Genomic DNA, 54063 nt, shown 5'->3' with positions numbered 1-54063 from the left:
CTTTACGTGGGCAAGGCGAAGAATCTGAAGAAGCGGGTGGCGAGTTATTTCCGCAGCAACCTTCCCAGCCCGCGCATCGCGCACATGGTCAGCCAGATCGCCCATATCGAGACGACGGCGACGCGTACCGAGGCGGAAGCCCTGCTGCTGGAAAACAATCTGATCAAGTCGCTGGCGCCGCGCTACAACATCCTGTTTCGCGACGACAAGTCCTATCCCTACATCGTGCTGACGCGCGACAAATTTCCCCGGCTCGCTTTCTTTCGCGGCAATCCGGATCGCAAGGCCGATTATTACGGCCCCTTTCCTTCCGCCTGGGCCGTGCGCGACAGCATTCAACTGCTGCAGAAGATGTTTCGCCTGCGCACTTGTGAAGACACAGTGTTCGCCAACCGTTCCCGGCCGTGTCTCCTGTACCAGATCAAGCGTTGCAGCGGTCCTTGTGTCGATCTGGTGAGCGCCGAAAGCTATGCGGCCGATCTCCAGCTGGCGGCGATGTTCCTGTCCGGCAAGCAGCAGGAAGTGATCAAGCGGCTGACGCAGGCGATGGAAAGTGCGTCGGCGCAGCTGGCTTTCGAGCAGGCTGCGCAGTATCGCGATCAGATCCAGTCCTTGCATCAGGTGCAGGAAAAGCAGTTCGTTGCCAGCAACAAGGGGGAGGATGCGGATGTGGTGGTGGCGGTGCGCAGCGCCGGCCAGCTCTGCGTTAATTTGGCCATGGTGCGCGGTGGTCGGCATCTGGGCGACCGGCCTCTGTTTCCGAGCAATGCCGGCGATTCCACGGCGGCCGATGCGCTGCTCGCTTTCCTGCGCCAGCACTATGCCGTGCACCCTGCCCCGGCGCGGGTGCTGGTGTCGCCCCTGCCGGCGGGTGAGGATCTCGATGAAGCACTGGCGACGCTGGCCGAGCAGGCGGGGCGCCCGGTGCCGCTGGTTGAAGCGCGCAGTCTGAACCAGAAGGCCTGGGTGGAGATGGCGCGGCAAAATGCCGAGCTGGCCATTCTGGCGCGCAATCAGGCGAGTGCCCAGCAGGAAGCCCGCCTGGAAGCCTTGCGCGACGTGCTGCAGATGAACGAATCGCTGCTGCGTATCGAATGCTTTGACATCAGCCATACCCAGGGCGAGAGTGCGGTGGCCTCCTGCGTGGTGTACGAAGGCAACGCGATGCAGCGGCGTGATTACCGGCGCTTCAACATCCGCGACATCACCCCGGGCGATGACTATGCCGCCATGCGGCAGGCGGTTTTGCGCCGCTACGACAGTGTGGCTGGAGGCGAGGGCAAGGCGCCCGACCTGATCCTGATCGACGGGGGTAAAGGTCAGGTGGCGGCCGCCTGGGCAGCACTGGCCGATCTCGGCCTGACGCATCTGAACATGCTCGGGGTCGCCAAAGGTGAGGCGCGCAAACCGGGACTGGAAAGCCTGATCTTTCCCGAGGCAGACGGTCGGGCACCGCTTAACCTGCCAGCCGACCATCCGGCCCTGCACCTGATTCAGGAAGTGCGCGACGAAGCCCACCGCTTCGCCATCACCGGCCACCGCGGGCAGCGCGCGAAAAGCCGAAAAACCTCGACGCTGGATAGCCTGCCTGGCATCGGCCCGGCCCGGCGCAAGGCCCTGATCGCCCGCTTTGGCGGTTTGTCCGGCGTACGGGGGGCCAGCATCGAGCAACTGGCGGAAATTCCCGGCATCAGCCGGGAACTGGCCGAAAAGATACATTCCGCCTTAAACTGACGCCCATGCCGCTCAATCTTCCCATCCTGCTGACCTGGCTGCGCATCGTTGCCATTCCGCTGTTCATCGCCGTCTACTACCTGCCCGATGCGTGGCTGACGCTCGCCGAGCGCAATCTGACGGCGACCCTGATCTTCATGGCGGCTGGATTTACCGATTGGGCCGATGGTTATCTCGCGCGTAAACTCAACCAGACTTCCGCCTTTGGTGCTTTCCTCGATCCGGTGGCCGACAAACTGATGGTTGCTGCGGCCCTGATCATGCTGGTGCAGCTGGATCGCGCCGATGCCGTCGTGGCCGCCATTATCATCGGTCGTGAAATCACCATCTCCGCCCTGCGCGAGTGGATGGCCAAGATTGGCGCGGCCCGGAACGTGGCTGTGTCCATGCTGGGGAAAATCAAGACGGCAGCGCAGATGGCAGCCATTCCCCTGCTGCTCTACGCGGCGCCGCTGGCGGGATACGACACGCTGCTGGCCGGCGAGTGGCTGATCTGGCTGGCCGCTCTGTTGACCCTGTGGTCGATGGGCTACTACCTGCGCATGGCCTGGCCGGAGATCGTCAGGCAGGGGGGCAGCTGAGCCTGGGCTATACTGTCGGACCCGCCGGCAGACAGGGCAGCGGGCTTTTGCGGAGAGTACATAAAAATGAGCGAGCGCGAGGTCGACCAGGCCTTGGTTGAACGGGCGCAGGGTGGCGATCAGAAGGCGTTTGATCAACTGGTCAGCAAATATCAGCGCAAACTGGAGCGTCTGCTGTCGCGTTACGTGCGTGACGCGGCAGAAGTCGAAGACGTGGCCCAGGAAGCCTTCATTAAGGCCTACCGGGCGCTGCCGGGTTTTCGCGGAGACAGCGCCTTTTACACCTGGCTGTATCGCATCGGCATCAATACCGCCAAAAATTATCTCGTTGCCCAGGGTCGGCGCGCGCCGACCAGTACCGGCTTCGATGCCGAAGAGGCGGAAGGTTTTGACGATGCCGCCCTGCTGCGCGACATCAACACGCCGGAAAGCCTGCTCATGACCAAGCAGATCGGCGAAACGGTGAATGCAGCCATGGCGGCGCTGCCGGAAGAGTTGCGTCGGGCCATCATGTTGCGCGAAATCGACGGGCTGTCGTACGAAGAAATTGCGGCCACCATGGATTGCCCGATCGGCACCGTGCGCTCGCGTATCTTCCGCGCCCGCGAAGCCGTCGCCGGCCGCTTGCGTCCCTTGCTCGATACCGCGCCGGACCAGCGCTGGTAGGCTTGAAAAACGCACAAACGGCCAAATTTGCTTACATAAACGGGTCGGTAGTGCCTGTGGCTCAGGGCACAATGGCGCCTGGAAAATTTGTACAACCTGAACTGGATAGGAACTGTGATGCGACGCTTATCTCGTTGGCTGCTTCTTTTTTCATTTCTGGGCCTGACTGGCCTCAGTTTCACCGTGTCGGCGCAAGGCCGCAGCCTGCCCGACTTCACTGTGCTGGTCGAGCAGCAGGGGCCGGCGGTGGTCAATATCGCGACGACGCAGCGGGTGCGCACGGGCGCGCAGGCCATGCCGTTTCCGTTTGACGAAAACGATCCGGCGTTCGAGCTGTTCCGCCGATTCCTGCCGCAAATGCCGCGCGATCCAGGCGATGGCGGTCAGCGCGACGCGGAAAAATCCCTCGGCTCCGGCTTCATCATCAGTAGCGACGGCTATCTCCTGACCAACGCCCATGTCGTCGATGGCGCCGATACGGTGACAGTGCGGCTGACCGACAAGCGCGAGTTCCGTGCCAAGGTGATCGGTGCCGACAAGCGGGCCGATGTGGCGTTACTGAAGATCGATGCAACCGGCCTACCGACGGTCCGGTTGGGTGATGCAGCCCGCCTCAAGGTGGGGGAATGGGTGGTCGCCATCGGTTCGCCCTTCGGGTTCGAGAATTCGGTGACGGCGGGGATCGTGTCGGCCAAGGGCCGGGCGTTGCCGCAGGAAAATTACGTCCCCTTCATCCAGACCGATGTGGCCATCAATCCAGGTAATTCGGGCGGGCCGCTGTTCAACATGAACGGCGAGGTGGTCGGCATCAATTCGCAGATCTACAGTCGCAGCGGTGGCTTCATGGGCTTGTCGTTCGCCATTCCGATCGACGTGGCGATGGACATCCAGCAACAGCTGCGCAGCACCGGCAAGGTCAGCCGTGGCCGCCTGGGCATCGTGATTCAGGAAGTCAGCAAGGAGTTGGCGGAAGCTCTGGGTCTGGCGCAGCAGGCCGGTGCCGTCGTCAATGCGGTGGAGCGTGGCGGGCCGGCCGACAAGGCGGGCCTGGAAGCCGGTGACGTCATCCTCAAGTTCGATGGCAAGACCATCACCAGCTCGGCAGAACTGCCCCGCCTAGTTGCGGCAGCCAAGCCCGGGAGTCGCGCCAGCGTGCAGGTGTGGCGCAAGGGCAAGTTGCGCGATATCCCGGTCCAGATTGGCCAGATGGTCGATGAAGGAACGGTTGCCGCGCGCCCGCTGTCCGGCAAGGGGGGCGCTGCCAGCAGCAACCGTCTCGGGCTGGTGGTGAGTGATTTGACGGCGGCGCAACGGCGCGAGCTTGAACTTGACGGTGGTGTGCTGATCGAGGAACTGCGCGGCGCGGCGGCCCGTTCCGGTTTGCGTACGGGCGACGTGATCGTGGCGGTCATCAGCAAGGGCAGCACCAGCGAAGTGAAATCGGCGGAGCAGCTCAATCGCCTGCTGAATCAGGTCGATCCGGCGGCAAATGTGACGCTGCTGATTCGGCGAGGAGAGATGCAGACTTTCGTCACCATCCGTGGCGGTGCCGCGGGGAATGGAAACGGTAATGGCCGTTGAACTGACCCTGATCAGCCGCACTTACTGCCACCTCTGTCACGACATGCAGGAAGCCCTGGCGCCGTTGCTGGCAGAGAGTGGCGCGCGGCTGGTGGTGCTGGACGTGGATGCCGACCCGGCGCTGGAAGCAAAGTACGACGAACTGGTGCCCGTCCTGCTGCACGGAGAAAACGAGCTGTGCCATTACCACCTGGAGACGGCCAAAGTGCGTGAATATTTGGCGGAAATCCGCTAAAATCCACGACCTTACGAATTTTTAAGGGCGCCGTCAGCGCCCTTTTTTCTGGATCAATTCAGAACGTGGATCACATTCGCAACTTTTCCATCATTGCCCACATCGACCACGGTAAATCGACCCTGGCAGATCGCATCATCCACTTTTGCGGCGGCTTGTCTGATCGTGAAATGGAGGCGCAAGTCCTCGATTCCATGGATATCGAGCGTGAGCGCGGCATCACCATCAAGGCGCAGACCGCGGCATTGAGCTACAAGGCGCGTGACGGCAAGGTGTACAACCTGAACCTGATCGATACCCCGGGCCACGTCGACTTTTCCTACGAGGTGTCGCGCTCCCTGTCGGCCTGTGAAGGCGCGCTGCTGGTGGTCGATGCCTCGCAAGGGGTGGAAGCGCAGACGGTGGCCAACTGCTACACCGCCATCGAACTCGATGTTGAGGTGCTGCCGGTGCTGAACAAGATCGACCTGCCTTCGGCCGATCCGGATAACGCACGCCAGGAAATCGAGGACGTGATCGGTATCGATGCTTCGGAAGCCGTACTGGCCTCTGCCAAGACCGGTCTCGGCGTGCAGGACATCCTGGAAATGGTGGTGGCCAGGGTGCCGCCGCCGAAAGGCGAGCCGAACGGACCGCTGAAAGCATTGATCATCGATTCCTGGTTCGATAGTTACGTCGGCGTGGTCATGCTGGTGCGCGTGGTCGATGGCGAAATGCGGCCGAAGGACAAGCTGCACTTCATGGCCACTGGCGCCAATCAGCTGTGCGAGCAAGTCGGGGTGTTCACCCCGAAAGCGCAGGCGCGTGATGTCCTGCGGGCCGGTGAAGTGGGCTTCATCACCGCCGGGATCAAGGAACTCAAGGCGGCCAAGGTGGGCGATACCATTACCCATGCCGAGCGCAAGGCGACGACGGCGCTGCCTGGATTCAAGGAAATCAAGCCGCAGGTATTTGCCGGTCTCTATCCGGTGGAAGCCAACCAGTACGATTCGCTGCGTGAAGCGCTGGAAAAACTCAAGCTCAACGACGCTTCCCTGCAATACGAGCCGGAAGTTTCGCAGGCTCTGGGTTTTGGCTTCCGCTGTGGTTTCCTCGGCCTGCTGCACATGGAAATCGTGCAGGAACGCCTGGAACGCGAGTTCGATCAGGATCTGATCACCACCGCGCCCACCGTTGTGTACGAAGTGGTCATGCGCGACGGCAGCGTGCTGCAGGTGGAAAACCCGGCCAAATTGCCGGAAGTGCAGAAGATGGAAGAAATCCGCGAGCCCATCATCACGGCCACCATCTTCGTGCCGCAGGATTATCTGGGGGCAGTCATCACCCTGTGTAACCAGAAGCGCGGCAACCAGGTGGATATGCACTACCACGGTCGCCAGGTCAAAGTGATTTATGAAATGCCGATGGCCGAAGTGGTGATGGATTTCTTCGACAAACTGAAATCCTGTTCGCGGGGTTATGCATCGCTCGACTACGATTTTAAGGAGTATCGCCCGGCCGACGTGGTCAAGCTCGATATTCTCATCAACGGCGAAAAGGTGGACGCCTTGTCGCTGATCGTGCACCGCGCCAATGCGCAGTACCGCGGTCGCGAACTGGCCAGCAAGATGCGCGAACTGATTCCGCGTCAGATGTACGACGTTGCCATTCAGGCCGCCATCGGCTCGCACATCATTTCCCGCGAGAACGTCAAGGCGCTGCGCAAGGATGTGCTGGCCAAGTGCTATGGCGGTGATATTTCGCGTAAACGCAAACTGCTGGAGAAGCAGAAGGCTGGCAAGAAGCGCATGAAGCAGGTCGGAAGCATCGAGATTCCGCAGGAAGCCTTCCTCGCCGTGTTGCGCGTCGATAATTGAAACCTCGCTGAAGCCTGGAAAACTGCATGAACTTTGCCCTGATTCTATTTGTGCTGTCGGTCGTGACCGGCATCCTGTACGCGCTGGACGTATTCAAATTCCGCAAGCAGCGCGCTGCCGATGCGCCGAGTCCGCTCTGGGTGGTCTGGGGAGCGGATTTTTTTCCGGTCATCCTGCTGGTTTTTGTCGTGCGCTCCTTCCTGTTCGAGCCGTTCAAGATTCCGTCCGGCTCGATGATCCCGACCTTGCTGGTGGGCGACTTCATCCTCGTCAATAAATACACCTACGGCGTTCGCCTGCCGGTGCTCAATACCAAGATCATCGATGTGAACGAGCCGCAGCGTGGCGACGTGATGGTGTTTCGCTACCCGGACGATCCGTCGCTCGACTACATCAAACGGGTTGTCGGCTTGCCGGGTGATCGCGTGGCCTACATCAACAAGCAATTGAGCATCAACGGTACGCCGGTGGCAACCCGGCAGCTGCCGGATTACCAGCATGGTGAGCGTTTGTACTACTCGGAGCAGTTCACCGAGCAGCTCGGTGCGGTCGAACACCGCATCCTGCGCGATGCCGATGCACCGGCGTTCATTCAGGGGGTGGAACCCTTTCCTTACCGGGAAAACTGTACGTACAATGCCAGCGGCGTAATCTGCACGGTGCCACCCGGGCATTACTTCATGATGGGTGACAACCGCGACAACAGTAAGGACAGCCGCGCCTGGGGCTTTGTGCCGGAAGCGAACATTGTCGGCAAGGCCTTCTTCATCTGGCTGAATTTCGACGACTTCAGCCGTTTCGGGGCATTCAAGTAAGGAGTTTGGATATGAAAAAACAGCAGGGTGTAGCGTTGAGCGGGCTCTTGATGTGGAGCTTGGTTCTGGTGCTGGGGGCGATTATGGGCATGAAGGTGGTGCCGGCAACGCTCGAATATTTCAAGATCAAGAAGGCGGCGGAAAACGTGGTGGCCAAGGCCGGTAGCAACGCCACAGTACCGGAAATCCGGGCAGCCTTCGATCGCCAGATGCAGATTGACCATGTCGAATTTTCTTCCCGGGATCTTGATGTGCACAAAAACGCGCGTGGTGCCGTGGTGATCGGATTTGATTACGAGAAGCGCATTCCGCTGTTTGCCAATGTCTCGCTGGTGATCGACTACAAGGGTTCGACGGCAGAATAAACATGGCAATGGCTCCACTCGCCCGGCAGATTGGTCATGACTTTGCCCAACCGGACCTCCTGCGCACGGCGCTGACGCATCGTAGCTACGGCGTGCCCAACAACGAGCGGCTGGAGTTTCTTGGTGACGGCATCCTCGACTGCGTGATTGCCGATCTGCTGTTTCAGCGTTTTCCCGATCTGCCCGAAGGTGATTTGTCGCGTTTGCGGGCCAATCTCGTGCGCCAGGAAACCTTGCACCAGCTGGCGCAGGAGTTGAATGTCGGCACGCAGCTGCGACTGGGCGAAGGTGAGCTGAAAAGTGGTGGGGCAATGCGTCCTTCCATTCTGGCCGATGCACTGGAAGCCGTTTTTGCTGCCGTCTATCTCGATGCCGGATTCATTGCTGCGCAGCAGGTGATCGCGCGCTTGTATGCCCCTCTGCTGGCCGACCTCAAGCCGGGGCAGTTCCAGAAAGACGCCAAGACGCGGCTGCAGGAATTCCTGCAAGGGCGCAAGAAGCGTCTGCCGCACTATGAGTTGCTGGAAACCAGCGGCGCCGCACACGAACAGTCCTTCACCGTCGCCTGCAGCATCGAGCAGCCGCCGCTACGCACCACCGGTACCGGCAACAGCCGCCGGGTGGCCGAACAAAACGCTGCCCAGGCGGCCCTTGCCATTCTCGAAGCATGAACGACATCCGCTCAGGTTATCTCGCCATCGTCGGTCGCCCCAACGTCGGCAAATCCACGCTGCTCAACCATTTGATCGGCGCCAAGATCAGCATCATCTCGCGCAAGGCGCAAACCACCCGGCATCGGGTGACCGGCATCCGCACCGATGCCGATGCGCAGTTCGTGTTTGTCGACACCCCGGGTTTCCAGACCAAGCATACCAATGCCCTGAACCGGGCGATGAACCGCAGCGTGACGCAAACCCTGAATGACGTTGACGTGGTTTTCTTCGTCATCGAGGCCGGGCGTTACGATGCCAAGGACAAGGTGGTGGTGCGCCTGCTGCCGAAAGACCGGCCGGTGATCCTGGTGATCAACAAAACCGATGCCGTCAAGGACAAAGCCGGCCTACTGCCCTTTTTCGCCGAAGTGGCGGCTGACTTCGACTACGCTGCGGTGATTCCGGTGAGTGCCGCCAAAGGCCGGCAGACCGACGATCTGCTCAAGGAGGCGCGCAAGCATCTGCCACACAGCGGCCTGCTCTTTGCCGAAGATGATCTGACCGATAAATCGGAGCGTTTCCTTGCTGCCGAATACATCCGCGAAAAGGTGTTCCGCCTGCTTGGCGACGAACTGCCCTATGCGACAGCCGTCGAAATCGAAAAATTTGAAATTGACGGCGCCCTGCGCCGCATCCATGCCGCCATCGTTGTTGACCGCGATGGCCACAAGGCCATCGTGATCGGTAAGGGCGGGGAATCCTTGAAACGTATCGCCAGCGAAGCGCGCCAGGACATGGAGCGCCTGTTCGACGGCAAGGTCTATCTCGAAATCTGGGTCAAGGTGAAATCGGGCTGGAACGACGACGAACGCCTGCTGAAGAGTCTGGGCTACGAGTAAACCATGCAGCGCAGCAAGGTTGATGGCCAGCCAGCCTATGTGCTGCACAGCTATCCCTTTCGTGAAACCAGCCTGATCGTCGAAGTATTCAGTCGGGATTTTGGCCGCATTGCCCTGCTGGCGCGCGGCGCCCGCCGCCCCCGCGCCGCCGTGCGTGGGCTGTTGCTGGGCTTTCAGCCGCTGGAGCTGGGCTGGGCAGGTAAAGGTGAAGTACCCAACCTGATGAAAGCCGAATGGGTGGGGGGGCAGCCGCTGCTGGGTGGCGAAGCCTTGTTCTGCGGCTACTACCTCAATGAACTGTTGCTGCATCTATTGCCGCGCGAAGATGCCCATCCCGTGCTGTTTGCCCGCTACGGCAGCGTTCTGCAGCGCCTGGCCGGTCATGCCGACCGTGTCGCCCGGGAAATCGATCTGCGCTGTTTTGAAAAATATCTGCTGCAGGAACTGGGCTACGGCTTGATGCTTGACCACGACGCCGACGGCCAGCCCATCGCCGCCGATGCTTTCTACAGCTATCGCATGGAGCAAGGCGCGGTGTGCGTGCCCCATGCCGAGGCCGAAGAAGGCACTTTACGTGGCAAAACCCTGCGCGACCTGGCCGCTGAGGATTTATCCGATCCCGCCAGCCGCAGCGAAGCCAAGCGCATGATGCGCCGGCTGTTCAATCACTACCTGGCTGGCAAGGAACTGGTATCGCGGCACGTGTTTGCTGATTTGCAGCGGTTTTAGGGCGCTTGGCGAGAGGATTTCCTGGCGCTGAAACATATCTGCCAGAAGGCAAAAGACCTGCCGCAAGGGCAGGTCTCAGGCTGATCGTCGGCACCGTGGATGTGCCAAGGGCTGGCTTACTCGTGTCCGGGCTTTTTGCGGAACTTGCGTTCGCCGGTGTCCGGGCGGCTGTCAGTGCGGCCGGTATCCGGGCGCAGGTTGATCGGCACGCCGCGCACGCGGGTACGTTTCAGGGCGTTGGCGGCTTCCTTGGGCATGCCGGCGGGTAGCTCGATGGTGCTCGATTCTTCATACAGGCCGATGCGACCGATGTGACGGCTGTCGAGGCCGGCTTCATTGGCGATGGCGCCGACGATGTCGCGGACTTCAACCCCGTGCTCACGGCCAACGTCGATGCGGTAGCGCACCATGTCGCCGACGGGCGCCGGGCGTGTCGGGCGATCTTCGCGGCGCGGGCGTTCCGGGCGGTCGTCGGAACGGGGCTTGCGCTCACGTTCGGCAAAGCTGGCCGGACGGCGCTCGCTGCGTTCTTCACGGAAGGGGCGGGGCGCCGGGTCTTCGCCGGCCACTTCGAGGGGTTTGCCTTCCTGGGCCATTTTGGCGAGGGCAGCGGCGACTTCTTCGGCGCTGACATCTTTCTCTTCGCACAACTGCGAGACGATGTTGGCAAAGAATTCGAGGCCTTCGGCATCAAGGACTTCGGCGACTTTGGCCTTGAAATCGGCGACGCGCTTATTGGTGACATCGGCCCGGCTGGGGAGTGTCAGCGGCGCGATCGGCTGCCGCGTGGCGCGTTCGATGGTGCGCAGCATGCGCACTTCGCGCGGGGCCACGAAGAGGATGGCGTTACCGGTACGGCCGGCACGGCCGGTACGACCGATGCGGTGCACGTAGGCTTCAGTGTCGTAAGGAATGTCGTAGTTGATGACGTGGCTGACGCGCGGTACGTCGATGCCGCGGGCGGCGACGTCAGTGGCGATGACGATGTCCAGCGCACCGGATTTCAATTGCTCGATGACCCGTTCGCGCATCTGTTGGTTGAGGTCGCCGTTCAGCGCGGCGGCTGCGTAGCCACGGGCGTTGAGCTTGTCGGCGAGTTCGACGGTGGCGGTCTTGGTGCGCACGAAGATGATGGCGGCATCGAAATCTTCTTCGACTTCGAGGATGCGGGTCAGCGCGTCGAGCTTGTGCAGTCCGGAGACCTGCCAGTACACCTGACGGATGGCGGCAACCGTGGCGGTGGCCGACTTGATCTTGATTTCCTTCGGTTCGACCAGGTATTTCTGGGCGACACGGCGGATCTGCTCTGGCATCGTCGCCGAGAACAGGGCCGTCTGGTGCTGTTCCGGCGTGCGTTCGAGAATCCATTCGACGTCGTCGATAAAGCCCATGCGCAGCATTTCGTCGGCTTCGTCGAGCACCAGGGTCTGCAGGTGATCCAGGTTGAGCGTCTTGCGCTCGAGGTGATCCATGACCCGGCCTGGGGTGCCGACAATAACGTGCGCACCGCGTGCCAGTTGTTTCAGCTGAATGGTGTAGCTCTGGCCACCGTAGATGGGCAGGACATGGAATCCGGGCTGGTTCTTGGCGTAGCTTTGCAGCGCTTCGGCCACCTGGATGGCCAGTTCGCGGGTGGGGGTGAGGATCAGTGCCTGCGGCTTGAGCAGCTTGCTGTCGATGCGTTCCATCACCGGCAGGGCGAAGGCGGCGGTCTTGCCGGTGCCGGTCTGCGCCATGCCGATGATGTCGTGGCCGTCGAGCATCACCGGGATGCATTGGGCCTGAATGGGGGAAGGGGTTTCGTAGCCGATTTCTGAAAGTGTTTTCAGGAGCGAATCGCTCAGGCCGAGTGCGGCAAAGCTGTCCACGGTGGACGTCATGATGCTGTTCCTTTCTGCGCCACCCATGTGACGGGTGGCTTTCGCCCGCGTTTGTCTGGTGCGGGCGACCTCTAAGTGACCCCGACGCAGCCCGTCCGGGGAATGAATCAATGGGTGAAACCTGCACAAGAACCAGTATTACCGGGGCTGCGGGAGTTACTGCGGGCGATGCATCAACGCATTGAGCTGATTATTTTACTATTTTTTGCTCGGTTCGATTTGTTGAATCATGGAAATATGATCGGTTTTTACTGAATCTGTCCTCTGAATTGCCGCCAATGGGGGTATTGGTTCGTGACTTGAAAAACCGTTGAGAGGACGCGTGGTAGGCAGTCAGTGGGCATTGTCGGTGTGTGTTTTCAGGAGCGCGTTGCAGGCGAACTGATTACAATCCACCTCTTTCAACAGGATCGCGCCCGAAACAGCCTTTCGGGCGCTTTTTTCCATGCCCTGTCTCAAACTGACTGCTGCCTGTCTGGCCTATGGCCATGTTCCCCTGCTCGATCATGCCGAGCTGCAACTGGATGCCGGTGAGCGGGTTGCCCTGATCGGGCGCAACGGCACCGGCAAATCCTCCCTGCTGGCGGCCATTGCGGCGGGCAGTGGGCGGGGGCGGCTGGATGATGGCGAGATCTGGCTGCAGCCGGGCCTGCGTCTTGCCTATGTGCCGCAGGAGCCGCCATTTGATTCGCAGGCAACGGTCTTTCAGGCGGTGGTTTCCGGGATGGGGGAAACTTCGGCGCTGCTGGCGCAGTATCACGCGGTGTCGCAGCAACTCGCGGAAGGGGGCGATGCCGAGGCCTTGCTGGCGCGGATGGATGCTTTGCAGCACGAGCTGGAAGCGCGTGGCGCCTGGGCCTATGAAGCGCAGGCGGAAAAGGTGATTGCCCGTTTTGCGCTGGATCCGGAGGCGCTGGTCGGGAGTTTGTCCGGCGGGCAGAAAAAACGCCTGGCCCTGGCGCAGGCGCTGGCGGTGACGCCGCACGTGCTGTTGCTCGATGAGCCGACCAATCACCTCGACATCGCCGCCATCGAGTGGCTGGAAACGCTGTTGATCGAATCTGGTGTGACCTTGCTGTTTATCACCCATGATCGTAGTTTCCTGGATCGCGTCAGCACCCGCATCGTCGAACTGGATCGCGGCAAGCTGGTGAGTTTTCCTGGCAATTTCAGCCAGTATCAGGCGCGCAAGGAAGCGCTGCTGCACGAAGAAGCACTGGCCAATGCGCGTGCCGACAAATTGCTCAAGCAGGAAGAGATCTGGATTCGCAAAGGCGTGGAAGCGCGGCGCACGCGGGCGGTGTTTCGTGTGCAGCGCCTGGATAAGCTGCGTGCCGAGCGTCAGGCGCGCCGCGAGCGCATGGGACAGGTCAGCCTGCAATTGGAAAGCGGTGATCGCAGTGGCAAGCTGGTGGCTGAGCTGGAACACGTCAGCAAGGCGTATGGCACACGTGCGGTGGTGCGCGATTTCTCCGCCCGCATCCAGCGTGGTGACAAGATCGGCCTGATCGGCCCCAATGGTGCCGGCAAGACCACCTTGCTGCGCCTCATCCTGGGCGAGTTGGTGCCGGATAGCGGCGCGGTGCGCCAGGGGAGCAAGCTCGAAATTGCCTATTTCGACCAGTTCCGCACCCAACTTGATCCGGACGCCACCCTGGCCGATGTGATTTCGCCCGGCTCCGACTGGGTGGAAATCGGCGGTGCGAAAAAGCATGTCATCGGCTATCTCGAAGATTTCCTGTTTGCGCCCGAGCGTGCCCGTTCGCCGGTCAGTTCGCTTTCCGGCGGCGAGCGTAACCGGTTGCTGCTGGCGCGCCTGTTCGCCAAACCGGCCAATGTGCTGGTGCTTGATGAGCCCACCAACGACCTCGATATCGATACCCTGGAACTGCTCGAGTCATTGCTGCAGGATTACAGTGGCACGCTGTTCCTGGTCAGCCATGACCGCACGTTCCTCGACAATGTGGTAACCCAGACCATTGCCAGCGAAGGCGAGGGCCAGTGGCGCGAATACGTTGGCGGTTACAGCGACTGGGCGGCTTATCAGGCGGCGCGGCGGCTGGAAACAGCGGCCGCAGCGCCAGCGAAGGCCGAAGCAAAGACCACTGCGTCACCGCCAGCGAATAAACGCGAGAAGCCACGCGACAAACTGAGCTGGAAGGAGGCGCGCGAACTGGAAGCCTTGCCGGATCAGATTGCCCGCCTGGAAACGGAACAGCGGCAGTTGACGCAGCAACTGGAAGATCCCGCCTTCTACCAGCGCGATGCCCAGGCCGCACAGGCTGCTGCCCAACGCCTGGCAGCGATTGATGACGAGCTGATGGTTTTGCTCGAGCGCTGGGAAGTTCTGGAGACGCGGGCCAATCCGGCGAGTTGATCGTGCTGGCAAAATACGGCGATGCAGTTGTCAGCGCACTTTGCCATTGTGTTTCTCCGCTCTGGCGGCGGGCGACTGAGCGCTGACTGCATGCGATAATCCAACATTTGCGATCATTGAGTCAGGTCATGCGCTATCAGATCATTCCCGTCACCCCGTTTGAACAAAATTGCACGCTGCTGTGGTGCGAGACGAGCCGCCAGGCGGCGGTGATCGATCCGGGGGGTGACATTGATCGCATCCTCGCAGCCCTGGCGGCGGAGAACCTCAGCTTGAGCAAGATTCTCGTGACCCATGGTCATATCGACCATGCCGGCGGTGTGGCTGCCCTGGCGGCACGTACGGGCGCGCCGGTCGAGGGGCCGCACAAGGAGGATGCGTTCTGGATCGATGGCATGGCACAGCAAAGCCACATGTTCGGTTTTCCCGATGTCGAACCCTTTGTTCCGACGCGCTGGCTGCAGGATGGCGATACGGTGCAGTTTGGTGAAATCAGCCTGCAGGTCTTGCATTGCCCCGGGCATACGCCGGGGCACGTGGTGTTCTACCATGCGCCCAGCCGGTTGGCGCAGGTGGGTGACGTGCTGTTCCAGGGGTCCATCGGCCGCACTGATTTTCCCCGCGGCGACCACGCCACGCTGATTGCTTCGATCCTGAACAAGCTGCTGCCACTGGGTGATGACGTGACCTTCATTCCTGGCCACGGCCCCACCTCGACTTTGGGTGAGGAGCGCCGCTTCAATCCTTTCCTGACGCGGAAATAACCCGCTCCGGAAAGTTGCTCACGGTGTCGGGATACGCTCTGCCCAGTGCAGGGCGTCGAGTTGTGCCGCGAGGAAGGTGTCCGGGCTGATGTCGAGCAGGCTGAGCAGGCGGGCGCTTTCGTTCAGGTTGCGGTGAGCGGCAGCTTCCAGGGCTAGCAGGAGTTGTCCGGCGCGGCCGCCATGATGGCTGAGCGCATCCTTGATGCAGCCTGCAAGCGGCAGTTGCTGCACGATTTCCTGCATCGGGATGTGCAGCAGCACACTCAGCAGCGAGAAGCAGCCGGTCATGAACGCACTGTCCGACATGTCTTCCTGGGCGTGCGGCAGTTTCAGTTGTGGCACCAGCAGCTCCATCAACCGGCCGCGCAGCGCCGCGGTGTAAAGCAGTGGGTTGGTGCCGCCGTTGTGTTCCGGGTTGGCAAAAATCAGGAGCTGCACCCAGCGCTCCAGTTGCCGCCGGCCGAGGAGATCGATGGCCTGGGAAAAGCTGGTGATCGGCGTACGCGGCGCGATGGCGGCTGAATTGACCAGACGCAGCAGGCTATAGGACAGCTTGGTTTCCTGGCGGAGAATGTTGTTCAGTTCCTGTGTGCTCGCATCCTGGGCCAGCAGCGCGAGCAGGGCCAGCATTTTCTGGCGCGTGGTATCCGGGGCGCGTTGCGAGGGATTGACGGTCAGCAAATATTCACCGCTGGTCATGCAGCAACCGTTGGCGATGGCCCATTCGCGGTCTTTATGGTTTTGTGTATCGGTGGTGATGACCCGGCTGCGTACGGCCAGACCGGTCAGGGCAAAAGGGGGCAGGGTGCGGGCATGACTCATGGGCACCAGGAGATAGGCCCAGTCCCCGGTGGCTGGTAGCCGGGTGTCCGGGCAGGTCAGCAATGCCTGTGGCTGCGATGTACTGTCGACTACGGCCGGAGCTTTCCATAGCGGGATGAAGTTTTCCGCGGCGACCGGCAAATGCGCGGCCGGCAAGAACCAGGGTTGCCGCAGGGTAAATTCCGTTTCCGGCGGGATCAGCAGTTGCGGCGGCTCGCCCGCACCCGTACTGTGCTCCACAAGATAACCGGCCACCGTGTTTTGGGTGCCGATCAGGGGGTGAATGAAGCTGTAGCAAGTTGGGTTCATGGAGGGGCGGCGATCTGTTTTTTGTTGAAAATTCAATGCAATTCTAACAAATTCGCTGCTGCGGCGTCGGGCTGTAACGATTTGGCCATGATTTGTCGCGCTTGCGGGCAGGCGCGATGCACTCGGGGCTTTGCGGTAGAATGCGCGCCAGTTTCCTTTTTGAGTAGTCCATGAAAACGACTTTTCTCGACTTTGAGCAGCCGGTGGCTGACCTTGAAGCAAAAATTGAAGAACTACGCTTTGTGCAGGATGATTCCGCGGTCGATATTTCGGAAGAAATCGGGCGCCTGGAGAAGAAAAGCGCGCAGCTGACCAAGGAAATCTACGCCAAGCTGACTCCCTGGCAGATCGCCCAGGTGGCGCGCCATCCGCAGCGTCCGTATACGCTGGATTACGCGCAGCATATTTTCACTGACTTCGAGGAATTGCACGGTGACCGGGCCTATGCCGACGACCATGCCATCGTTGGCGGTCTGGCGCGGTTCAATGGCCAGTCGGTGATGGTGATCGGGCACCAGAAGGGGCGCGATACCAAGGAAAAGATTTACCGCAACTTTGGCATGCCGCGCCCGGAGGGTTACCGCAAGGCTCTGCGCCTGATGAAGCTGGCGGAAAAATTTTCGCTGCCGATCATGACCTTCGTCGATACGCCCGGCGCCTATCCTGGTATCGGCGCCGAAGAGCGCGGCCAGTCGGAAGCGATCGGGCGCAATCTCTACGAGATGGCCAGCCTGAAAGTGCCGGTGATCGTCACCATCATCGGCGAAGGCGGCTCCGGCGGTGCGCTGGCGATTGCCGTCGGCGACGTGGTGCAGATGCTGCAGTACTCCACTTATTCGGTGATCTCGCCCGAAGGCTGTGCTTCCATCCTGTGGAAGAGCGCCAGCAAGGCGCCCGAGGCGGCAGAAACCATGGGGATTACCGCCGCCCGGCTGAAAAGCCTGGGCCTGATCGATCGTGTGGTGCATGAACCCTTGGGTGGCGCGCAACGCGACCACCTGGCCATGGCGGAAAACCTGAAGAAAGCGCTGCAGGATGCGCTCAAGCAACTCACGGCCCTGCCGGTGGAGGCGCTGCTCGCGCAGCGCTATGAGCGGTTGATGAGCTATGGCCGTTTCAAGGAACAGGCCGCCTGATCTGACGATCTCACTGCCAGAACGGCTGGCTGTCTTTCTGGCAGAGCGGCAACTGGGCACAGCGACGTGTCAGGTTGCCCTGTCGGGTGGGTGTGACTCGGTCAGCCTGCTGCATCTGTTGCTGCGTCTGCGTTTGCCGGGAGGCGTGGCGGCTGTCCATGTGCATCATGGCCTGTCGCCGAACGCGGATGCCTGGGCTGCGTTCTGCCAGGATCTGTGCGCGCAGTGGGCCGTGCCCCTGCAGGTGCTGCATGTGCAGGTCAGCTCAGCTGGAGAGGGTCTGGAGGCCGCCGCGCGGCAGGCCCGCTATGCCGCCATCGCGCAACATCTGCCGCCCGGGGCGCCGCTTCTGCTGGCCCAGCATCGCGGCGATCAGGCGGAAACACTGCTGTTCAATCTGCTGCGTGGTAGCGGTGTGCAAGGTCTGGCGGCAATGCGCCCGGACCGTTGCCAGTACGGCTTGCGCCTGCTGCGTCCCTTGCTCGATGTGTCCCGGCGGGAGCTTGAAACCTACGCCACAGCACAGGGGCTGACCTGGGTTGAGGATGAGAGCAACAGCGATAGCCGCTTCAGCCGGAACTTTCTGCGTCGGGAGGTGTTGCCATTATTGGCTGAACGCTTTCCGGCAACGGAACACATTCTGGCGCAGACGGCAGCACATTGCGCCGAAGCGGCCGATCTGCTCGACGAGCTGGCGGCCAGCGATTGGCAGTTGGTGGCGCAAGGAGAGGCGGCAGCGAGTGTGACGGGCTTGCGTACGCTGTCCGGCGCCCGGCTGAAAAATCTTTTGCGCTGGCGTTTGCGTACGCTGGGTTGGCAGGTGCCGGGAACGCGCCGCCTGGACGAGTTCTGCCGCCAGATTCAAGAGGCCGCAGCAGATCGCCATCCGCAATTGCAGCTGCCGCAAGGCTGCATGCGCATGGGGCGTGGAAGTTTGCGCTGGCTAACGCACGAACAGGCTTGAGTGCGTAACTTGCGGCCGCGCTGGTAACGTGCGGTTGCGCTTGCCAAAAATGGATTGCTGTATAAAAATACAGTCAAATCACACCTGAGTCAGCTTGCCATGAAACTTACTGCCCGCCAGCAGGAAATCCTCGATTTCATCAAAAACAATCTGGAAATGCTGGGCGCGCCGCCGACGCGGGCGGAGATTGCGACCGCCTTCGGCTTTGCCTCGCCCAATGCGGCCGAGGATCACCTCAAGGCGCTGGCGAAAAAAGGGGCGATTCATCTTGAGCCCGGTTCGGCACGCGGCATCCGTCTGATCGAACAGCTCGGCCTGCCGCTGATTGGCAGCGTGGCCGCCGGATCGCCGATCCTGGCAGTGGAGAACGTGCAGGGGCGGTATGCGCTGGACGCCGGCTTGTTCAGCCCACGAGCGGATTTTCTGCTCAAGGTGCGCGGCTTGTCGATGATTGATGCGGGCATCTTCGAGGGTGATCTCCTTGCCGTGCATAAGACCAACCAGGCACGCGATGGACAGATCGTGGTTGCCCGGCTCGATGAAGAGGTGACCGTCAAACGCTTGCAGCGCAACGCCGGGGTGATCCATCTGCTGGCCGAAAATCCGGATTTCGAACCCATCGTCGTCGATGCGACAGTGGCGGATTTTGCCATTGAGGGCGTTGCCGTCGGCCTGATCCGGGGTGCTGTGTCCAGTCTTTGAGGTGTGTGCGTCTCCTGTTGTCAGATTCGGGATTTTGCGAGCGAATCTGGGAGTTTTGCGCGAACCTGGGTGCGCGAACCTAGAAAAGCCGAATTATACTGCCGGTCTTTCAGGGGGAGACTGTGATGGGCAAACTGCGTTCCAGGGTTTTGAGTGGCTGTTTCATGCTGTCGGTGTTGCTTCTGGCGGGAGGGTGTGCACAGAAAGCAGAAATCACCAGCCTGCCGCAGCTGGCAGATAAATCCTTTGCGGTGCCCACCGGCACAGCGGCTGACACGCTGGTGCTGTCAAAATTTCCGCAGGCCAAATTCCAGTATTTCAATACGGTGCTTGATGCCGCCCTGGCAGTCAAGGCAGGCAAGGCCGATGCGGTGGCGTACGATGAGCCGATCCTGAAAAATATTGCTGCCAAGAATGATGGCTTGAAGGTGTTGCCGGAGATGATCACCGTCGACAACTATGGTTTTGCCGTATCGCCGGAAAACCGTGCGCTCAAGGTGGCGATTGATTCAGTCGTCAAGGAACTGAGACAGGGCGGCGGCTACGATGAAATGCAGGCACGCTGGTTCCCGAAAAAAGGGAATCCGGCGGCGATGCCGGAGATTCCCGTGGAGGGAGCAGCGGGTGTGCTGAAGCTCGGCACCGCCGCCGTCACTGAACCTTTCTCTTTTGTCGATGGCTCGCAGCAGGTGGTCGGTTTCGATATCGAGTTGGCCAAACGGGTGGCGAAGCAGCAGGGCAAGACGCTGGAAGTGGTGAACATGGAATTTGGCTCGCTGATTCCCGCCCTGATTTCCGGCAAGGTCGATATGATTGCCGCTTGCATCACCATTACTGACGAGCGCGCCCAGAAAGTGCTGTTCTCCGAACCTTATTACACCGGTGGCATTGCTGCCCTAGTGCGGGAAACAAAGCCCTGGTCGGCTGGCGATGAGCAGGTTTCTGCAACTGATCGCTGTGGGCCTGTGGCTTGCTGCGGGAGTCTGCTGGGCGCAGGATGCTGCGCCGCGCCTGCAAGATCTGGATGGCAAGCGGATTGCGGTGTTGACGGGCTCAGCCGGTGATCTCGCCGCACGCAAGTACTTCCCCGCAGCGCACTTTGTCGAATTGAATACTTCTTCGGATGCGGCGTTGGCAGTGGCTACCGGTAAAGTCGATGCGTACGTCTTTGACAAGAGCGTGCTCTTCAATCTGGTAGCGAAAAACCCGCAATTGCATATCCTCGATCAAGCAGTTGCACGGCTCGATGTTGCAGTGGCAATGCATAAAGACAACGCGGCGCTGCAGGCCGACATTGATGCTGCACTCACTGCACTCGAACAGGAAGGCGAGTTGCAGCGCCTGCGCGCCAAGTGGCTCGATAGCCACTACACCACGCCACCACCGATGTCCCGGGTTGATCATGTGGGCAAGGGGCGTGTGCTGCGCGTGGGGACCAGCGGCCAGAACGAACCGTTTACTTTTTATGCGTATGGCGCGCTGGCGGGTCTGGATATTGAACTGATTCATCTGATCGGTCAGCGTCTCGACCGGCGCATTGAAATTGTGGACTACAACTTTGAAGCACTGATTCCGGCGCTGCAGTCGAAAAAGATTGATCTCGCAATTTCCAATTTCAACGTCACGGAGGAGCGCAAGAAGCTGATCCGTTACTCAAGGCCTTATCTTGGCAACGATATCAGTGCCCTGGTGCTGGCGCCGCAGCCTGCCGCAGCAGTCGAGCGTAATGCGATTGCACGCTGGTTGCGAGGTGTTGCAGCCAGTTTTCATAGCAACATCCTCGTTGAGGATCGTTACCTGCTGATCTGGGACGGCTTGAAGACCACGGTCATCATTTCCGTATTCTCGACCCTCCTGGGTACGCTGCTTGGTGGCGCGATCTGTTTCATGCGCATGTCGGCGCGACGCCTGCTCAACCTGCCGGCCCGCCTCTACATCGCCATCCTGCGCGGTACCCCGGTGCTGGTGTTGCTGATGCTGATCTTCTACGTCGTCTTCGCTTCGGTGAACATCGACCCGGTGCTGGTCGCCGTCATCGCTTTCGGCTTGAATTTTGCGGCCTACAGCGCCGAGATTTTCCGTACCGGCATCCAGGGCGTCGACAAGGGGCAGACCGAAGCCGGCATCGCCCTGGGTTTTACCCGACTGTCGACCTTCGTGAACATCGTCCTGCCGCAGACCATCCACCGCATCCTGCCGGTGTTCAAGGGCGAATTCATCTCCCTGGTCAAGATGACCTCAATCGTCGGTTACATTGCCGTGCAAGATCTGACCAAGGCCAGCGACATCATCCGCAGCCGCACCTTCGATGCGTTTTTCCCGCTGGTGATGATCGCCCTCCTGTATTTCCTGATTTCCTGGGTATTGCTGCAATTCCTTGAGTATCTGGAACGAGTGACCGATCCGAAATACGGCCGCAAGGCAGGGCGCGCATGATCAAGGTCGAGCATTTGGCGAAACGGTATGGCGAGCTGACCGTGCTCAAGGATGTCACGGTCGATATTGCCAAAGGTGAGGTGATTTCCATCATCGGCCCTTCCGGTACCGGCAAGAGCACCTTCCTGCGCTGCCTCAACCTGCTTGACCCGCCAAGCGGTGGCCGGATCGAGATTGACGGCATCAACTTGCTTGACCCCGCCACCGACGTGCCGAAAATGCGGCGCAAGATGGGCATGGTGTTCCAGTCCTTCAACCTTTTCGCCCACCTTTCGGTGCTGGACAATCTGACGCTAGGGCCGATTAAGCTGCTGGGCGCCCGCAAAGCCGAGGCGCAAGCCAAGGCGCGCGAACTGCTCAAGCTGGTCGGACTGGCCGAAAAAGCCGGCAGCTTCCCCGACGAACTTTCGGGGGGGCAGAAACAGCGCGTGGCGATTGCCCGTTGCCTGGCGATGGAGCCGCAAATCATCCTCTTCGATGAACCGACCTCGGCGCTCGACCCAACCATGGTCAGCGAGGTGCTGGCCGTGATGCGGCGGCTGGCGAAGGAGGGGCTGACCATGCTGGTGGTCACCCACGAAATGGATTTTGCGCGCGACATCTCGAGCCGGGTGTTCTACATGGACGAAGGTGTTATCTACGAGCAAGGTACACCGGCGCAGATCTTCGATCAGCCGCAGCGCGAGAAAACCCGCGCCTTCATTCATCGTATTCGCAGCGTCTGCCTGCGTATCGATAGTCCGGACTTCGATCTTTACGCCATCAACGCCGAGCTCGAACAGTTTTGCGAGAAGCAGATTCTGCCGAAAAAGACGCGTCAGCATCTGTTGCTGCTGGTTGAGGAGCTGCTTGCCATTTACCAGCCGCGCCTGGCCGCGGCAGCGCTGGAGCTTACCCTCGGTTATGCCGAGAAAACCGGGCGGCTTGAGCTTACCCTCGACACTCCGGGCGATGCCCCCAACCCGCTGGACAGTGACGCGCTGCCCGACGAACTGGGACTGACCATCATTACCAATCTGGCCGAAAGTATCGACTACCACACCGATGCCGACGGTAACCGTTTGTCGATTCGTCTGGCTGCGGATTGAGGAGGCCCATGAAAAAATTCATCCTGTTGTTGGCGCTGCTGGCTACTGGCGCGCAGGCGCAAGAATCAAACTACTACCCGGTGCAGGAATTGCTGGTGACGGGCAAGACGATTGTCGGCGAGGCTATCCAGTACCCCAGCGGTGCGCCCAAGATCACCGTTGCCGTGGTGACGGTCGCTCCGGGGGCTGTTGCCGCGTTTCACCGGCATCCGGTGCCGCTGGTCGCCTATATTCTGGAAGGCGAGCTGACTGTCGATTACGGCTCGGAGGGCGTCAAAACATTTCGCCAGGGTGATGCGCTGGTAGAGGCGATGCATGTGCCGCATCGCGGCATGAATCAGGGGAGCGGCGTGGTCAGGTTGCTGGCGGTGTATGTTGGTGCGGAAGGTTCGGCCAATGTCGCACCGGCGAAATAGTTTGTCCGCGCCCCGCATCGGCGGTGGGTTGAGTGTTGCTGATGGCAGCCAGGTCGAGGCCGTCAGTTCGAAAGTGGTGCACAGTACGGTCACACTCGGACTGATGCGTGAATTTTGAGCAGGACAAGAAGATTACGGCGTGATTTGATTCTGGCCTCACTTTTTTGCGCTGTCGGTGCGCCGGAATCAGATGCGTCATGGTTTGGCAAACAAAAGTCTGGAGTGAAAATGGAAATTCAGGTACAGGAATCAGGTACAGCACATGTCGTTTCAGTAACGGGCAAGCTCGATGCCGTATCGGCAGGCGACTACGAGAAAGTCGTCAGTCAGCTCATTGCTGAAGACAAGACGCGTCTGGTCGTCGATTTCGCCAATCTCAGCTATATCAGCAGCGCCGGGCTGCGCGTGTTGTTGTCGACGGCCAAGCAGCTCAAGCCCAAGGGGGGCGCCGTGGTGTTTGCCAACCTGCAGGACAATGTGCGCGAGGTCTTCGAGATGACCGGCTTCAGCTCCATCCTCGGCACCCACTCCTCGCTGGCAGCGGCGCTGGCGGCGGTGTGAGATCTCGCTGGTGAACGCTACGCCGAGTGAATTCGATTCGCTGACGCTGGCAGCGGAGTTGGTGAACCTGGAGCCCTTGCAGGAACATCTCGCCGCGTGCGCCGTCGCGTTCGGCTTGGCGCCGAAGCGTGTCGGCATGCTGACCATGGCGTTCGAGGAGATTTTCGTCAATATCTGCCACTACGCCTATCCTGCCGGCCCGGGACCGGTGACCTTGAACTGTCGGGCTGCCGGGGCACAATTTGTGGCCGAAGTTATCGACGAGGGTATTGCTTTTGACATGAATTCGATTGGCGAACCTGATCTGGCGGCGGCAATCGAGGACCGTAAAATCGGCGGCCTGGGCTGGTTTCTGGTTCGTCAGATTGCAGATCAGCTGGATTGTTTCCGGCAGGATGGACGTAACGTCGTTCGCCTCACCTTGAATCGTTGATATCACCATGCCCCGTTTTCCCTCCCTGATCCTCCGCTGGCTAAGCTGCGGCCTATTCCTTGTTTTCGCGCTAACCGCTAGCGCGGCGGAGCCGGTCAAACAGGCGAGCTTCATTCCCCTCTGGCTGCCGCAGGCCCAGTTTGCCGGTTATTACATGGCGGCAGAGAAGGGGATTTATCTCAAGCACGGTATCGATTTGAGCATTATCGAAGGGGGGCCGGGCCGCAACCCGTCCGAATACCTGCGCGATGGTCGTGCCGATTTCGCCGCCCTGTGGCTGACCACCGCCCTGCAACGGCGGGACGCGGGGCTGCCACTGGTCCATATTGGCCAGGTGGTGCAACAGTCGTCGATGCTGCTGGTAGCGCGCAAGGATTCAGGAATTCGTACCTTGGCCGATCTGGCGGGGAAAAAGGTCGGGTTGTGGGGTGGGGATTTCGATATTCCGCCGCATAGTGTGTTCGATCAGCATGGCCTGAAGGTGCAGCCGGTGCAGCAGTCGGCAACCGTCAACCTGTTCCTGCGCGGTGGTATCGCGGCAGTATCGGCGATGGAGTACAACGAGTACCACAGCATTCTCAACTCCGGCTTGAATGAGGATGAGCTGACCGTGTTTCCGCTCAAGGAGCATGGGGCGAATTACCCGGAAGATGGTTTGTACGCCCTGGAGACAACCGTGGCCCGCGATCCGCAGCTGGTGTCCGCCTTTGTCCGGGCCTCGCTGGAGGGCTGGGAGTATGCGTTTGCCCATCCCGAGGAAACGCTCGATGTCATGCTGCGCATCATCAAGGATGCGCGCCTGCCCGCGAACCGCATGCATCAACGCTGGATGCTGTCGCGCATGCGGGCGTTGATACGTCCGGCAGAGGGCAGCGGCGTAGGAGAGTTGAGTCGGCAAGACTACCAGGTGGTGGTGCAGGAACTGCGTCGGCGCGGCCTGGTGCGTGCGGCGCTGGATTACGATGATTTCGTGAAAGGCAACCATGCGCTTCGCTGAAACGATCGGGGCGCGCCTGATTCTGGCAGTAACCCTGAGTACCTCGGTCATTTTTGCCGGCATGCTCGGTTTCAATCACCTGCGTTCGCGGGCCTTGATCGAAACCGAAGTCGCCAACAGCGCCCATTACCTTGCGCTGGCCTCGGCCAATCGTGTCGAAGCCGCGTTGAGCACCACGGCACGGGTGGTGGAAATCACGGCGCGGCAACTGGAGCAGGATCAGATCAACGATCCGCGCGTTGATCCGGCGAGTGATCGGAGTGTGCGGCAGATGCTGCAGCGCACGCTCGAAAACAATCCGGAAATCTACGGCACGACCATTGCTTTCGAGCCTGTGGGGTCAGCCGGTGCGGCTCGGTTGCACGCGCCTTATGCGTACCGCGACGGCGCGGAAATCAAAACCGTCCAGCTTGAAGCCGCCTATGACTACCGGGTGCAGGACTGGTACCAGATTCCCCGGGAGCTGGAGCGTGCCGGCTGGAGCGAGCCCTACTTCGATGAAGGCGGTGGCAATACCCTGATGGCCACCTATTCCGTACCGTTTTACGCGGGCAGTGGGGCAACGCGCCGCCTCATGGGCGTCGTCACGGCCGATATCTCGCTTGACTGGCTGGCGCAAACGATTGGCGCGATCAAGGTGCTGGACAGCGGTTATGCCTTTCTCCTGTCACGCAACGGCTCGATTGTGACGCATCCCGTTACTGACCACGTCATGAACGAGTCCATTTTCAGTCTGGCGGAAGCCGCTGATGACACGGCCTTGCGCGAGGTGGGCCGGCGCATGCTGCGTGGCGAGAGCGGTTTTGTGCCCTATCGCGGCCTTGCCGGTGCGCCGGCGCGCCTCTATTACGGTCCGATTCCTGCGGCGGGTTGGTCGCTGGCCATTGTCTTTCCCGAGCGCGAACTGTTTGCCGGCATCCGCGAGTTGACGCTGACGGTCGCCGCGATTGGCCTGCTGGGCATTCTGCTGATTGTGCTGGTGGTGGTGCTGATTGCCCGTTCGATCACCCGGCCGCTGCACAGCCTCGCGATTGCCGCCGGGCGCATGCGTAACGGTGATTTTGACGTACAGCTCCCGGCCCAGACGGCACATGACGAAGTGGGTGATCTGAGCCGGGCGTTCGCGGCAATGAACCGGGATTTGCAGATACACATCCGCGATCTGGTGGCGACCACCTCAGCCAAGGAACGTATCGAAGGCGAACTGAGCATTGCGCACGACATTCAGATGTCGATCCTGCCCAAAATGCTGCCCCCGTTCCCGCATCGGGAAGAATTCAGTCTTTTTGCCGTGATCGAACCGGCCAAGGAAGTCGGTGGCGATTTCTACGATTTCTTCCAGCTCGATGATGATCATCTTTGTCTGGTCGTTGCCGATGTCTCCGGCAAGGGCGTGCCCGCTTCGTTATTCATGGCCGTCACCAAAACCCTGATCAAGGCAACCGCCAGAATGGATCTGAGTCCGGCAGAAATCTTGTCCCGGGTGAATGACCAGATGGCCCGTGATAACGATCAAAGCATGTTTGTCACGGTGTTTTGCGCCGTGCTCGATTTGCGCGACGGGGCGCTGGTCTACACCAATGCCGGACACAACCCGCCGCTGCTGATTCCCCGCCAGGGTCCGCCGCACTATTTCCCCAAGACCCGCCAGCTGGTGATCGGGGCCGTCGAGGATTACCCTTATCAGGCGGAAACGATGCGGCTGACGCCAGGGGATCGCCTGCTGCTCTACACCGATGGCGTGACCGAGGCGATGAACCTGCAAGACGAGTTGTATGACGAGCAGCGCCTGCTGGCGGTGTGCAATGAATTGCAGGGCGAACCGATTTTTGACCTGGTCAAGGGGACCGTCGCCAGTATCAAGGCTTTTGCCGGTACTGCGCCGCAATCCGACGACATCACCCTCATGGCGATTGAATACCGTGGTCGCCCGTCCGTGTCCTGAATTTTGTGCGCAATAGCTGACAGAAACAGTCGAGTATTTTACAATTCACCTCTTCTTGCTAGGGGATTGTTGCATGTTTGGCCATTTGCGCGAGGATATCCGGGCGGTTTTTGACCGCGACCCGGCGGCCCGTTCGTTCTGGGAAGTGCTGACCTGTTATCCCGGGATTCATGCGCTCATCCTGCACCGTCTGGCGCACTGGCTGTGGCGGCATCGCCTGCGCTGGCTGGCGCGGTTCACGGCGCACGTGTCGCGCTTCATGACAGGGATCGAGATTCATCCCGGAGCGACGATCGGCCGGCGCTTTTTCATCGACCACGGCATGGGCGTGGTGATCGGTGAGACGGCAGTCATCGGCGACGATGTCACGCTGTATCACGGGGTGACCCTGGGCGGCACCTCCTGGTCCAAGGGCAAGCGCCATCCGACACTGGAGGATGGGGTCGTCATCGGCGCCGGGGCCAAGGTGCTGGGGCCGATCACCATGGCGGCGCGGTCCAAGGTCGGCTCGAATGCGGTGGTGACCAAATCGGTGCCGCCGGGAGCGACGGCTGTTGGCAATCCGGCGCGCATCATTGATGCGCAGAGCCGTGAGCGGGAAGCGCAGGCGGAAAAAATGGGTTTTTCGGCCTACGCCGTGGCGCGCGATCAGGATGATCCCCTGGCCAAGGCCATTCATGGCCTGCTGGATCACGCCGGCGAGACCGATCGCCGGTTGAGTGAATTGATCAAAAAACTGGCAGAAAAGGGCATCTGCTGCGAGGAAACCTTGCAGGCACACGATGACTTCGATGCCAAATACCTGAGTAAAATAGTTGACTAATGGTGATATGTCAGCCCATAGTTGACCTTGTTACTTGGTTATTTGCAGGAGAACACACATGCGTTTGACGACCAAAGGACGTTTCGCCGTAACCGCCATGCTCGACCTTGCGTTGCGCGGAGAAGCCGGGCCGGTGGCGCTGGCAGGTGTGGCGGAGCGGCAGCAGATTTCGTTGTCGTATCTCGAGCAGTTGTTCGGCAAGTTGCGCCGGCATCGGCTGGTGGATTCGGTGCGCGGTCCCGGTGGCGGTTATTGCATCGCCCGGCCGTTGAGCATGGTCAGTGTCGCCGACATCATTCGTGCGGTTGATGAACATCTCGATGCCACGCAGTGTGGCGGGCAGGAGAATTGCCATGGTGAACAGCGGTGCATGACGCACGATCTGTGGACGACGCTCAACAGCAAGATGTTTGACTACCTGGGGTCGGTCAGCCTGGCGGACCTGGTCAATCAGGAGAAACTCAAGCCTGCCGGCGTGGTGGCCATCAGCGATCAGCGCCCACTGGGTCCGAGTCCGCGCCGGATCGAGCGCGACAAGCGCGTCGCCGGTTTGTGAGCATGTTTGCGCCAGTCTACCTCGACCACAACGCGACCACACCGCTCGACCCGGCGGTGCGTGCGGCCATGCTGCCCTGGCTGGAGGGGCTGTGCGGCAACGCGTCCAGTCGCCATGAATACGGGCGGCAGGCACGGGCAGCAGTGGATCTGGCGCGTCAGCAGGTGGCGGCGGCAGTCAACGCACAGCCGAGTGAAGTCATTTTCACCAGTGGCGGTAGCGAAGCCAACAACCTGTTTCTGAAGGGACTCGCGGCCTGTCGTCAACCGGGACGTCTGGCGGTGTCGGCGATAGAACACCCTTGCGTGCTGCAGCCAGCGCGCCAGTTGCAGCGCCAGGGTTGGCAGCTGCGCGAAATTGCCGTTGATGCCCAGGGACTGGTCGCGGCGGATGATTACACGGCGGTGTTAGCGGAACAGCCGGATGTGCTGTCCATCATGCTGGCCAACAATGAAACCGGCGCCATTCAGGATTTGCCGCAGTTGGCTCAGGCTGCGCGCGCTGCCGGGGCGGTGCTGCATAGCGATGCGGTGCAGGCGCTGGGCAAAATGCCGCTGGATTTTCGTGCCCTGAATGCGGCGGGTGTGCAGGCGCTGACGCTATCGGCGCACAAGATCAATGGCCCGAAAGGGGCAGCAGCGCTGGTGGTCGATAAACGTCTCGAACTGGCCCCGCTGATTGCCGGAGGGGGCCACGAACGCGGCCTGCGTTCCGGCACGGAAAATGTGCCGGCCATTGTCGGTTTTGGTGTTGCCGCGGAACTTGCGGCCGCCCGTGTTGCCGAAGCGACCGCGCAGAACGGCCTGTTGCGTGCGGAGCTGGAGACGGGGTTGCGCGCCCTGGGGGCCTGCATCTTTTCCAGTGCTGCACCGCGCTTGAGTAATACCTGCTATTTCGCCTTGCCTGGTATCGACGGCGAAACCCTGGTCGGCAAGCTGGATCGGGCGGGTTTTGCGGTCGCTAGCGGCGCTGCCTGTTCCAGTGCGCAGCCCGAATCCTCGCACGTGCTGCAGGCAATGGGGATTGCGCCGGAACTTGCACGCGGTGCGGTGCGTCTGAGTTTTGGGGCCGGTAACGATGCCGGCGAAGTGAAACGATTTATTGCTGCCCTGCAGGCCACGGTCGGCGACCTGCGGGGATTGACGGCCATCGAAGCGGGCCGGACCTGACAACCGGCTGATTACAACCGAGCAACCTGACGAGATCAACCATGAAATTGCCCATCTACCTCGACTATTCCGCAACCACACCGGTCGATCCGCGTGTGGCCGAAAAGATGATTCCCTACCTGTGCGATTTGTTCGGTAATCCGGCCTCGCGCTCGCACAGCTTCGGCTGGGTGGCTGACGAGGCCGTGGAAACGGCGCGTCGCCAGGTGGCCGATCTGGTCGGTGCAGACCCCAAGGAGATCGTGTGGACCTCCGGGGCAACGGAATCGAACAATCTGGCGATCAAGGGTGCGGCCAATTTTTACGCGGGTACCAAGGGCAAGCACATCATCACGCTGAAAACCGAGCACAAGGCGGTACTCGATACGGTGCGCGAACTTGAGCGTCAGGGGTTCGAAGCGACGTATCTGGATGTCCAGGAAAACGGTCTGGTCGATCTCGATGCCTTCCGCGCGGCGATCCGTCCGGATACGGTGCTGGCGTCGGTGCTGTTCGTCAATAACGAAATCGGGGTGATTCAGCCGATTGCTGAATTGGGCGACATCTGCCGGGAGAAAGGCGTGATTTTTCACGTCGACGCTGCGCAGGCAACGGGCAAAGTGGAGATTGACCTGGGCCAGCTCAAGGTTGATCTGATGAGTTTTTCCGCCCACAAGACCTATGGTCCGAAAGGCATTGGTGCCTTGTACGTGCGGCGCAAACCGCGCATCCGGCTGGAGGCGCAGATGCATGGCGGCGGCCATGAACGGGGCTTCCGCTCGGGGACGCTGGCCACGCACCAGATCGTCGGCATGGGCGAGGCGTTCCGCATTGCCCGCGAAGAGATGGACGGCGAGATTAAGCGCATCACTGCACTGCGCGACCGCTTCCTCAAAGGCTTGCTGGAAATCGAGGCCAGTTTCGTCAATGGCGATCTGCAGGCGCGTGTGCCGCACAATCTCAACGTCAGCTTTGCCTATGTTGAGGGTGAGTCGCTGATGATGGCGGTCAAGGACCTGGCGGTATCTTCCGGGTCGGCCTGTACCTCGGCCAGCCTGGAACCCTCCTACGTGCTGCGGGCGCTGGGGCGTAACGATGAGCTGGCGCACAGCTCGATCCGCTTTTCCATCGGTCGCTATACCACCGAAGCCGAAATCGATTATGCGGTCCAGCTGCTGCATGCGAAAATCCAGAAATTGCGCGATCTTTCGCCACTCTGGGAAATGTATAAGGACGGAATCGATCTGAACACCGTCCAATGGGCGGCACACTGACTTTCAGGCTGCAGCCAACCACCCCAACTGAATTGAACGGAGAAATAACATGAGCTACAGCGTCAAAGTCATCGATCACTATGAAAACCCGCGTAACGTGGGCTCCTTCGGCAAGGAGGATGAAGGTGTCGGCACCGGCATGGTCGGGGCGCCGGCCTGCGGCGATGTGATGAAACTGCAGATCAAGGTCAATCCCGCTGGCGTCATCGAAGATGCCAAGTTCAAGACCTATGGCTGCGGCTCGGCGATTGCCTCGTCGTCGCTGGTGACCGAATGGGTCAAGGGCAAGACGGTAGATGAGGCCCTCTCCATCAAGAACACCGCGATTGCCGAGGAACTGGCGTTGCCGCCGGTGAAAATCCACTGTTCGATTCTGGCGGAAGACGCCATCAAGGCGGCAGTGGCCGATTACAAGAAAAAACGCGGAGAGTAAGCATGGCCGTGACCCTGACCGACAAGGCGGTGCAACGCGTCGCCAATTTTCTCGAAAAGCGGGGCAAGGGCGTTGGCCTGCGCCTGGGTGTGCGCACCAGTGGCTGTTCGGGGATGGCCTACAAGCTCGAATTCGTCGACGAAATCAATGCCGATGATGTGGTGTTCGAGAATTCCGGGGTCAAGGTCATCGTCGATGCCAAGAGTCTGCCTTATCTCGAAGGCATGGAGCTCGACTACGCGCGCGAGGGGCTGAATGAAGGTTTCAAGTTCAACAACCCGAACGTCAAGGACCAGTGTGGTTGCGGCGAGTCGTTCACCGTCTGAGCGTGCCCCTTGGATCTAAACGCTGATTTCTTTGCCCTGCTTGGCCTGCCGCGCCGCTTTCGGCTGGCTGCCGGGGAGCTTGACAGCCGTTATCGCGAGTTGCAGGCACGCGTGCACCCTGACCGTTTTGCCAGCGCACCGGAAGCGGAGCGGCGGCTGTCCATGCAATGGGCAAGTCAGGCCAACGAGGCTTACCGGACCCTGAAGAAACCGCTGGCCCGGGCCGGTTACCTGATCGAACTGGCGGGTGTCGACCTGCGTGCCGAAACCAATACCGCGATGCCGGCGGATTTCCTCATGCAGCAGATGGAATGGCGCGAGGCGGTACAGGAAGCACGCAGCGCCGGCGATCACCACGAACTGGAGCATCTGCATCACCGTCTGCAGGCGGATATCGCCGGGCGTTACGAGCAGATCGCCGTCTGGCTGGATGAGGACGCGGACTATCTCGCGGCGGCCGATGGCGTGCGCCGGCAGATGTTCCTGGAAAAATTATTGTTGGAAATCGAAGACGCCCTGGCGGCGCTGGAAGAGTAAAACACATGGCTTTATTTCAGATTGCCGAACCAGGCGAATCAGCAGCGCCGCACGAGCACAAACGGGCGATCGGTATCGATCTCGGTACAACCAACTCGCTCGTGGCGACGGTGCGGAGCGGCATGGCGGTGTGCCTGAACGATGAACACGGCCGCTCGTTGTTGCCCTCGGCGGTGCGTTATCACCCGGATGGGCGGATCGAGGTCGGCTACGACGTGCGCAAGCGGCAGGCGGAAGATCCGAAAAACACCATCATTTCCGTCAAGCGCTTCATGGGGCGAGGCAAGGCCGATATCGCGCATGTGGAAACCCTGCCCTACGATTTTGTCGAGGCGCCCGGCATGGTGCGCCTGAAGACAGTGGCCGGCGTCAAGAGTCCGGTCGAGGTTTCGGCAGAAATCCTGAAAACCCTGCAGCACCGTGCGGAAGCAGCGCTGGGCGGCGAACTGGTGGGGGCGGTGATTACCGTGCCGGCCTATTTCGACGATGCACAACGCCAGGCCACCAAGGATGCGGCCCGTCTGGCGGGCCTCAACGTGCTGCGCCTGCTCAACGAACCGACGGCAGCGGCGATTGCCTATGGTCTGGATAACGGCGCCGAAGGCGTTTATGCCGTGTACGACCTGGGCGGTGGCACCTTCGATATTTCCATCCTGCGCCTGACCAAGGGCGTGTTCGAAGTGCTGGCCACGGGGGGCGATACCGCACTCGGTGGCGATGATTTCGATCACCGTATCTACTGCTGGGTCATTGAGCAGGTCCGGCCACAGCCTTTGTCGGCGGAAGATTCACGGCACCTGATGATGCGTTGCCGTGAAGCCAAGGAATTTCTCACCCACAACCCGGAAGCCCCCATTTCGCTGCGTCTGGCAACCGGCGAGATGATCGATCTGACCCTGGATGCAGCGACCTTTACCGAAATCAGCCGTAACTTGGTGAGCAAGACCCTGCAACCGATCAAGAAGGCCCTGCGCGACGCCGGTCTGCGGGTGGACGAAATCCAGGGCGTGGTGATGGTGGGGGGCGCTACCCGCATCCCGCAAGTACAGAAGGCCGTGGCTGATTTCTTTCGGCAGGAACCGCTGACCAATCTCGACCCGGACAAGGTGGTGGCCCTGGGCGCGGCGACACAGGCCAATCTGCTGGCAGGTAACAAGACTGGCAATGATGACTGGTTGCTGCTTGACGTGATCCCGCTGTCGCTGGGCCTGGAAATTATGGGTGGCCTGACCGAGAAGGTGATTACCCGTAATTCCACCATTCCCACGGCGCGGGCGCAAGAATTCACGACTTTCAAGGATGGCCAGACGGCGATGGCCATTCATGTTGTCCAGGGCGAGCGTGATCTGGTTGATGACTGCCGCTCGCTCGCCCGTTTCGAGTTGCGTGGTATTCCGCCGATGGTGGCCGGTGCGGCCCGCATCCGGGTGACCTTCCAGGTTGATGCCGACGGGCTGCTCTCGGTGACGGCACGCGAACAGACGACGGGAATCGAAGCCAGTATTACGGTCAAACCATCCTACGGGCTGTCCGATGACGAAATCGCTGGCATGTTGCAGGATTCGCTGGCGCACGCCAAAGACGATGCCATGCTGCGCGCCTTGCGCGAAGCGCGGGTCGAAGCCGAGCGTCTGCTCGAAGCCTGCGCGGCGGCACTGGCGGAAGATGCACACCTGCTTTCAGCGGCCGAAATCGAGAAAATCCAGGCGGCGGCGGACAAGCTGCGGGCGACCCTGGCCGGTGACAACCGCCGCCAGATTCATCTGGCAATGGACGATCTGAGCTACGAAACGCAGGAATTCGCCCATCGGCGCATGGACCAGAATGTGAAGCGGGCGCTCGCCGGGCGCTCGGTGGATGAACTCAGCAACCCGCAGCCGGCAGGAGAACACGCATGACCCAGATCATCGTCTTACCGCATGAAGAGCTTTGTCCGGAGGGCGCTGTCATTGAAGCGACCCCCGGTAAATCGATCTGCCAGAACCTGCTTGACCACGATATCGAACTCGATCACGCCTGCGAAATGTCTTGTGCCTGCACCACCTGTCACGTCATCGTGCGCGAGGGATTTGCTGCGCTAGAGGACGCCAGCGAAACGGAAGAAGATCTGCTGGACAAGGCCTGGGGGCTGGAACCCAATTCCCGCCTGGGCTGTCAGGCAGTGGTCAACGACACCCCGCTGGTGGTCGAGATTCCGAAATACAGCATCAATATGGCGAAGGAGGGACATCGATGAAATGGACTGACATCAACGACATCGCCATCGAGCTGGTCGAAGCACATGCCGACAAGGATCCTCTGCGCGTCAATTTTGTCGATCTGCGCGACTGGGTCATGGCCCTGCCAGGATTTGACGATGTTCCGGAGCGTTGTGGCGAGAAAATCCTCGAAGCCATCCAGCAGGCGTGGATCGACGAGGCTGATTGAGCACAGGGGCCGACTGGCTACTGGTGCGCCCGCCAGCTTAGCGTGATCCTGGCGCCGCCGAGTGCGGCACTACCGGCACAGGCGGTGCCGCCGTGCAGTTCCATGACACGGCGCGCGATGGCCAGGCCAAGGCCGTAACCGCCAGTGGCCCGGTCGCGTGAGCGGTCGAGACGGGAGAAGGCGGAGAAAACGTGTTCGCGCTCTTCTTCGGGAATGCCGATGCCGTCGTCGTCGACGTGGATGCGGATTTGCTCGTCTACCAGTTCGGCGCTGACCAGGATGTTCTGCTGGGCATACTTGAAGGCATTGCGCAGCAGATTGCGCAGTGCGTAAGGCATGGCTTTGCGGTCCAGGTCGACGTGCAGACCGGCTGGTAGGGCACTGCAGTCGACGGCGATATCGAGTTGCCGTCCGAGCAGGCGGATCGATTCCACTTCGTCAGCCAGCCAATCAGCAAAGCGCACGCTGGAAAAATGCGCTTCGGGAATTTCGCGCTCGAAACGGGCGTAAGTCAGGCTGGTGTCGATCAACTGGTCGAGTTCGTCCAGATCGGCTTCCATCATCGCCCAAAGCCGCTGACGTTCTTCCAGTAGCGGGGTTTCCGGCAGCATTTCCAGGGCGAAGCGCATGCGTGCTATCGGCGTCCGTAATTCGTGCGAGATGCCGCAGGAAAGCTCGCGGTGTGTGGCGAGCAGCTGCAGGACCCGTTCGTTCATGCTGTGCAGGGTTTCGGCCAGCGGTGCAAGCAATTGCGTGCGTACTTGTGGCGCTGGCGCTTCGAATTTGCCATCGCCGAGCAGGCGGGCGGTCTGGCGCAAGGCTTCGAGATCACGCCAGACCGGCCGCACCCAGAACCACAGGGCGACGGCGAAAATGGCGCCGATCAGGCCCCAGGTCCATAGGCGCAACCGCAGATCCAGCGGCAGACCTTCCTGCGTTTCCGATTTGCGCGAGGCAGACAGGGGACCAATGACCAGTACCTTGCTGCTGGTGCCGAGGCGGTAATACATGAGGTCGCGGTCGTGCGAGATGGCGATGTCGCCGGAGTCGAGCTTGTCGATCTGGGCGCTGGCCAGGCGGCTGTCCAGCGAGCGGCGCTCGACGATGCCGAGCCGGTAATAGAATTTTTCATCGATGACCTTAATTTGCTCTGCCCACTGCCGGCGCGGGTGGCGATAGAGCTCATCCTCGATCAGGGTGATGGTGCCGCGCATGAAACGGCGCGAATAGTCATCGGTGATACCTTGTTGCGCGGTGGTGATGATGAAGTCGGCAACGATGGCAATGGCGATGAAGGAGCCCATCGCCAGAAAGTAGAAATTGAAGAACAGCTTGGACAGGCTGTATTGTCCGCCGCGCCAGCGCGGCAGCGAGACGCGGAAAAGAGAGCGGGCCAGTCCGGGGCGGGTTCTGGCGCTGTGTTCCGGCTCAGTCCCAGTCATGTTTGCTGAACAGATAGCCCTTGCCGCGCACTGTTTTTATGCGCGTGGGATTTTCCGGGTCGTCGTTCAGCTTCTTGCGCAGACGCGAAATGCGCGCATCAATGGAGCGGTCCAGACCGTCAAAACCGATGCCGCGCAGCTCCTGCAGCAGATCATCGCGCGACAGCACGTTGCCGGCATGCGAGGCAAGCAGCCAGAGCAGGTCGAATTCGGCGGTGGTGAGGTCAATGTTCTGGCTGCCCAGGCTGGCGGTGCGGGTACTCTGGCTGATGCGGAAGTTGCCGAAGATCAGCTGGTCGCTGGCGTTGTCCTGCTCGCTGGGGGCCGGCAGGCGGCGTAGCAGTGCCTTGATGCGGGCGAGCAGCACGCGTGGCTGAACCGGTTTGGCGATGTAGTCATCGGCGCCAAGTTCGAGTCCCAGAATCTGGTCGAAATCTTCATCGCGGGCAGTGAGCATCAGGATCACGCCACGGTACTGCTGGCGTACGGCGCGGCAGACTTCGAAACCATCCTTGCCCGGCAACATCACGTCGAGAATCACCAGATCGGGCTGTTCGGCGAGAATGCGGGCTTCGGCGGTGTCGCCGCGCGGCTCGATGCTGACGTGTAGATCGTTGCGGCTGAGATATTCAGCGGTGAGTCCGGCCAGGCGTTCGTCGTCTTCGACTAGGAGTATGCGTGTCATCATCGTGCCAGTTTAGCGGGCGATGCGTCGCCGGTCCAGCGGGGGAGAGGGGCGATTCAGACGGACGATGATGCCCTGTCCGTTGTCCAGGGCGATGCTCAGAGACTCCCCTTGCGTGTCCAGGCAACGATAGACGTGCAGGCCGCCCTCTGCTTCGGCGGCAACGACAGTTTGCCGTTCGAGATGGCTGGCGAGTTCTTCGCGCCCAATAATGTCGTAGGCCAGTTTGTGTTTCATGCCAGATCCGTCAGTTTGCGTCCTTGCTTGAGCAGCAAGGTGAATTCGGCGGCGGGGACAGGGCGGCTGAAGTAATAGCCCTGTATGTGGTTACAGGAGAATTCGCGCAGCAGATCAAGCTGTTCCAGGCATTCGCCCCCTTCGGCGATGACCTTGATGCCCAGCTTGTGTGCCATGGCGATGACGGCATGGGCGATGGCGGCATCGTCTTGATCCTGGTGGATGTCGCGCACGAAACTGCGATCGATTTTCAGGGTGTCGATGGGGAAACGCTTCAGGTAGGAGAGGCTGGAATAGCCCGTGCCGAAATCGTCGAGGGCAATGGTTGCGCCCAGTTGCTTCAACTCGCGCAGGGTGACGAGGGTGTTTTCGACATCGTGCATGACCATGCTTTCCGTCAGTTCGAACGTCAGGCTGCTACCGTCGATCTGCGTGCTGTCGAGGATGCTGCGAATCGAACTGAGCAGATCATCCTGGCGGAACTGGCGGGCGGAAAGATTGATGGCGATTTTCAATGGCGGCAACCCTTCCGCCTGCCAGCCAGCGAGGTCGCGACAGGCTTGACGCAAGAGCAGCTGGCCCAGGGGAATGATGAGGCCGGTATCTTCAGCCAGGGGGATGAATTCGCCGGGCTGGATCATGCCGATGCGCGGATGATTCCAGCGCGCCAGCGCTTCGGCGCCGACGATTTCACCGCTGCCCAGGGAGACCAGCGGCTGGTAATAGACCAGCAATTCATCGCGCTCCAGCGCTCGGCGCAGGTTGCCCTCCATGTCGAGGCGATCAATCGCCATGTGCGTCATTTCCGGCGTGTAGAAGCGATAGTTGTTGCGTCCATGCTCCTTGACGCGGTACATCGCGACGTCGGCGTTGCGTAGCAAGGCCTCGCCGTGGTCGCCATCGCGCGGATACAGTGCGGCGCCAACCGAGGCGGTGACGAAAATTTCCTTACCTTCCATGATGAAGGGCTGGTTCAGGGCGCGCAAGATCTTGCCGGCGACCAGCGACAGGTCGTCAGCTGTCTGCAGGCGACTGACGACCACCACGAATTCGTCGCCGCCCAGACGGGCGACAGTATCGGTATCGCGCACGCTCTGATTGAGGCGGTGTGCGACGGATTTGAGCAATTCATTGGCCGGCGAATGACCAAAGCCGTCGTTGACCAGCTTGAAACGGTCCAGGTCGAGCAGCAGCACCCCGACCATCAGATTATCCGCCCGCGCCTGGGCCAGGGCCTGGTTGATGCGGTCGTTGAGCAGGTTACGGTTGGCCAGTCCGGTCAGGCTGTCGTGATTGGCATGAAATTCGAGTTGCTGCTCGTAACTGATGCGCTCGCTGACGTCGTTGAGAATGCTGACGAAGTGCGTCGTCATCTCGCCGCTTTCATCGCGGACCGGGGCGATGTACAGCTCATTCCAGAACAGGGAACCGTCCTTGCGGTAATTGCGCAGGATGGCGTGTGCTTCGCGGCGGTTGCGCAAGGCTTCGCGGATGGTACCCAGGCCCCGCTGATTGAGGTCATCGCGCACCAAAAAGCGCCCGCTCTGGCCGATGACATCTTCCGGGCGATAGCCGGTGATGCGTTCGAAGGCGGGGTTGACGTAGACGATGGGGTGATCGAGCTGCGTTGATGAGGTGATCATCACGCCGTTGTGGCTCGATTCCAGTGCACGCGAAAGCTGGCGCATGCTGGACTGCAGCAGTTCGTTGCTGGCCTTGTAACGCATTTCACATAGCGTTTCGCCAATATCCTGGGCGATGATGTTGAGGGCCAGGGTTTCGTCATCGGTAAACGGCTGGCTGGTGCTGATGACCCGGAGTTCTCCCAAGTGACCACTGGCGGAAGGAAAGGGCAGCTGCAGCGCAGGCTGGGTGTCCGTTTCCTGTCCGTGGCAGAAGAAGGTTCCGGGCGGCTGTGTGTTGTGCAGCTGGACCGCAGCGTATGCAAATTCACCTTGTTCGACCAGGAGTTCGCAGTGTCGTTGCAGGAAGAGTTTTTCGTCGCAGGCTTGTTGCCGTAGCTGGCTGCAACTTGCCAGGAGCTGGAGCATGCTGGCAGAGTTGCGGTGTGTGTGTGGAGGGCTCAAGCTCTTGTCTCTCTCGCGCAGGTTGGTCTTGTCGTTTTTTCTGTGACATTCTGCCGCCGTTGCGGCGCTTTGTGCAAGCGCTTACGTCATTTGTGACAACTGTGTTCTGGAAGGAGGAGGTTATGGTGCGTCTGTGCGCGCGGATCGTTGCGGCTTTCCCGGTGCGGGCCTGGTTTTCGGCATTGGCGCTCGGTGTCTTTGGTGTGGCTGCGGCCGGGATGGTGTTGCAGCAAATGCTCTCGCTGTCGCCTTGTCCGTACTGCATTTTTCAGCGCCTTTTGTATTTGCTGATCGGCGGTCTGGCGCTACTGGGTTTTGTCTGGCCGTTGCTGCGTCAGTTCTGGTGTGCAGCGATCATGCTCCTGGCTAGCGCAGGTGCGGGCATCGCCCTGTACCAGAGCTGGCTACAGCTGTACCCCGATACGCTGGCAGGTTGTGGCATGAGTGAGCCGGATGCGGTGGAGCGGCTGGTGGATTGGCTGGGTATGGCTTGGCCGAAACTGTTTCTTGCGACCGGTTTCTGTGCCAGTCGTGAATGGGAGTTCATCGGGCTGTCGATGGCCAATTGGTCGGTGCTGCTTTTTGCGGGTGTGCTGTTCTGGGTGGTACTCCTGTTTCGCAGCAAGGGGTGACCGCTGCTGCAACGTGTTTGCCCTGGTCCGTATCCGTTGCGAAGCATGGAAAAGACAATAAAAAACCCGCTGTAAAGCGGGTTTTTTATGTTGAAGTGACTGCTTACTTCAGCTTGACTTCCTTGTAGGCCACGTGCTTGCGGGCTTTCGGATCGTACTTCATGAACTCCAGTTTTTCCGGCGTCGTGCGCTTGTTTTTGGAGGTGGTATAGAAGTGACCGGTTCCAGCCGTGGATTCCAGTTTGATTTTTTCGCGACCGCCTTTGCTAGCCATGATTCAGTTCCTTTTGTTTAGATTTCGCCGCGGGCACGCAGGTCAACGAGGACGGCATCGATGCCGTTCTTGTCGATCAAACGCAGGCCAGCGTTGGAAACGCGCAGGCTGACAAAGCGGTTTTCGCTCTCAACCCAGAAACGACGGTTCTGCAGGTTCGGCAGGAAGCGGCGCTTCGTTTTGTTGTTGGCATGGGAAACCTTGTTCCCAACCATCGGGCCTTTGCCCGTGACTTGGCAGACTCGCGCCATGATGGTGCTCCAGTAATTTGGCTAGAAGAAACCGAAGATTCTAACTGCTGAGGCAAGCAAAATCAAGCTGCTGCGATGTTTTTTGCGCAATGGATTTTACGCGCTGTCGTTTTTACAGCAGACCCCGCTCGGCAAAGGAAAGTGGTCTTGCCGTGCCGGCGACGATGAAGTGGTCAAGCAGTTTGACGTCGACCATGGCCAGGGCCTGGCGCAGGCTGGTGGTCAGCATCTGGTCGGCGTGCGAGGGTTCGGCCAGGCCGGAGGGATGGTTGTGTGCCAGGATGACGGCAGCGGCATTGCGTTGCAGCGCTGTCTTGACCACTTCACGTGGGTAGACGGACGTCTGGGTCAGGGTGCCGGTGAACAGGGTTTCGCTCAGGATCAGGCGGTTCTGCGCGTCCAGCCAGAGCGCGATGAAACATTCCTGTGGCAGGTAGGCGAGGCGCAGGCGCAGCCAGTTCCGTACGTTTTCCGGCGAAGCGAGGTTGTCGCGTACATGCATTTCCTCGGTCAGGGCGCGCCGGCTGAGTTCGAAACTGGCTTTCAGTTGTGCCGCCTTGGCCATGCCGATACCGGGTGTGGTGGCGAGTTCCTGCAGCGAACTGCTGGCCAGCCGGCCCAGCTTGCCATCGTGCCGGCTGAGGAGGTCGCGGGCCAGATCGACGGCACTTTTGCCGCGGGTGCCGACGCGTAGGTAGATGGCGAGCAATTCGGCGTCCGAGAGCGCGCTTTCGCCAAAAGCGATGAGGCGTTCACGTGGACGTTCCTGGGTGGGCCAATCGCTGATGGACATGCTGCCGACTCCAGTAGAATGTGAGGCGTCCGATCTTACAGGAAATGACAATGGAATTAAAAGGCAAGCGCCTCGTGCTCGGTGTCACCGGTGGTATAGCTGCCTACAAGGCGGCAGAATTGGTACGCCTGCTGGTTCGGGAGGGGGCTGAAGTGCAGGTGGCGATGAGCGAAGGGGCAACGCATTTCGTCACGCCGACGACTTTCCAGGCACTTTCCGGGCGACCGGTTTATCTCGATCAGTGGGATGCGCGCATGCCGAATGCCATGGCGCACATTGATCTGTCGCGGCAGGCCGACCTGCTGCTGGTGGCACCGGCGTCCGCTGATTTTCTGGCGCGCATTAGTGCCGGCATGGCCGATGATTTGCTGGCAACCATGGTGCTGGCGCGCGATTGTCCGCTGCTGGTGGCACCGGCCATGAATCGCCAGATGTGGGAAAACCCGGCTACCCAGCGCAATGTGGCGCAACTGGTGGCGGATGGGGTGGGTGTGCTGGGGCCGGCCAGCGGCGCCCAGGCGTGTGGCGAGGTGGGCCCGGGGCGGATGCTGGAACCAGCGGAACTGCTTGCCGGCGTGATGGATTTCTTTGCGCCGAAAACACTGGCTGGGCGACGGGTATTGCTGACGGCCGGCCCCACCTTTGAAGCCATCGATGCCGTGCGCGGCATTACCAATCTGTCGTCCGGGCGCATGGGCTACGCGGTGGCTGCTGCGGCACGGCGAGCGGGAGCGGCAGTGACGCTGGTATCCGGTCCGGTGGCGCTGGACGCGCCGGTCGGTGTCGAGCGGGTTGCAGTGCAGAGCGCGCTGGACATGCATGCGGCCGTGATGGCGCGCGCCGCAGCGAGCGACATTTTCATTGCGGTCGCCGCTGTGGCCGATTACCGTGTGGCCCGGCCAGCAGCGCATAAATTGAAGAAGGACGAAGGCGGCGTGCCGGCCATCGAGCTGATCGAGAACCCGGATATTCTGGCGGAGGTCGCGGCTTTGCCGGGGGGGCCGTTCTGTGTCGGTTTTGCGGCCGAAAGTCAGAACCTCGAAGCATATGCGCAGAAAAAACGCCTGAAGAAGAAAATTCCCCTGATCGCCGGCAACCTCATGCAGGACGGCTTTGGCGGGAGCGACAACCGTCTGGTCCTGTTCGACGACCAGGGAACACATCCGCTGCCGCCGGCGAGCAAGGAAGTGCTGGCGCGCCAGCTGATTGAACACATCGCAAGACTGACTGGAGAAATTGCATGACCACGATCGACGTGAAAATCCTTGATGCCCGTCTCAAGGACAGCCCGCCGCACTACGCCACCCCGGGTTCCGCCGGTCTTGATCTGCGCGCCTGCCTGGCGGCGCCGCTTGAGCTGCAGCCGGGGCAGACCCAGTTGCTGCCCGCGGGGCTGGCCATTCATCTGAATGACCCGGGCCTGGCGGCCATGATCCTGCCGCGATCGGGTCTGGGGCATAAACACGGCATTGTGCTTGGCAATCTGGTCGGCTTGATCGATAGCGATTACCAGGGGCAGCTGATGGTCTCGGTCTGGAATCGCAGCAGCGCGCCTTTCACCATCCAGCCGCTGGACCGCATTGCGCAGCTGGTGGTGGTGCCGGTGCTGCAGGTCGGCTTCAATGTGGTCGATGAATTTGCCAGCAGCGACCGGGGTGAGGGAGGCTTTGGCAGCACCGGACAAGGCTGAGTCGCTTGCCGCCCGGGGTTACGATCCGAAACAGCAGTTCTGATGCGTGAAAGTGGGGAAATCATGAACAGATGTATTGCCACGGCTGCCTTGTTCGCAGCGCTATCCTTGCCAGTGCAAGCCGGTGATCTGGCCCGGGCAGAGGCCATCGTATCCGAGCGTTGCTCGCTGTGCCATGGCATGAAGGGCGAGGCGGTCAGTGCGGTATTCCCGCGTCTGGCGGGGCAGCACTCGGAATACATCAGCAAACAGCTGGCGGAATTCAAATCGGGCAAGCGCAAGAGCGAGAGCATGCAGCCGCAGGCCGAGAATTTGAGTCCTGCCGAGATGCAGGCGCTCGGGCGGTATTTCGAGGCGAAGCAGGTGCCTGGGCGGCAAATCCGGGATGCCGAACTGCTGGCCGTGGGTAAATACATCTTCCTGCGCGGCAATCCGTTCAGCGGCCTGCCTGCGTGTGCCAGCTGTCATGGCGAGAACGGGCACGGGACCCCGCAGTTGCCGCGCCTGGCGGGGCAGCACCCGCGTTACACCGAAGATCAGCTGCAGCAGTTCAACGCGCGTGCGCGCACCAACGACAACGCAGTCATGCATACCGTTGCGTCCAAGCTGACGGAACTGGAAGCCCACGCCGTCGCGGCCTATATCGCCTCGCTCGACTGAATATGCAGGTCGGGTAAGCAAAACGGCCACCCGCGTGGGTGGCCGTTTTTGTTCAGGGAGAGCGTGTCTTACACCAGCATGTCGGCCCAGATATTCTTGGCCCAGGCCAGCGCGGCCTTGCCCTCGACTTCGTTGCGGGCGGCAGAGAGACCGCCGGCGCCTTTGACTGGCTGCACCAGTTTGGTGGCAGCATCGTACTGGTGAACCGAGGCGACGTGCACCGCCTGGCTGCCATCGACAAAGCTGTAGCAGGTGTTCATGACCACCGGCTCCGGGTTCGGCGGATCGCCCGCCAGCAGGTTGAGGATGGCTGCCACCGCCAGCTTGCCGTGCTGGTTTGCCATGTGTCCGGATTTCGGCATGGTCGGGGCCGGGAAGATGGCGTCGCCGATGACATGCACGCCAGGGGTGCTGGTCGATTCCATGGACAGCCAGTTGATGTCCACCCAGCGGGTGTTGACCAGTTTCAGGCCGGCATTGCGGGCGATGTCGCCGGCGCGCTGCGGCGGGATGATGTTGAGCACATCAGCCTTGAAAGTGTCGAACTCAAGGATCGCTGTGTTGCTGGCGGCATCAACGTCGCGCACTTCGCTGTTTGGCCGGTATTCCAGATGATTCTTGTACAGGTCGTTCCAGGCTTTGACGAACAGTCCCTTTTTCGATTGCACGTCTTCGTTGGCATCCAGGATGACGACTTTCGATTTTGGCTTGTGCGTTTTGAAGTAATCCGCGACCAGACAGGCGCGTTCGTAGGGGCCGGGAGGGCAACGGTAAGGCGCTTTCGGAATGCTCAGGGCAAAGACACCGCCATCGGGCATGGCTTCCAGCTGGCGGCGCAAGGCCACTGTTTGCGGGCCGGCTTTCCAGGCATGGGGGATTTTTTCCTGCGCGGCAGCATTGTTCAGGCCGGGGATTTGTTTGTACATGAAGTCGATGCCCGGCGAGAGGATCACCCGGTCGTAACCGATGCTGCTGCCGTCGGCAAGGCGCAGCGTGCGGGCGCCGGCATCGAGCGCGACGACCTCGCCCTGGATGACGCGGACGCCCCAGTGGTTTTTCAGATTGTCATAGCTGACGGTGATGTCTGCCATGGTCTTGCTGCCGTGCAGCACCAGATTGGAAATTGGGCAGGAAATGAAGTGCGGCTGGCGCTCGATCAGCGTTACCTGCACCCGGCCCTGGCTCCACAGGCGCAGGTATTTGGCCGCCGTGGCACCACCGTAGCCGCCACCGACCACGACCACATGGCCGCTGGCCTTGTGGCCGCTGCTGCAGCCGTAAAGAGCGGCCAGGGCACCGGCGCTGGCGCCGGCCTTGAGGAAATTGCGTCGTTGAATATGCAGCATGTTTTTCCCCTTATTTTTGCGCGGCGAAATAGTCTGCGATCAGCGTCAGTTGTGCCTCGCTGTAGCCCTTGGCGATCTGCTGCATGATCGTCGAGGGACGGTCGCCGTTACGGAAATCGGTGAGTTTTTGCAGCATGTTGGCCTTGTTCTCTCCGGCCAGGGAACCCATGCCCGAGCCGGCGACGGCTTTGCCGTTGGTGCCGTGGCAGTTGGCGCAGGTGGCGGCAAGATTGCGCCCCAGATTGGGATCGGCAGCCTGGGCGGCGGTGGTCGCCAGCAAGGCGAGCAGAGCGGCGGCGGGAAGTGCTTTCATCGGAAGTTTTCCTCGAACAATCAGTTGCAAACGGAAAAAGCTGAAAACGGGCGATTTTAGGGGAAGGCGGGGCGCTTCCAGCGTGCCGGGAGCATTAAAAAATTGATCGGCCTATCAAGGATGGGATGATTAAAAAATTAACCTATGCTAATTTTGGGCTGCAGGGCGATAACAATCACACTACGAGGAAGGAGTCATCATGTCCAAGGAGCCAATTGTCATTGATCCAAGCAGGTCCGGCAGGCTGGACCGGCGTTCGTTTCTGAAACTGGGCGCAGCGGGGGCGGGCACCCTGCTGCTGTTGCCGGACAGCGCCAGCGCGGCCACCAAAGTGAAAACGGCGGCCCGCATTGTCATTGCCGGTGCCGGTGCGGCCGGTCTGACCGCCGCAGCGCAGCTGGCGCAACGGCTGGAAGGGGCGCAGATTACGCTGGTCGATGCGCGCAAGGCGCATTTCTACCAGCCGGGGTTCACCCTGGTGGCGGGGGGCATCAAGCCAGCCTCCTATGTGGTGTCTTCAACGCGGGATTACGTACCGTCCGGGGTCGAGTTGATCGAAGAGGCCGTCGCCGAAATCGACCCGGAAGGCAGGAAGGTCGTTACGGCAACTGGCAAACCTGTTCCTTATGATTACCTGATTGTTGCTACCGGACTGCGCCTGGATTACGCAGCGATCGAAGGGATGGACGTCGAGCAGATCGGCAACAATGGCCTGGGCAGCATTTACCATAGCCCGGAGAAGGCTGCGGCAACCTGGCAGGCGATGTCGAAATTTGCCGATAGCGGCGGCGTCGGTGTTTTCCTGCGCCCAGGCACGGAAATGAAATGTGCCGGTGCGCCGCTTAAATACACTTTCCTTACCGATGACCATCTGCGCCGGCGCGGTAATCGGGGTAAGGCAGAGATCATTTACAACGCCAACAACAAGGTGCTGTTCAGTGTGCCCATCGTGCATGAAAAAGTGCGTATGTTGTTCGAAGAGCGCGATATCAGGATGAACTACGAGCGCACGCTGGCGGCGATTGATCTGGGCAAGAAAATTGCCACCTTCAAGACAGCAGAAGGGCCGGTCGAATTGCAATATGACTTCATCAACGTCATTCCGCCCATGCGTGCCGCCGATGCCGTGCGCAACAGCCCGCTGCCCTGGCAGGAAGGCAACTGGGCCGCCGACGGCTGGATCGAGGTGGATAAGCACACGCTACGCCACAAGCGATTCGACAATGTCTTTGCCGTTGGCGACGTGGCCGGTGTACCCAAGGGCAAGACGGCGGCCAGCGTCAAATGGCAGGTGCCGGTGGCGGTCGATCATCTGGTGGCGCAGATCGAAGGGCGTGAATCGCAGGCCCATTACGGCGGCTATACCTCATGCCCGCTGATTACCCGTCTGGGTCAGGCGATGCTGATTGAATTCGATTACAAGGACAATCTGGTGCCTTCCTTCCCCGGCATCATCGCGCCGCTGGAAGAGCTGTGGATCAGCTGGGTGATGAAAACCATGGCCCTGAAACCGACCTATATCAGCATGTTGCATGGCCGTGCCTGATTTCTGGAGGAAACGACAATGAAAGAACTTGATCCCCTGGTGTTCTGGGCTGTGTTCCAGGAAATGCTCGGCGCTCCCTTGTTGTGGCTGATGCTCGTCGTCATCCTGGCAGGTACGGCGGCGTTTTTTGCTCTGCTGCTCAAGGAGCGCAGGATTGACTCGCGGCGTCTGGTGCGGGCCGAGTTTGTCGGTGTTGCGGGGGGCTGTCTGGCGCTGGTGCTGATGGCCAAGGTCTCTTCTTCCGGCTTTACGGATGCGGGTGGGCCGGCGGACTGGTTTCTGATCGCCCTGGTCTTTGGTCTGGGGCTGGCGGGAACGACTATCCTGATCTACACCCTGCTCGGCTGGCGCAGCAGGGTGTAGCGCAGCTGCGTCTGGCCGCAATGAAAAAACCCCGGCGCCGTTGCGGTGCCGGGGTTTTTTGTGGGCGGTTTGCCTGAATCAGCCCATGCTCTTCAGGTGCTGGATGATCTCGCCCGCCATTGGCTGCGCATCGCCATACAGCATGCGGCAGTTGTCGGTATAGAACAGGGCGTTCTCGATACCGGAGTAGCCGGTGCCCTTGCCCCGCTTGATGACGATCACGTTTTGCGCGTGGTCGGCGTTGAGGATGGGCATGCCGTAGATCGGGCTCGATTTGTCGGTGCGGGCGGTCGGATTGACCACGTCGTTGGCGCCGATGATGAGCGCCACATCGGCCTGGCCGAATTCGCCATTGATTTCTTCCAGATCGAAGATCTTGTCGTACGGCACGCCGGCTTCGGCGAGCAGCACGTTCATGTGACCCGGCATGCGCCCGGCAACCGGGTGGATGGCAAATTTCACCTCGACCCCGGCTTCTTCGAGCAGCGCTGTCATTTCCCACACCTTGTGCTGCGCATGGGCCACTGCCATGCCGTAACCCGGCACGATGATGACCTTGCTGGCGTAGCGCATCATGGCGGCAGCGTCGATGGCACCCACTTCCTTCATCGTGCCGGTAATCGCTTCACCACTGCTGGCGGCCACCATCGGCGTAAACAGGATGTTGGACAGTGGCCGGTTCATGGCCTTGGCCATCAGTTGCGTCAGCAGGGTGCCGGCAGCGCCGACGACGATACCGGCGATGATCAGCGCCGGATTGCCCAGGACGTAGCCCTCGAAACCCACAGCCAGACCGGTGAAGGCATTGAACAGCGAGATCACCACCGGCATGTCGGCGCCGCCGATGGGCAGGGTGACGATCAGGCCGAGCACCAGGGCAACGACGAAGAAGGCGATCACCAGTTCCGGTTGCTGCGGCGCCAGGATCACTACCGCTACGCCCAGGGCGATGGCGGCGAGTGCCAGTACCACATTGACCGCGTTCTGCGCCGGCAGACGCCAGGCTTTCTTGAGCACGCCCTGCAGCTTGGCCCAGGCGACGCAGGAGCCGGTGAAGGAGACCGCGCCGATGAGTGCGCCAAGCACGGCGAGAATGGTGGCGACCAGGCCATGCATTTCACCCTTGGCAAATTCGACGGCGGCAATCGCGGCAGCGGCGCCGCCGCCCATACCGTTGTAGATGGCAACCATCTGCGGCATGTCGGTCATCTGCACTTTTTTGCCGGAAATCCAGGCCAGCGCGCCACCGACGACCAGCGCCAGCAGCATCAGGCCAAGATTGAGCAGGCCGGGAATGAGGAACACCGCGGCAATGGCGATCAGCATGCCGTAACCGGCGATGACGATGCCGCGCCGGGCGCTGGCCGGAGAGCTCATGCCCTTCAGGCCGAAGATGAAGAGCAGCGCGCCGATGAACCAGGCGCCTTGCACGTAAACGGGAATGGTCATGTTTAGTCTTCCTTCTTCTTGAACATGGCAAGCATGCGTTCGGTCACCACGTAGCCGCCGGCGGCATTGGCGGCGCCCAGCGCCACGGCAAAAAAGCCGATGGCCTGCTGCAGCGGCGTGTCAGCCTGGCCAAGCACGATCATGGCGCCCACCACGACGACGCCGTGGATGAAGTTGGAACCGGACATCAGCGGCGTGTGCAGGATGACCGGCACCTTGGCGATGATCTCGTAGCCGGTGAAGGCGGCGAGCATGAAGATGTAGAGTGCGAGCAGGCCGTCCATCAGACTTCTCCCAGGAGTTCTTTGACGCGCGGGTGAACGGTGGCACCGTCCTTGCACAGCAGGGTGCCGGCGACGACTTCGTCTTCCCAGTCAATGTTGAGTGCGCCGTCCTTGATGAAGGGCGACAGGAAGTTGTAGAGATTCTTGGCGTACAGCTCGGAAGCGTGCGTCGGCATGCGCGAGGGCAGGTTGAGCGGGCCGTGGATATGCACGTCGTCGTACACCACATGCTCACCGGGTTGGGTCAGTTCGCAGTTGCCGCCGGTTTCCGCGGCCAGATCGACGATGATGGCACCGTACTTCATGCGTTCGACCATGGTTTTGGTGACGATGATGGGCGCACGCCGGCCGGGAATGGAAGCGGTGGTGATCACCACATCGGCGGCGGCAATCGCCTTGGTCAGCTTTTCAGCCTGCTGTGCTTTTTCCTCGGCGGACAGTTCGCGGGCATAGCCGCCGCTGCCTTCGGCCGAAACGCCGGTATCGACGAACTTGGCGCCGAGCGATTCGATCTGCTCCTTGGCTGCAGCGCGCACATCATAGGCTTCGACCATGGCCCCCAGGCGCTTGCAGGTGGCAATCGCCTGCAGGCCGGCGACGCCGGCACCGATGACCAGGGCGCGGGCCGGACGCACGGTACCGGCGGCGGTGGTCAGCATGGGAAAGAACTTGGTGCAGCGGGCAGCGGCGATCAGGCCGCACTGGTAGCCGGAGCAGGCGCCCTGGGAAGACAGCGCATCCATGCTCTGGGCGCGCGAGATGCGCGGCAGGAGTTCCAGGGCGAAGGCAGTGATTTTCTTGGCGTTCAGCGCAGCCAGACGCTCTTTGGAAGAATAGGGTTTTAACAGGCCGATCAGGACGGAGCCATCCGGCAAGGCGGCGATTTCTTCGTCGCTGGGCGGCGTGACGCGCAGGATGACATCGGCGCCGGCATAGGTTTCCGCCAGACTGGCCTTGATCTCGGTGTCGGCATAATCGCTGTCGAGGAAATGGCTTTCCAGGCTGGCATTGCTTTCCAGCCGGAGCTTGGCGCCGAGAGCGGCGAATTTTTTGGCAGTTTCGGGCACCAGCGGCGTACGGCGTTCGCCGTCTGCCGTTTCCCGAGCAGCCACCAGGGTGAGCGGCATCAGTAGTTCTCCTTCGTTGCGTTTTTTGCTGTGACTTCTTGCCGGCAGGCAAAAGGCTGCTAACGATAAAGGAGAGCTGGGAAAATTTTGTTCAGGATTTTTAAGTAAAAGGTTAAACGATCATTTATCAATCTGTGCCGCAATAATTCGTTATTGTTGCGTCGCAGCAAGAAGTGCCTTGTTTATGCTGGTTTTTTGCTATCTGCGCTGTACTGATTGAAACGTAAGGTTTCCGGGTAGGGGAAAAAATCTTCCAGCTGGCCGGCGCGAATTTTTTCCTGCGCGCTTTGCCAGAAAATAGGGGTCAGCAAATCTTTATGGTGACGCAGGAAGATTTTGCGGATCTGCGGCGAGCCCAGCAGGAAGGTGGCGAATTCTTCCGGAAAGACATCGCGTGGCGCCACCGGGTACCACACTTCGCCGGACATTTCGGTTTCGAAATCGGGGGCAGGCGGAATCTTGCGGAAATTCATGGCGGTCATGTACTCGATTTCGTCGTAGTCGTAGAACACCACGCGGCCGTAGCGGGTGACGCCAAAGTTCTTCCACAGCATGTCGCCCGGGAAAATGTTGGCCAGCGCCAGCTCGCGGATGGCATTGCCGTATTCGCGGATGGCGTGCGTCATTCCTGCTTCGTCGGCGGCTTTCTCCATGCGTTCGAGATGAATGTTGAGCGGCTCCATGCGTCGCTCGATGTAGAGATGACGGATGATCAGCTGATCGCCGTCGATTTCGATCTGCGATGGCGCCAGACGCTGCAATTCGGCGAGTACTTCCGGATCGAAGCGGTGCAGGGGGAATAGGGCGTTGGAAAACTCCAGTGTGTCGGCCATGCGTCCGACGCGGTCAACCTGCTTGACCATGAGAAATTTCTTCTGCACCGTCGCGCGGTCGGTTTCCTTGCCGTGGCCGAAGACGTCGCGGATGATCTTGAACACGTAAGGGTAGGAGGGCAGGGTGAATACCAGCATGACCAGGCCGCGGATGCCCGGCGCCATGATGAATGTGTCCTGCGAATGGTGCAGGTGGTAGATCAGGTCGCGGAAGAACATGGTTTTGCCCTGCTTGCCCAGGCCCAGCATGATGTACAGCTCGGAGCGCGGTTTGTTGGGCAGGATGGTGCGCAGGAACTGGACGTAGCTCGACGGTACCTCCATGTCGACCATGAAATAGGCGCGTGACAGAGAAAACAGCAGACCGATGCGCCAGGCATCGAGCAATACCGTGTCGAGAAAGAGCTTGCCGTCGGCATCGTGCAGGACGGCGATGGCAAAAGGGTATTCCTGGGCGCCATTGATCGCCTTGCCGATGATGTAAGCGGCCTTGTTGCGGTAGAAGGCGCTGGCCAGGACCTGGATCTGGAAATTCACTTCACGCGCCGGCATGCCGTGCAGGTGTTCGGTAATGGCCCGGTGCACGCATTGCACATCGCGCTCCAGATCAGCAAAGGGGCGCCGCCAGTGGAAGTCCTCGACCACCTGACGCAAGGTGCCGCGCAGTCCGCGGGCATCGACGTAATAACTGCGGTAGGTCGTGCCTTCGTCGCCCTCGAGATTTTCGGTGGAAATCGCCGGGCGCACGAACATGAAATCGTTGTGAAAATACTCCCGCCGCAGGATTTTCGTGGTGACCGAATTAAAAAAGGTCTCGGCCAGCTCTGGTTGCTTGTGATTGAGCAGGAGGCCGATGAACAGGAGCTTCACCTGTTGCCAGGTGGCGTCATCGAGCGTGTCGATGGCGAATTCGTTACGCAAGCGCTCAATGCATTCGTACACCCGGTCGTCGTAAAAGCGGATGCGCTCTTTCACCGCACGATGGACGCCCGGCCAGTCGCCGTGTTCGAAACGCCGCTTGGCAGCGCTGCAGGTTTCGCGGAACAGCCGGTAGTGGCGGTTGAAGCCCTGAATCAGTACCAGCGCGATCTGGTGCGCCGTGGCGCCATACAGGCCGACAGAGATTTTCATGTGCGCTCCCCCTTGGCGGGAGATTCTAGCGGTGAAACGGGGCTGTGGCGTCACGGCAGCGGCTTTCTTGCTATGCTTCGCCACCCGTCGGGCAGGTGCGCTGACCTTCCCGCTTTTCCCAATCGAGCACAGGTGAATCAACGATGAGCCGAACTTTTGGCGCCGTCATCATTGGCGACGAAATCCTGTCCGGCAAGCGCCAGGACAAACACTTTGCGAAAGTTGCCGAACTGCTGGCAGCGCGCGGATTGCGCCTGTCCTGGGTGGACTATCTGGGGGACGACCGGGCGCGCCTGGCGGCAACCTTCAAGCGCAGCATGGCGGCGGGTGACGTGGTGTTCTCCTGCGGGGGCATCGGCAACACGCCGGACGATCAGACCCGCCAGGCCGTGGCCGAAGCGCTGGGCGTGCGCCTGGCCCTGCATCCGGCGGGCTTCGAGGAACTGAAGGTGCGTTTTTCCAGCGACGAAATCACCCCCGAGCGCAAGTTGCTGGTGACTTTTCCCGAAGGCTGCGACATCCTGCCCAATCCGTTCAACCGCATTCCCGGTTTCATGGTGCGCGAGCATTACTTCACGCCCGGCTTTCCGCAGATGGCGCACCCGATGATCGAATGGGCGCTGGACACCTTCTACCGTGCCGAATTCCGGCCGCAGCAGGCGCGCATTGAAAAAGCTTTCCTGCTCACCGGGCCGAATGCCTACGAAAGTGCCCTGCTTGGCCTGATGGAGCGCATCGTTGCCGAGTATCCCGACCTGCGCCTGTTCTCCCTGCCTTCGCTGCAAGGCCAGGAGCGGCGGCATCTGGAACTGGGGGTGGAAGGTGCGCCGGAACAAGTGGAGCAAGCCATGGTCGACATCCGCCGTGAAATCGAACAACGCGGCATTACCTGGCGCTGGCGCGATCAGGCCGGCAGCGATTCCCTATAATTTCCCCATTTTTTCGAGGAGTACGACACCATGACCCGTATGGTTAATTGCATCAAACTGGGCCGCGAGGCAGAAGGCATGGCCCGCCCGCCGTATCCGGGCGCGCTGGGCCAGCGCATTTTCGAGAATGTGTCGAAGGAAGCTTGGGACCAGTGGGTGCGCCTGCAGACGATGATCATCAACGAGAACCGTCTCAATCTGGTGGATGCCCGCCACCGTAAATACCTGGCCGAACAGCTGGAAAAACACTTTTTCGGCGATGGCGCCGATCAGGTGCAGGGCTACGTTCCGCCTTCGGCCTGAGCGCCGCTCCCTGGGACGTGCCGGTCACGGCCCAGGGAACATTCCTGGGGCTTACCCCGGGAAACGTTGCACGCCCTGAGGCGTTCCCAGCAGCAGCACGTCGGCCGGGCGTAGCGCAAACAGGCCATTGGTGACGACGCCGACGATCTGGTTGATGCGCTCTTCCAGCGCCTTCGGCGCAGTGATCTGCAGGCCGTGTACATCAAGAATCTGGTTGCCGTTGTCGGTGATGAAGCCGGCGCGCAGTACCGGTTTGCCGCCAAGCTGGCTCAATTCCCGCGCCACGTATTCGCGCGCCATGGGAATGACTTCCACCGGCAGAGGGAAACGGCCCATGACCTCGACCTGCTTCGAGGCATCGGCAATGCAGACGAACGTCCGGGCAACGGCCGCGACGATTTTTTCCCGTGTCAGCGCGCCGCCGCCGCCCTTGATCATGTGCAGACCGGCGTCGATCTCGTCGGCGCCGTCTACGTAAACCGGCAGCTCGCTGACCTCGTTCAGGTCAAAAACAGCGATGCCGTGTTGTTCCAGACGTTGGCGGGTGGCTTCAGAACTGGCGACAGCGCCGCGGTAGCGGTCTTTGTGCGCGGCCAGGGCGTCGATAAAATAATTGGCGGTAGAGCCGGTGCCGACGCCGATCAGTGCCCCCTGCGGCACCTCGGCCAGTACGTATTCGATGGCTGCCTGGGCAACGGCGGCTTTCAGTTCATCCTGTGTCATGGTGTTTTCTACGGTGGAGGGAGCGCCATTTTACGCTTTTGCCGCGGCGGCGCAGCCTGAGCAAAATTGCTACACTCACACCCTCCCACCGGACGACCGTCGCCATGCCCCATAGCAAGTCTGCCAAACCCAGAAAAATCAAGCTGATCCGTGACAGCTACGCGATGCCGGAGGCGGAGTACGCGCAGATCGCCCAACTCAAGCAGCGTCTGCTGGAGCTTGGGGAAACCGTCAAAAAAAGCGAACTGCTGCGCGCCGGCCTGGCGCAACTGGCAACGCTCGACGATGCGGCATTGCAGGCGGCAATGGCCGGTGTCGAACGAATCAAGACCGGGCGGCCAGCGAAGAAGGCGTGAGCCTGCACAAATAACCGCCAGCGCAACCTGCATTGCGATGCTTCGTGTTGATGTCATGGACATTGGATAATCAAAACAGCATAATCCTGCGGATGTAAACTTTTCCATGAAAAAGAGCGCATCGTGCAGCAAACGCACCCA

At 60.6% G+C, this 54063-nt stretch carries 59 protein-coding genes and 2 pseudogenes (1 of these 61 only partly in view); 45 read left to right on the top strand and 16 right to left on the bottom strand.

Annotation, left to right across the window (positions count from 1 at the left end):
• From uvrC to recO, 11 genes are all read left to right on the top strand, one after another.
• Positions 1–1734, top strand: partial view of an excinuclease ABC subunit UvrC gene (gene uvrC, locus JYJ39_RS08740; protein ID WP_205203688.1) — the 3' portion only. Its footprint begins 150 nt before the window's first position; only the last 1734 of its 1884 coding nucleotides appear in the window; the start codon falls outside the window, past its left edge; the stop codon is at positions 1732–1734.
• A 5-nt stretch (positions 1735–1739) separates the two neighbouring features.
• Positions 1740–2315 (top strand): CDP-diacylglycerol--glycerol-3-phosphate 3-phosphatidyltransferase, encoded by a 576-nt coding sequence (gene pgsA, locus JYJ39_RS08735; RefSeq protein ID WP_205203687.1) that lies wholly within the window; start codon positions 1740–1742, stop codon positions 2313–2315.
• A gap of 66 nt (positions 2316–2381) precedes the next feature.
• On the top strand, positions 2382–2981 hold the full coding sequence (gene rpoE / locus JYJ39_RS08730) for an RNA polymerase sigma factor RpoE (RefSeq protein WP_205203686.1): 600 nt from the start codon (positions 2382–2384) through the stop codon (positions 2979–2981).
• 117 nt (positions 2982–3098) lie between these two features.
• Complete coding sequence (locus JYJ39_RS08725; protein WP_205203685.1) at positions 3099–4562, top strand: DegQ family serine endoprotease; 1464 nt, start codon at positions 3099–3101, stop codon at positions 4560–4562.
• On the top strand, positions 4552–4797 hold the full coding sequence (locus JYJ39_RS08720; protein WP_205203683.1) for a glutaredoxin family protein: 246 nt from the start codon (positions 4552–4554) through the stop codon (positions 4795–4797). The genes JYJ39_RS08725 and JYJ39_RS08720 overlap by 11 nt, the downstream gene beginning before the upstream one ends.
• A 65-nt stretch (positions 4798–4862) precedes the next feature.
• The gene (lepA, locus tag JYJ39_RS08715; RefSeq protein ID WP_205203681.1) at positions 4863–6653 is read left to right on the top strand and encodes a translation elongation factor 4; all 1791 of its coding nucleotides are present in this window, start codon (positions 4863–4865) and stop codon (positions 6651–6653) included.
• Between the two features lie 26 nt (positions 6654–6679).
• On the top strand, positions 6680–7468 hold the full coding sequence (gene lepB / locus JYJ39_RS08710; protein ID WP_205203679.1) for a signal peptidase I: 789 nt from the start codon (positions 6680–6682) through the stop codon (positions 7466–7468).
• Positions 7469–7479: 11 nt separating this feature from the next.
• On the top strand, positions 7480–7833 hold the full coding sequence (locus JYJ39_RS08705) for a DUF4845 domain-containing protein (RefSeq protein ID WP_205203677.1): 354 nt from the start codon (positions 7480–7482) through the stop codon (positions 7831–7833).
• Positions 7834–7835: 2 nt separating this feature from the next.
• The gene (gene rnc / locus JYJ39_RS08700; RefSeq protein WP_205203675.1) at positions 7836–8504 is read left to right on the top strand and encodes a ribonuclease III; all 669 of its coding nucleotides are present in this window, start codon (positions 7836–7838) and stop codon (positions 8502–8504) included.
• Positions 8501–9385 (top strand): GTPase Era, encoded by an 885-nt coding sequence (gene era / locus JYJ39_RS08695; protein ID WP_205203673.1) that lies wholly within the window; start codon positions 8501–8503, stop codon positions 9383–9385. Before rnc ends, era begins: the two co-directional genes overlap by 4 nt.
• A 3-nt stretch (positions 9386–9388) precedes the next feature.
• On the top strand, positions 9389–10114 hold the full coding sequence (gene recO, locus JYJ39_RS08690; protein ID WP_205203671.1) for a DNA repair protein RecO: 726 nt from the start codon (positions 9389–9391) through the stop codon (positions 10112–10114).
• Between the two features lie 116 nt (positions 10115–10230).
• On the opposite strand, the gene JYJ39_RS08685 is transcribed toward recO, so the two are convergent.
• Positions 10231–11994, bottom strand: a complete 1764-nt coding sequence (locus tag JYJ39_RS08685; RefSeq protein WP_205203670.1) for a DEAD/DEAH box helicase — start codon at positions 11992–11994, stop codon at positions 10231–10233.
• Between the two features lie 445 nt (positions 11995–12439).
• Between JYJ39_RS08685 and JYJ39_RS14205 the strand changes: the two are divergent.
• From JYJ39_RS14205 to JYJ39_RS08675, 4 genes and pseudogenes are all read left to right on the top strand, one after another.
• A pseudogene (locus tag JYJ39_RS14205) lies at positions 12440–13327 on the top strand (ABC-F family ATP-binding cassette domain-containing protein); the annotation flags it as partial.
• 27 nt (positions 13328–13354) lie between these two features.
• A pseudogene (locus tag JYJ39_RS14200) lies at positions 13355–13846 on the top strand (ATP-binding cassette domain-containing protein); the annotation flags it as partial.
• Entirely contained in the window at positions 13832–14371 is a 540-nt protein-coding gene (locus tag JYJ39_RS14195; RefSeq protein WP_430622473.1) for a hypothetical protein, read from the top strand. The pseudogene JYJ39_RS14200 and the gene JYJ39_RS14195, both read left to right, overlap by 15 nt.
• 128 nt (positions 14372–14499) lie before the next feature.
• On the top strand, positions 14500–15135 hold the full coding sequence (locus JYJ39_RS08675) for an MBL fold metallo-hydrolase (RefSeq protein ID WP_205203668.1): 636 nt from the start codon (positions 14500–14502) through the stop codon (positions 15133–15135).
• Between the two features lie 18 nt (positions 15136–15153).
• On the opposite strand, the gene JYJ39_RS08670 is transcribed toward JYJ39_RS08675, so the two are convergent.
• A complete protein-coding gene (locus JYJ39_RS08670; protein WP_205203667.1) occupies positions 15154–16266 on the bottom strand; it encodes an EAL and HDOD domain-containing protein in 1113 nt (370 codons plus the stop codon).
• A 170-nt stretch (positions 16267–16436) separates the two neighbouring features.
• Here JYJ39_RS08670 and JYJ39_RS08665 point away from each other — a divergent pair, with 170 nt between their 5' ends.
• The 21 genes from JYJ39_RS08665 to iscX all read left to right on the top strand — a co-directional run bounded on the left by JYJ39_RS08665 (position 16437) and on the right by iscX (position 34468).
• On the top strand, positions 16437–17402 hold the full coding sequence (locus tag JYJ39_RS08665; protein ID WP_205203666.1) for an acetyl-CoA carboxylase carboxyltransferase subunit alpha: 966 nt from the start codon (positions 16437–16439) through the stop codon (positions 17400–17402).
• Positions 17374–18366, top strand: a complete 993-nt coding sequence (gene tilS, locus JYJ39_RS08660; RefSeq protein ID WP_205203665.1) for a tRNA lysidine(34) synthetase TilS — start codon at positions 17374–17376, stop codon at positions 18364–18366. Before JYJ39_RS08665 ends, tilS begins: the two co-directional genes overlap by 29 nt.
• A gap of 99 nt (positions 18367–18465) precedes the next feature.
• Entirely contained in the window at positions 18466–19068 is a 603-nt protein-coding gene (lexA, locus tag JYJ39_RS08655) for a transcriptional repressor LexA (RefSeq protein WP_205203664.1), read from the top strand.
• Between the two features lie 125 nt (positions 19069–19193).
• A complete protein-coding gene (locus tag JYJ39_RS14110) occupies positions 19194–20132 on the top strand; it encodes a transporter substrate-binding domain-containing protein (RefSeq protein WP_275887967.1) in 939 nt (312 codons plus the stop codon).
• Between the two features lie 196 nt (positions 20133–20328).
• Positions 20329–21504, top strand: coding sequence for an ABC transporter substrate-binding protein/permease (locus JYJ39_RS14105; RefSeq protein ID WP_430622472.1), 1176 nt, complete (start codon positions 20329–20331; stop codon positions 21502–21504).
• Positions 21501–22592, top strand: a complete 1092-nt coding sequence (locus tag JYJ39_RS08640; RefSeq protein ID WP_205203660.1) for an amino acid ABC transporter ATP-binding protein — start codon at positions 21501–21503, stop codon at positions 22590–22592. Before JYJ39_RS14105 ends, JYJ39_RS08640 begins: the two co-directional genes overlap by 4 nt.
• An 8-nt stretch (positions 22593–22600) precedes the next feature.
• Positions 22601–23008, top strand: a complete 408-nt coding sequence (locus tag JYJ39_RS08635; protein WP_205203658.1) for a cupin domain-containing protein — start codon at positions 22601–22603, stop codon at positions 23006–23008.
• Between the two features lie 228 nt (positions 23009–23236).
• Positions 23237–23569, top strand: a complete 333-nt coding sequence (locus JYJ39_RS08630; RefSeq protein ID WP_205203656.1) for an STAS domain-containing protein — start codon at positions 23237–23239, stop codon at positions 23567–23569.
• A gap of 10 nt (positions 23570–23579) precedes the next feature.
• Entirely contained in the window at positions 23580–24002 is a 423-nt protein-coding gene (locus JYJ39_RS08625) for an ATP-binding protein (protein ID WP_205203655.1), read from the top strand.
• A gap of 7 nt (positions 24003–24009) precedes the next feature.
• On the top strand, positions 24010–24999 hold the full coding sequence (locus JYJ39_RS08620; RefSeq protein ID WP_205203653.1) for an ABC transporter substrate-binding protein: 990 nt from the start codon (positions 24010–24012) through the stop codon (positions 24997–24999).
• Entirely contained in the window at positions 24986–26944 is a 1959-nt protein-coding gene (locus tag JYJ39_RS08615) for a SpoIIE family protein phosphatase (RefSeq protein WP_205203652.1), read from the top strand. Before JYJ39_RS08620 ends, JYJ39_RS08615 begins: the two co-directional genes overlap by 14 nt.
• A gap of 73 nt (positions 26945–27017) precedes the next feature.
• Positions 27018–27767 carry a serine O-acetyltransferase gene (cysE, locus tag JYJ39_RS08610; protein ID WP_205203651.1) on the top strand — a complete coding sequence of 250 codons (750 nt, stop codon included), beginning with the start codon at positions 27018–27020 and terminating at the stop codon, positions 27765–27767.
• Between the two features lie 58 nt (positions 27768–27825).
• A complete protein-coding gene (gene iscR / locus JYJ39_RS08605) occupies positions 27826–28323 on the top strand; it encodes a Fe-S cluster assembly transcriptional regulator IscR (RefSeq protein ID WP_205203650.1) in 498 nt (165 codons plus the stop codon).
• Between the two features lie 2 nt (positions 28324–28325).
• Positions 28326–29492 (top strand): cysteine desulfurase family protein, encoded by a 1167-nt coding sequence (locus JYJ39_RS08600; RefSeq protein WP_205203649.1) that lies wholly within the window; start codon positions 28326–28328, stop codon positions 29490–29492.
• 41 nt (positions 29493–29533) lie between these two features.
• Positions 29534–30745 (top strand): IscS subfamily cysteine desulfurase, encoded by a 1212-nt coding sequence (locus tag JYJ39_RS08595; protein ID WP_205203648.1) that lies wholly within the window; start codon positions 29534–29536, stop codon positions 30743–30745.
• A gap of 49 nt (positions 30746–30794) precedes the next feature.
• The gene (iscU, locus tag JYJ39_RS08590; protein WP_205203647.1) at positions 30795–31178 is read left to right on the top strand and encodes a Fe-S cluster assembly scaffold IscU; all 384 of its coding nucleotides are present in this window, start codon (positions 30795–30797) and stop codon (positions 31176–31178) included.
• Between the two features lie 2 nt (positions 31179–31180).
• Complete coding sequence (gene iscA, locus JYJ39_RS08585) at positions 31181–31504, top strand: iron-sulfur cluster assembly protein IscA (RefSeq protein WP_205203646.1); 324 nt, start codon at positions 31181–31183, stop codon at positions 31502–31504.
• 9 nt (positions 31505–31513) lie between these two features.
• Positions 31514–32041 (top strand): Fe-S protein assembly co-chaperone HscB, encoded by a 528-nt coding sequence (hscB, locus tag JYJ39_RS08580; RefSeq protein ID WP_205203645.1) that lies wholly within the window; start codon positions 31514–31516, stop codon positions 32039–32041.
• 5 nt (positions 32042–32046) lie between these two features.
• Positions 32047–33939, top strand: coding sequence for a Fe-S protein assembly chaperone HscA (hscA, locus tag JYJ39_RS08575; protein ID WP_205203643.1), 1893 nt, complete (start codon positions 32047–32049; stop codon positions 33937–33939).
• Positions 33936–34277: an ISC system 2Fe-2S type ferredoxin gene (fdx, locus tag JYJ39_RS08570; RefSeq protein WP_205203641.1), complete on the top strand. Its 342-nt coding sequence runs from the start codon at positions 33936–33938 to the stop codon at positions 34275–34277. The genes hscA and fdx overlap by 4 nt, the downstream gene beginning before the upstream one ends.
• Positions 34274–34468 (top strand): Fe-S cluster assembly protein IscX, encoded by a 195-nt coding sequence (iscX, locus tag JYJ39_RS08565; protein ID WP_205203639.1) that lies wholly within the window; start codon positions 34274–34276, stop codon positions 34466–34468. Before fdx ends, iscX begins: the two co-directional genes overlap by 4 nt.
• A 17-nt stretch (positions 34469–34485) precedes the next feature.
• On the opposite strand, the gene JYJ39_RS08560 is transcribed toward iscX, so the two are convergent.
• The 4 genes from JYJ39_RS08560 to JYJ39_RS08545 are packed head-to-tail and all read right to left on the bottom strand — an operon-like array spanning position 34486 to position 38883.
• Positions 34486–35910 (bottom strand): ATP-binding protein, encoded by a 1425-nt coding sequence (locus tag JYJ39_RS08560; RefSeq protein WP_205203638.1) that lies wholly within the window; start codon positions 35908–35910, stop codon positions 34486–34488.
• Complete coding sequence (locus JYJ39_RS08555) at positions 35897–36595, bottom strand: winged helix-turn-helix domain-containing protein (protein WP_205203637.1); 699 nt, start codon at positions 36593–36595, stop codon at positions 35897–35899. Before JYJ39_RS08555 ends, JYJ39_RS08560 begins: the two co-directional genes overlap by 14 nt.
• A 12-nt stretch (positions 36596–36607) precedes the next feature.
• Positions 36608–36832, bottom strand: coding sequence for a hypothetical protein (locus JYJ39_RS08550; RefSeq protein WP_205203636.1), 225 nt, complete (start codon positions 36830–36832; stop codon positions 36608–36610).
• Positions 36829–38883 (bottom strand): putative bifunctional diguanylate cyclase/phosphodiesterase, encoded by a 2055-nt coding sequence (locus JYJ39_RS08545; protein ID WP_205203635.1) that lies wholly within the window; start codon positions 38881–38883, stop codon positions 36829–36831. The genes JYJ39_RS08550 and JYJ39_RS08545 overlap by 4 nt, the downstream gene beginning before the upstream one ends.
• Before the next feature lie 158 nt (positions 38884–39041).
• On the opposite strand from JYJ39_RS08545, the gene JYJ39_RS08540 reads away from it, so the two are divergent.
• Positions 39042–39551 (top strand): disulfide bond formation protein B, encoded by a 510-nt coding sequence (locus JYJ39_RS08540; RefSeq protein WP_205203634.1) that lies wholly within the window; start codon positions 39042–39044, stop codon positions 39549–39551.
• A 103-nt stretch (positions 39552–39654) separates the two neighbouring features.
• Here the strand turns inward: JYJ39_RS08540 and rpmG are convergent, their stop codons facing one another.
• The 3 genes from rpmG to radC all read right to left on the bottom strand — a co-directional run bounded on the left by rpmG (position 39655) and on the right by radC (position 40869).
• A complete protein-coding gene (gene rpmG, locus JYJ39_RS08535) occupies positions 39655–39825 on the bottom strand; it encodes a 50S ribosomal protein L33 (protein ID WP_028994601.1) in 171 nt (56 codons plus the stop codon).
• A gap of 17 nt (positions 39826–39842) precedes the next feature.
• Positions 39843–40076, bottom strand: coding sequence for a 50S ribosomal protein L28 (rpmB, locus tag JYJ39_RS08530; RefSeq protein ID WP_205203633.1), 234 nt, complete (start codon positions 40074–40076; stop codon positions 39843–39845).
• 112 nt (positions 40077–40188) lie between these two features.
• Positions 40189–40869 carry a RadC family protein gene (radC, locus tag JYJ39_RS08525; protein WP_205203632.1) on the bottom strand — a complete coding sequence of 227 codons (681 nt, stop codon included), beginning with the start codon at positions 40867–40869 and terminating at the stop codon, positions 40189–40191.
• 50 nt (positions 40870–40919) lie between these two features.
• Here radC and coaBC point away from each other — a divergent pair, with 50 nt between their 5' ends.
• The 3 genes from coaBC (at position 40920) to JYJ39_RS08510 (ending at position 43219) form a co-directional block, all read left to right on the top strand.
• Positions 40920–42113, top strand: coding sequence for a bifunctional phosphopantothenoylcysteine decarboxylase/phosphopantothenate--cysteine ligase CoaBC (gene coaBC, locus JYJ39_RS08520; protein ID WP_205203631.1), 1194 nt, complete (start codon positions 40920–40922; stop codon positions 42111–42113).
• A complete protein-coding gene (gene dut / locus JYJ39_RS08515) occupies positions 42110–42559 on the top strand; it encodes a dUTP diphosphatase (RefSeq protein ID WP_205203629.1) in 450 nt (149 codons plus the stop codon). The genes coaBC and dut overlap by 4 nt, the downstream gene beginning before the upstream one ends.
• 63 nt (positions 42560–42622) lie before the next feature.
• The gene (locus tag JYJ39_RS08510; RefSeq protein WP_240189603.1) at positions 42623–43219 is read left to right on the top strand and encodes a c-type cytochrome; all 597 of its coding nucleotides are present in this window, start codon (positions 42623–42625) and stop codon (positions 43217–43219) included.
• 68 nt (positions 43220–43287) lie between these two features.
• On the opposite strand, the gene JYJ39_RS08505 is transcribed toward JYJ39_RS08510, so the two are convergent.
• Both JYJ39_RS08505 and JYJ39_RS08500 read right to left on the bottom strand, forming a co-directional pair.
• Positions 43288–44565, bottom strand: coding sequence for an NAD(P)/FAD-dependent oxidoreductase (locus tag JYJ39_RS08505; RefSeq protein WP_205203625.1), 1278 nt, complete (start codon positions 44563–44565; stop codon positions 43288–43290).
• Between the two features lie 10 nt (positions 44566–44575).
• The gene (locus JYJ39_RS08500; RefSeq protein WP_205203624.1) at positions 44576–44878 is read right to left on the bottom strand and encodes a c-type cytochrome; all 303 of its coding nucleotides are present in this window, start codon (positions 44876–44878) and stop codon (positions 44576–44578) included.
• 199 nt (positions 44879–45077) lie between these two features.
• On the opposite strand from JYJ39_RS08500, the gene JYJ39_RS08495 reads away from it, so the two are divergent.
• A complete protein-coding gene (locus JYJ39_RS08495) occupies positions 45078–46424 on the top strand; it encodes an NAD(P)/FAD-dependent oxidoreductase (protein ID WP_205203623.1) in 1347 nt (448 codons plus the stop codon).
• 18 nt (positions 46425–46442) lie between these two features.
• Positions 46443–46787 (top strand): DUF5368 domain-containing protein, encoded by a 345-nt coding sequence (locus JYJ39_RS08490; protein ID WP_205203622.1) that lies wholly within the window; start codon positions 46443–46445, stop codon positions 46785–46787.
• 78 nt (positions 46788–46865) lie between these two features.
• On the opposite strand, the gene JYJ39_RS08485 is transcribed toward JYJ39_RS08490, so the two are convergent.
• The 4 genes from JYJ39_RS08485 to aceK form a co-directional block, all read right to left on the bottom strand.
• A complete protein-coding gene (locus JYJ39_RS08485) occupies positions 46866–48236 on the bottom strand; it encodes an NAD(P)(+) transhydrogenase (Re/Si-specific) subunit beta (RefSeq protein ID WP_205203621.1) in 1371 nt (456 codons plus the stop codon).
• Positions 48237–48238: 2 nt separating this feature from the next.
• On the bottom strand, positions 48239–48520 hold the full coding sequence (locus tag JYJ39_RS08480) for an NAD(P) transhydrogenase subunit alpha (RefSeq protein ID WP_205203620.1): 282 nt from the start codon (positions 48518–48520) through the stop codon (positions 48239–48241).
• Entirely contained in the window at positions 48520–49647 is a 1128-nt protein-coding gene (locus tag JYJ39_RS08475; RefSeq protein ID WP_205203619.1) for an NAD(P) transhydrogenase subunit alpha, read from the bottom strand. Before JYJ39_RS08475 ends, JYJ39_RS08480 begins: the two co-directional genes overlap by 1 nt.
• A 182-nt stretch (positions 49648–49829) precedes the next feature.
• Positions 49830–51611, bottom strand: a complete 1782-nt coding sequence (aceK, locus tag JYJ39_RS08470; protein ID WP_205203617.1) for a bifunctional isocitrate dehydrogenase kinase/phosphatase — start codon at positions 51609–51611, stop codon at positions 49830–49832.
• Between the two features lie 143 nt (positions 51612–51754).
• Between aceK and JYJ39_RS08465 the strand changes: the two genes are divergently transcribed.
• Both JYJ39_RS08465 and JYJ39_RS08460 read left to right on the top strand, forming a co-directional pair.
• Positions 51755–52540: a competence/damage-inducible protein A gene (locus JYJ39_RS08465; RefSeq protein ID WP_205203615.1), complete on the top strand. Its 786-nt coding sequence runs from the start codon at positions 51755–51757 to the stop codon at positions 52538–52540.
• 30 nt (positions 52541–52570) lie between these two features.
• Positions 52571–52843 (top strand): oxidative damage protection protein, encoded by a 273-nt coding sequence (locus JYJ39_RS08460; RefSeq protein WP_205203613.1) that lies wholly within the window; start codon positions 52571–52573, stop codon positions 52841–52843.
• Between the two features lie 51 nt (positions 52844–52894).
• Here the strand turns inward: JYJ39_RS08460 and rpiA are convergent, their stop codons facing one another.
• On the bottom strand, positions 52895–53566 hold the full coding sequence (rpiA, locus tag JYJ39_RS08455) for a ribose-5-phosphate isomerase RpiA (RefSeq protein WP_205203612.1): 672 nt from the start codon (positions 53564–53566) through the stop codon (positions 52895–52897).
• A 104-nt stretch (positions 53567–53670) separates the two neighbouring features.
• On the opposite strand from rpiA, the gene JYJ39_RS08450 reads away from it, so the two are divergent.
• Positions 53671–53922 carry a hypothetical protein gene (locus JYJ39_RS08450; RefSeq protein ID WP_205203611.1) on the top strand — a complete coding sequence of 84 codons (252 nt, stop codon included), beginning with the start codon at positions 53671–53673 and terminating at the stop codon, positions 53920–53922.
• Positions 53923–54063 lie beyond the last annotated feature (141 nt).

The organism is Azonexus hydrophilus, assembly GCF_905120355.1.
In the GTDB taxonomy this organism is placed as follows: domain Bacteria; phylum Pseudomonadota; class Gammaproteobacteria; order Burkholderiales; family Rhodocyclaceae; genus Azonexus.
Note: the sequence above shows the minus strand (reverse complement) of the source record. Positions and strands in the feature narration are given on the sequence as shown.

Excerpts from the sequence above, each read along its gene's own strand:
- pgsA (WP_205203687.1), top strand. The coding sequence starts at position 1,740 with ATGCCGCTCAATCTTCCCATCCTGCTGACCTGGCTGCGCATCGTTGCC.
- rpoE (WP_205203686.1), top strand. The coding sequence starts at position 2,382 with ATGAGCGAGCGCGAGGTCGACCAGGCCTTGGTTGAACGGGCGCAGGGT.
- JYJ39_RS08725 (WP_205203685.1), top strand. The coding sequence starts at position 3,099 with ATGCGACGCTTATCTCGTTGGCTGCTTCTTTTTTCATTTCTGGGCCTG.
- JYJ39_RS08720 (WP_205203683.1), top strand. The coding sequence starts at position 4,552 with ATGGCCGTTGAACTGACCCTGATCAGCCGCACTTACTGCCACCTCTGT.
- lepB (WP_205203679.1), top strand. The coding sequence starts at position 6,680 with ATGAACTTTGCCCTGATTCTATTTGTGCTGTCGGTCGTGACCGGCATC.
- JYJ39_RS08705 (WP_205203677.1), top strand. The coding sequence starts at position 7,480 with ATGAAAAAACAGCAGGGTGTAGCGTTGAGCGGGCTCTTGATGTGGAGC.
- rnc (WP_205203675.1), top strand. The coding sequence starts at position 7,836 with ATGGCAATGGCTCCACTCGCCCGGCAGATTGGTCATGACTTTGCCCAA.
- era (WP_205203673.1), top strand. The coding sequence starts at position 8,501 with ATGAACGACATCCGCTCAGGTTATCTCGCCATCGTCGGTCGCCCCAAC.
- recO (WP_205203671.1), top strand. The coding sequence starts at position 9,389 with ATGCAGCGCAGCAAGGTTGATGGCCAGCCAGCCTATGTGCTGCACAGC.
- JYJ39_RS08685 (WP_205203670.1), bottom strand. The coding sequence starts at position 11,994 with ATGACGTCCACCGTGGACAGCTTTGCCGCACTCGGCCTGAGCGATTCG.
- JYJ39_RS08675 (WP_205203668.1), top strand. The coding sequence starts at position 14,500 with ATGCGCTATCAGATCATTCCCGTCACCCCGTTTGAACAAAATTGCACG.
- JYJ39_RS08670 (WP_205203667.1), bottom strand. The coding sequence starts at position 16,266 with ATGAACCCAACTTGCTACAGCTTCATTCACCCCCTGATCGGCACCCAA.
- JYJ39_RS08665 (WP_205203666.1), top strand. The coding sequence starts at position 16,437 with ATGAAAACGACTTTTCTCGACTTTGAGCAGCCGGTGGCTGACCTTGAA.
- tilS (WP_205203665.1), top strand. The coding sequence starts at position 17,374 with ATGGCCGTTTCAAGGAACAGGCCGCCTGATCTGACGATCTCACTGCCA.
- lexA (WP_205203664.1), top strand. The coding sequence starts at position 18,466 with ATGAAACTTACTGCCCGCCAGCAGGAAATCCTCGATTTCATCAAAAAC.
- JYJ39_RS14110 (WP_275887967.1), top strand. The coding sequence starts at position 19,194 with ATGGGCAAACTGCGTTCCAGGGTTTTGAGTGGCTGTTTCATGCTGTCG.
- JYJ39_RS14105 (WP_430622472.1), top strand. The coding sequence starts at position 20,329 with ATGCATAAAGACAACGCGGCGCTGCAGGCCGACATTGATGCTGCACTC.
- JYJ39_RS08640 (WP_205203660.1), top strand. The coding sequence starts at position 21,501 with ATGATCAAGGTCGAGCATTTGGCGAAACGGTATGGCGAGCTGACCGTG.
- JYJ39_RS08635 (WP_205203658.1), top strand. The coding sequence starts at position 22,601 with ATGAAAAAATTCATCCTGTTGTTGGCGCTGCTGGCTACTGGCGCGCAG.
- JYJ39_RS08630 (WP_205203656.1), top strand. The coding sequence starts at position 23,237 with ATGGAAATTCAGGTACAGGAATCAGGTACAGCACATGTCGTTTCAGTA.
- JYJ39_RS08620 (WP_205203653.1), top strand. The coding sequence starts at position 24,010 with ATGCCCCGTTTTCCCTCCCTGATCCTCCGCTGGCTAAGCTGCGGCCTA.
- JYJ39_RS08615 (WP_205203652.1), top strand. The coding sequence starts at position 24,986 with ATGCGCTTCGCTGAAACGATCGGGGCGCGCCTGATTCTGGCAGTAACC.
- cysE (WP_205203651.1), top strand. The coding sequence starts at position 27,018 with ATGTTTGGCCATTTGCGCGAGGATATCCGGGCGGTTTTTGACCGCGAC.
- iscR (WP_205203650.1), top strand. The coding sequence starts at position 27,826 with ATGCGTTTGACGACCAAAGGACGTTTCGCCGTAACCGCCATGCTCGAC.
- JYJ39_RS08600 (WP_205203649.1), top strand. The coding sequence starts at position 28,326 with ATGTTTGCGCCAGTCTACCTCGACCACAACGCGACCACACCGCTCGAC.
- JYJ39_RS08595 (WP_205203648.1), top strand. The coding sequence starts at position 29,534 with ATGAAATTGCCCATCTACCTCGACTATTCCGCAACCACACCGGTCGAT.
- iscU (WP_205203647.1), top strand. The coding sequence starts at position 30,795 with ATGAGCTACAGCGTCAAAGTCATCGATCACTATGAAAACCCGCGTAAC.
- iscA (WP_205203646.1), top strand. The coding sequence starts at position 31,181 with ATGGCCGTGACCCTGACCGACAAGGCGGTGCAACGCGTCGCCAATTTT.
- hscA (WP_205203643.1), top strand. The coding sequence starts at position 32,047 with ATGGCTTTATTTCAGATTGCCGAACCAGGCGAATCAGCAGCGCCGCAC.
- fdx (WP_205203641.1), top strand. The coding sequence starts at position 33,936 with ATGACCCAGATCATCGTCTTACCGCATGAAGAGCTTTGTCCGGAGGGC.
- iscX (WP_205203639.1), top strand. The coding sequence starts at position 34,274 with ATGAAATGGACTGACATCAACGACATCGCCATCGAGCTGGTCGAAGCA.
- JYJ39_RS08560 (WP_205203638.1), bottom strand. The coding sequence starts at position 35,910 with ATGACTGGGACTGAGCCGGAACACAGCGCCAGAACCCGCCCCGGACTG.
- JYJ39_RS08555 (WP_205203637.1), bottom strand. The coding sequence starts at position 36,595 with ATGACACGCATACTCCTAGTCGAAGACGACGAACGCCTGGCCGGACTC.
- JYJ39_RS08550 (WP_205203636.1), bottom strand. The coding sequence starts at position 36,832 with ATGAAACACAAACTGGCCTACGACATTATTGGGCGCGAAGAACTCGCC.
- JYJ39_RS08545 (WP_205203635.1), bottom strand. The coding sequence starts at position 38,883 with ATGCTCCAGCTCCTGGCAAGTTGCAGCCAGCTACGGCAACAAGCCTGC.
- JYJ39_RS08540 (WP_205203634.1), top strand. The coding sequence starts at position 39,042 with ATGGTGCGTCTGTGCGCGCGGATCGTTGCGGCTTTCCCGGTGCGGGCC.
- rpmG (WP_028994601.1), bottom strand. The coding sequence starts at position 39,825 with ATGGCTAGCAAAGGCGGTCGCGAAAAAATCAAACTGGAATCCACGGCT.
- rpmB (WP_205203633.1), bottom strand. The coding sequence starts at position 40,076 with ATGGCGCGAGTCTGCCAAGTCACGGGCAAAGGCCCGATGGTTGGGAAC.
- radC (WP_205203632.1), bottom strand. The coding sequence starts at position 40,869 with ATGTCCATCAGCGATTGGCCCACCCAGGAACGTCCACGTGAACGCCTC.
- coaBC (WP_205203631.1), top strand. The coding sequence starts at position 40,920 with ATGGAATTAAAAGGCAAGCGCCTCGTGCTCGGTGTCACCGGTGGTATA.
- dut (WP_205203629.1), top strand. The coding sequence starts at position 42,110 with ATGACCACGATCGACGTGAAAATCCTTGATGCCCGTCTCAAGGACAGC.
- JYJ39_RS08510 (WP_240189603.1), top strand. The coding sequence starts at position 42,623 with ATGAACAGATGTATTGCCACGGCTGCCTTGTTCGCAGCGCTATCCTTG.
- JYJ39_RS08505 (WP_205203625.1), bottom strand. The coding sequence starts at position 44,565 with ATGCTGCATATTCAACGACGCAATTTCCTCAAGGCCGGCGCCAGCGCC.
- JYJ39_RS08500 (WP_205203624.1), bottom strand. The coding sequence starts at position 44,878 with ATGAAAGCACTTCCCGCCGCCGCTCTGCTCGCCTTGCTGGCGACCACC.
- JYJ39_RS08495 (WP_205203623.1), top strand. The coding sequence starts at position 45,078 with ATGTCCAAGGAGCCAATTGTCATTGATCCAAGCAGGTCCGGCAGGCTG.
- JYJ39_RS08490 (WP_205203622.1), top strand. The coding sequence starts at position 46,443 with ATGAAAGAACTTGATCCCCTGGTGTTCTGGGCTGTGTTCCAGGAAATG.
- JYJ39_RS08485 (WP_205203621.1), bottom strand. The coding sequence starts at position 48,236 with ATGACCATTCCCGTTTACGTGCAAGGCGCCTGGTTCATCGGCGCGCTG.
- JYJ39_RS08480 (WP_205203620.1), bottom strand. The coding sequence starts at position 48,520 with ATGGACGGCCTGCTCGCACTCTACATCTTCATGCTCGCCGCCTTCACC.
- JYJ39_RS08475 (WP_205203619.1), bottom strand. The coding sequence starts at position 49,647 with ATGCCGCTCACCCTGGTGGCTGCTCGGGAAACGGCAGACGGCGAACGC.
- aceK (WP_205203617.1), bottom strand. The coding sequence starts at position 51,611 with ATGAAAATCTCTGTCGGCCTGTATGGCGCCACGGCGCACCAGATCGCG.
- JYJ39_RS08465 (WP_205203615.1), top strand. The coding sequence starts at position 51,755 with ATGAGCCGAACTTTTGGCGCCGTCATCATTGGCGACGAAATCCTGTCC.
- JYJ39_RS08460 (WP_205203613.1), top strand. The coding sequence starts at position 52,571 with ATGACCCGTATGGTTAATTGCATCAAACTGGGCCGCGAGGCAGAAGGC.
- rpiA (WP_205203612.1), bottom strand. The coding sequence starts at position 53,566 with ATGACACAGGATGAACTGAAAGCCGCCGTTGCCCAGGCAGCCATCGAA.
- JYJ39_RS08450 (WP_205203611.1), top strand. The coding sequence starts at position 53,671 with ATGCCCCATAGCAAGTCTGCCAAACCCAGAAAAATCAAGCTGATCCGT.